Source organism: Sphingobacterium sp. BIGb0116, assembly GCF_024808035.1.
Taxonomy (GTDB): Bacteria; Bacteroidota; Bacteroidia; order Sphingobacteriales; family Sphingobacteriaceae; genus Sphingobacterium; species Sphingobacterium paramultivorum.
On sequence record NZ_JANUDT010000001.1, the window covers coordinates 403,700 to 461,370 of the forward strand.

Sequence of the window (57,671 nt, forward strand, 5' to 3'; positions counted from 1 at the left end):
CATTTATTCGTTTAGTTATAAAATATTTATTTTCTCGTACACGCTCAAAACATCACGTTGAAAATGGATAATAACCTCGTTTTAAGAGCATCGATCAGATCAAATTTGTTGTATATAACGATAGGAACGAAATATATTTCAACAAATCCAATACGCAGCTATAAAACCACTGCGTTAGTTGTCTAATAAGATAGAAAGCTGTACGTGCTCATTTGGATCACAATAATATGGAAATGCAAACAAATTAAGTATACACATGAAAATAATAAAATCAATCATTCTTATTGCTCTTGGCTTATTAGCACATGAAACCTACGCTCAGACAACCGCGGTAGACAGCACGAAAACCTGGATTATCAAAGGAGAAAACACCTTTTTGATCAACCAAAGTTCATTTTCTAATTGGGCTGCTGGTGGGGTGAATTCATTCTCCGGCAACCTAACTCTTAATTACGACTTCAATTACAAGAAAGGCAAATGGTCATGGGACAACAAGGTCCTTGCGGCTTATGGGCTAACCTTTCAAAAAGAGTCGGACTGGCGCAAAAATGATGACCGATTAGTTTTAAATAGCTTGTTGGGACATCAGGCATATCAATATTGGCTTTATACCTTTTTTCTAAACTTTAACACACAATTTGCCGATGGTTATGACTACACAGCTTCACCAAAAAAAAGGATATCCAGGTTTTTAGCTCCGGCATACCTGAGCTTCGGTCCGGGTTTTGCGTATAAACGATCGGACAACCTCAGATTTAATCTTTCACCTGCGGCTGTGCGGTTTGTATTCGTAAGTGATACGCTCCTTTCCACACGATATGGACTAAATCCGAACAGCAAGTCCCGCACTGAATTCGGCGCGTCATTTGACGCTTATTATAAAGTAAATCTAATGGAGAACATTTCATTTGAAAATATACTAAAACTCTATTCAAACTATTTAGATAAACCTCAAAATGTAGATATTGACTATACGGCCAATCTTTTTATGAAGGTAAACAAGTTTATTACAGTAAACGCAGGTGTACAGATGATCTACGATGACAATACGGCTATTCCGATTATTAAAGATAATGTTGAAGTTGGAAAGAGAAATTCTGCCCTACAAATTAGGCAAATTGTCGGTGCAGGCGTGACATACAAATTTTAAAGGAAAAAAAATGGCATGAACAAGCTCGCATAAGAAACATAAATTACGAAGGCGCCGTAAACGAAAAAACCGAATTTAAATCATTCGGTTTTTTCTATTATTTAGGAATACTTATGTAAAATTAATCTCTAAAATGGGGCATCATCGGGCATATCGTTCATTCGAGACGGCATAGTAATACCACCACTGAAGCCCCCAGCACTAAAATCATCAGCAAAGTTTGGCGACGGATTCAATGCCGAAGCAGAAAATGTAGCCGGCGCATCACCGAATCCATCTCCGCCACCCATACCCGAAAACTCATCTTCTAAATCCACAAACTTCACAAATTTACCCACAAAGCGAAGTGGAACAATTCCGGTCTCACCATTACGGTGTTTTGCAATAATAACCTCACCGACACCGGCAGTAGGACGCCCCTCTTCATCTTCTGTCAAACCATAATATTCGGGTCTATATAAGAAAAGAACCATATCCGCATCCTGCTCAATAGAACCAGACTCCCGTAAATCAGACAACATAGGACGCTTACTGTTTCCTGGCCTTGACTCTACTGCACGACTCAACTGCGACAATGCAAGCACTGGAATATTTAACTCTTTGGCGACAGATTTCAAAGCCCGGGAAATACTACCGATCTCTTGTTCACGGTTCCCCCCACCTTTACCGTCTGCTTTTCCATGCATTAACTGCAAGTAATCGACGATGACCATTTGGATATCGTATTGTGCCTTTAAGCGCCTGCATTTAGCTCTAAATTCGAACACGTTCAACGCCGGCGTATCATCAATAATAATAGGTGCATCAGTTAAACGACCAATTCTCGAATGCAATTGTTGCCATTCATGATCAGCAAGATTTCCTTTTTTCAATTTCTCTTGCTCAATTTCTGTTTCACCAGCGATTAGACGATTGACAAGCTGAACAGATGACATCTCCAGCGAGAATACGGCAACTGCTTTACCGTGTTCCACTGCAGCATTACGTGCAACAGAAAGTACGAATGCCGTCTTTCCCATCGCTGGACGTGCTGCAATAATAACAAGATCGGAAGGCTGCCAACCTGATGTCATACGATCCAATGCCGTTAAGCCAGAAGGCACACCTGTCAGACCGTCTGTACGGTCACGCAGCATCTCAAGATTAGAAATCGCCTCACGCATAATATCGTCCATCTTTCTTGAATCTCTTCGCAAGTTATTCTGCGCAATATCAAACAAGCTTTTCTCGGCATGATCCAACAGATCGAAGATATCTGACGTTTCATCGTATGAGCTATTAATAATTTCAGTAGAAACTTTGATAAGCTCACGTTGGATGTATTTCTGCGAAATAATACGTGCATGATACTCAATATTAGCTGCCGAAACCACGCGATCTGTCAATTGCGTAATATAATAGGCACCGCCGACCATTTCAAGAGCCCCCATCCGTCTAAGTTCCGAGGTAACGGTTAATATATCAATTGGGGAAGTTTTTTGAAAAAGACCAAAAATTGCTTCAAAGATCTTTTGATGTGATTCCTTATAGAACGATTCCGGTTTTAAAATATCAATAATTTCACTCAGCGCATTCTTTTCAAGCATCAAAGCTCCCAAAACAGCCTCCTCAAGATCTACTGCCTGCGGCGGAAGTTTACCCAAACCACTCACCAAATTATTTAATTTGGTACGACGTTCGCCATAATTACCCCGTTTGTTATTATCCGTGTTATTCGCTTCAAAATTACTGTCGTTCATCATGATATTATATCAGAAATATAGCTTTGCTATCCTTATAAATTTTAGATAGGATAACAAATGTATAAAAAATAAAATTCACCACCATGCGGAGTTACACACAGAGAAATTCAACGATCACACCCGAAACCTCAAAAAGCTTTGAAGGACACAGATTTACACAGTGAGTTTTCAACACTTACTGTTGAAAAGATGTTGAAAATAAAAAATTACCACTTAAAATCAATACATTAAAAAATGTTAATAACTTAAGCCATTGTGAATAAGCAAAATGGTAAAAAGCAAATCAATCCCCTCCACTATCATCAAAACAAACTGACTTTAAGATGAAAACAAATCCCTTTTTTAGCACTAAAAAATATTCATATATTGTATCTTTGTAACTATGACGCACGACTCCTCAACATTAAAACCCTATAAAGATACCAACGATGGGAAGAAGAAACAGGTAGCAGATATGTTTGACAATATCTCTCATTCCTATGATTTTTTGAACCATTTCATGTCTTTGGGTATTGACATTATATGGCGCAAAAAAGCCATCAATGCCTTAAAGTCCATAAAACCGCAACTGATGTTGGATGTAGCGACAGGAACTGGTGATTTTGCATTGGAATCAATTAAAATCTTGAATCCAAAAAAGATTATTGGTGTCGATATCTCCCAAGGAATGCTTGACGTTGCTAAGAAAAAAATTGCAAGTAAGGGATTAGCGAATCAATTTGAGGTAGCGTTAGGAGACTCAGAGAGGCTTCAATTTGAAGATAATACTTTCGACGCCGTTACCGTAGCATTTGGTGTCCGTAATTTTGAAAACTTGGAGAAAGGCCTATCAGACATATACCGCGTATTAAAGCCTGGTGGGAAAGCTGTTATTTTAGAATTTTCGAATCCAAAGAAATTCCCCATTAAACAGCTTTATAATTTTTATTTCAAGTTTATTACACCAACCATTGGAAAATTCTTTTCAAAAGATTCCAGTGCATATGAATACCTACCAGAATCTGTTGCTCAATTTCCAGATGGACAAAAGTTCGTTGCCATAAACAAAAAAGCAGGTTTTAACGAAACGATCGTTAGACCACAGACATTTGGCATCTGCACCATCTATATTGCTACAAAATAGGGCGACCTAAGATCTGGTTTTGAGTCAAATCGGATTAATTTTTAATATCAACGAGTTACAACATATGACTAAAACAGTTTTTATTACAGGAGCAAGCTCAGGAATCGGTCAGGCCTGCGCTGAAGTTTTAGCCAAAGAAGGCTACAATCTTTTGCTTTGCGCCCGTAGGTTAAATCGTTTAGAAGAATTAAAAGATACACTACTCGCGACCTACCCTACGATTCAGATCCATATTTTTGAGCTTGATGTTCGCGATGCAGAACAAGTTGCGAATCAAATTGAGGGTCTGCCTCCGGCATGGAAGAAAATAAATGTTCTCATCAACAATGCTGGTTTGAGCCAAGGATTGGATCCTATTCAAAATGGTGATATCGGAGATTGGGACAGAATGATTGATACCAATATTAAAGGTTTACTGTATGTGAGTAAATCTGTGATACCACTTATGGACACTGAAAACGGCGCCCATATTGTTAATTTAGGATCTATTGCAGGGAAAGAGGTTTATCCGAATGGAAATGTGTACTGTGCTACCAAACATGCTGTTGATGCTTTAACTAAAGCTATGCGCATTGATTTGCTAACTCAGGGCATTAAAGTAACATCTATCGACCCCGGAATGGTGGAGACGGAATTTTCTGAAGTTCGTTTCCATGGAGATCGGGAAAGAGCTAAAAATGTCTATAATGGTGTGCAGGCCCTGACAGGAAAAGATATTGCCGAAACGATCCTTTTTGTCATTACCAGACCTGCACATGTCAATATAAACGATCTATTAATAATGCCTACAGCACAAGCGACAGGCACAATTGTCAATCGAAAATAATTTAAATATTATGTCATTAGAAATACAAATAAATCAAGACATTAAGGCCGCAATGATCGCAAAAGACACGGCAAAATTACGTGGCTTACGTGCGATTAAAGCAGCTATTCTCCTAGCAAAAACTGAAAAAGGTCATGCCGAAGACCTTAACCAGGAGGCAGAGATTAAAGTTTTACAAAAACTTGTAAAGCAACGTCGCGAATCTGCTGAAATTTATAAGACTCAAAACCGTGAAGATCTTTATGAAATTGAAGTTGAGGAAGAAAAAGTTATTGAAGCTTATCTGCCAAAACAACTAAGCAAAGAAGAAGTTGAAACGATTGTCAAAGCAATTATCGCCGAAACAGGAGCTTCTTCCATTAAAGATATGGGTAAAGTAATGGGTGCCACAAATCAAAAGCTTGCTGGACAAGCAGATGGAAAAACCATCTCTGAAGTTGTTAAAAGTCTACTCGCATAAAACTCTCAAATCAATAGAGTCAAATTAAATTGGATATGTCTTTACAGCCATATCGATTGTATAATTTGACTCTATTTTTATTTCAATTATGGCTTTTCAGTGGAATCTAAAGAGTTTTGACGAACTCAACACGAAAGAATTATATCGTATTTTAAAGCTTCGAATGGAAGTGTTTGTTTTGGAGCAGGAATGTTTATATCCTGAATTGGACGATAAAGATTTTGCTTGTCTGCATCTTTGGACAGAACAAGATGATCGTATTATAGCATACACGAGATTAGTTCCTCCGGGCCTTTCCTACCCACAAGCTTCCATTGGTCGGGTTATCGTCGCCGAGGAAGCGCGCGGAACCGGTCTGAGCCAACAATTAATGATTCATTCCATCGAATCTCTCTATAAAGAATTTGGTGAAGGCGAGATACAGATAGGTGCGCAATTTCATTTAAAATCCTTTTATGAAAAATTAGGGTTTAAACAAATCTCTGAGCCCTACCCCGATTACGAAATCCTTCATATCGATATGATTAAATACCCAATTTAGTAAATTTAGGCATGCAAAACGTTGTCATCATCACTGCCGCCCTATTTGGCGGCCTCGCTATTATCCTAGGTGCATTTGGAGCCCATGCATTCAAAAAAATCCTATCAGCTGAAAAGCTGGAATCCTTTGAGGTTGGCGTTCGATATCAAATGTATACTGCTCTCACCCTATTGATTCTAGGATTTAATTTCTCCTTTGAGTTTCAGTCTGAACGAGTCGCATTTTATCTGATCACACTAGGAACTATTTTATTCTCGGTAAGTATATATTTTCTATCGTTTGCGGAATACTGGAAAAAGAATCTAAAGTTTCTTGGGCCAATCACCCCGCTCGGCGGATTACTTATGATCGCAGGCTGGGTTGCTATTATCATTCGCTTTTTGTAGATTTGAGATAAATATGGCAATGATGTCTGCCCTGAACCGCCTTAATAAGCTGATGACGTCTACTATTTTAGTATAAAACAACAATTTTATATAAAGTGTAGACTTATGGCTATAACACATTCAAATCAAAGCAATCTTCATTTTTTTCTTAAATGGCTTATCTCCTGTAGTGCGATAGGTTTCATCGTAGGATCTATTTGTGCGTTTTTTCTCTTTTCCCTCAATTGGGTAACGCAGTACCGAGAAGCTCATCCTTGGATAATTTATGGACTCCCCCTAGCGGGATTTGCCATTGCATTGTCCTATAAGTATTGGGGCAATCCATCAAGTAAAGGAAATAACCTGCTGATTGAAGAATACCTTCATCCCCAACGCCGCATTCCGCTTATCATGGCGCCTCTTGTCCTATTCGGAACTTTACTTACACATCTATTTGGAGGTTCGGCAGGCCGTGAAGGAACTGCCGTACAGATAGGTGGAGCAGTTTCCGATCAGCTCAATCGCTGGTTTGACTTCGATAAAACTGAACGCCGTATCTTAATTTCAATCGGCATCACTGCAGGCTTTGCCGCTGTGTTTGGCACCCCGCTCGCCGGAACAATATTCGGCCTGGAAGTACTACTGATTGGCAAAAAAAGATATTTCGGTATCCTGCCCTGTTTATTTACCGCCTATTTTGCGAACTTCAGCTGTCAATTATGGAATATTCCACACACCCATTATCCAATTCATGATGTTATTCCAATGCTGTCCTTGACCAATATTGGATTTAGCCTCGCCGCAGGTATTCTATTCGGTATTACAGCATGGCTTTTTACATTTACCAGCGGTTTCTTTAGCCTTCAATTCAAACGAATTAAATATCCTCTGCTTAGACCAGTGATTGGCGGTATTATTTTGGTACTCATCATTACATTATTTCACAGCAGCAGCTATATTGGACTTGGCATACCAATGATTCAGAACGCATTCGTCGATCAGTCGAATTATTATGACTTTATCATCAAATTACTTTTAACGACTTTCACCCTTTCTGCCGGATTTAAAGGCGGAGAAGTCACCCCGCTGTTTTTTATCGGGACAACCTTAGGAAGTGCATTAAGCACCGTTATTCCACTCCCCATCAGCCTGCTGGCTGCCATGGGCTTTGTAGCCGTATTTTCAGGCGCTACAAACACTCCACTCGCCTGTATTGTAATGGGCTATGAATTATTTGGGATTCAACCTATTTTATTTATAGCAATAGCGTGTATAGTCGCTTTTTTATTTTCCGGAAAAAAAGGAATTTATATTGCACAAAAAGGAGGTTTGAAGGAAAAATTCTATCGTAGGCTCAATTTATAGACAAGACAAAGCGCTTTCAGCTTCTCTGTCTATCTCCTTGTATTCCATTATGAACTACTTCAAATAAAAACAAGATAGGGCAAAAAAACATGCTAAGAAGAAGAGTGCTGACCACAATGAATGGATAGATGACTTTAATAAAGACACTAGAAAAAATTTTTTGATAAAAAAAAGCCTAAATCATAAGTATGCTTTAGGCTTTTTTTAAAATCTTATAATCTGAACTACAGTAGTTTTCCATGCAGAAAGAATGCCGCAACAGTAAAATAAATAATCAATCCTGAAACATCCACCAAGGTAGCTACAAATGGCGCTGATGCCGTCGCTGGATCTAATCCAAACCGACGTAGAATAAATGGAATAAACGACCCTGATAACGTTCCCCATAATACAATAAACAATAAGGAAACAGCAACCGTAAAACCAATTGAAATCCAATAAGGACCATAGTCATACAGACCAAGAAAATGCCAAGCCAATATCCGTAGGAATCCGATCGACCCCAATATTCCACCTAAGATTAAACCAGAAGAAACTTCACGCTTCATCACGTACCACCAATCTTTCAGCTTTAACTCACCGAGAGCCATGGCACGAATAATTAAGGATGCTGCTTGAGACCCAGAATTACCCCCACTAGATATAATTAAAGGAACAAATAAAGCAAGAACAACTGCCTTTTCCAATTCCCCTTCAAAAAATCCCATTGCTGAGGCTGTAAGCATTTCGCTAAAAAACAAGATAATCAGCCAGCCGGCTCTTTTTTGGATCAATTGCAATAAAGGAGTTTTCGTATAGGCCAGATCTAATTCTTCCATCCCCCCAAATCGCTGTATATCTTCGGTATCGCGATCTTCAATTCGATCCAACACGTCATCAAATGTCACAATGCCGACCAATACACCCGCTTCTGTAATGATTGGCAAGGCGCTTCGGTCATATTTTTGAAAAATCTCGAACGCTTCTTCCATAGGTGTTGAAGCTTTAATCGCTGCAAAATTATAGTCGATCAAATCAGAAATTTTTGTCGAAGAATCCGATAGAAGTAACTGACCAATTTTCAAGTCATCGATCAATACGTTTTTCTCATCAACTACATAAATAAAATTGAGCGTTTCAGCTTTCCTTCCAAAAACTTTAATATGCCGAAAGACATCATCAACAGTATAATAAGGGCGAACTTGCACATACATTGGTGTCATAAGTCGGGCTATACTGTTCTCTTTATAACCAATCAACTCCAAAGCCATTTGCTTCTCGCGCTCATTCAAAAGATTGATCAGATATTTGATCAGATCATCCGGCAATTCCGACAACAATTCATTACGCGTATCCGGCTTCAAATTATTCAGCAATTCGGACAGCTCATGTTCCGTCATTGATTTGATCAACGTATATTGGACATCCATTTCAAAAAAAGAAAAGATCTCCAATCTATCCTCCAAAGGATAGTCCATAAACTCTTGATGTTGCTCCCCTTTACTTAAACGCGATATTTCTTCCGCGATATCGGCCGGGTGTAATGCTGAATTTTGTTCCATTGGAAGAAAATTTTAATGGATTTAGCGCAAAAGTAGCTTATTTTGTATTATTTTCAACAATCTGAAAAACTATTTTTTCCAATGGGAATTGCTGCTAGTCTTTCATAAAATCGTCACTACTACATTGAAGAGTACATTTGACTTGATATACCCATGAACTTTACAATATCTTAAAAATTAATTAATCCAGGCGCTAGCTCCTCGGGCTCGAAACCAGCTTTAAATAGCCGGGCTGTTAAATTACCTTTCAGTTCTATGTTTCCTTCATTTACATGCAACCAGCTCCCTTCACGTAAGCCTATGACTGGCTGAGGATTAAGTTGATGAAATTCCTGGATTCGCGTTTCCCTTGTCTCTCCTTTATGTGTAGAATTTGGATCTGGATCCAAATAATGTGGATTGATATTAAAAGGTAAGAAACCAAGTGCATCAAAGCTAGGCGGATAAACAATAGGCATATCATTTGTCGTTCCAATCGTCAGTCCTGTCAAATTGGAACCTGCAGATGTACCAACATATGGAATACCCTTTGCTACTTGCACACGCAATTGCTGTACCAAATCCAGCTCATATAGCGTTTTTAACAGTAGAAATGTATTTCCCCCACCAATAAAAATAGCCCTGGCATCCTGAATAGCTTTCTTCTTATTATGAAACTCATGCAGCCCCCTAACCGTCACGCCCTCATCTTTCAGGGCATCTTGTACCTTACCGGTATAAGCATCAAAAGAAATTCCTGAAGGTCTCGCAAAAGGGATAAATAATAATTCATCTGACTGAATAAATTCGACAAAATCGTGCTTAATATAAGCTAAAAACTCACTACCATGGATCGTGCTTGTACTTACGACCAATAACTTGTACGCTGGATTAATCTTCATCTTCTATCGTTAAAACATTAAATAAAAAGTACCTTTGGCTTTGTCAATTGCAAGGCCAAAGGTACAGTTTTCATTCCTTACTATAGGCTATTTCTTATCAGCAGTCTTTTTTTCTGCACCCAATCTTTTGTTTTCTTGCAGTGCCTTATGTAAAAGATATTCTATCTGCCCATTAACACTCCTAAACTCGTCTGCAGCCCATTTTTCCAATGCTTTGTACATTTGGTCGTCTAAGCGTAGCATAAAGTTTTTCTTATCCGCCATTTCATTTCGTTTATTGGTACAACGTACCTGTATTTACAATTGGTGTCGCTGCTTTCTCTCCACAGAGTACCACCATTAAATTGCTGACCATTGCTGCTTTTTTTTCGTTATCCAGCTCTACAATATCTTTTTCAGACAGCTTTTTTAGTGCCATTTCAACCATACCTACAGCTCCATCTACAATCTTTGAACGCGCGGCAACAATTGCAGCGGCTTGCTGCCTTTGAAGCATCGCCCCGGCGATTTCGGATGCATAGGCCAAATGACTTATTCTTGCCTCCTTAATAATAACTCCGGCAGGCGCTAAACGATCCGCCAATTCTTGTTCAAGAATATGATTTACGGTATCTCCACCCTCACGCAAAGTGATCTCCGCTCCTTCATCCTCCAAGTTATCATAAGGAAAGCTCCCGGCCAAATGTCTTACCGCCGCTTCACTTTGCGTGCGTACATAAGATGTATAGTTACTCACATCATAAGCAGCTTTGTACGTATCACCTACTTGCCATACGATAACCGCTCCAATCTCGATTGGATTTCCCATCTTGTCATTTACTTTCAGTGTCTGTCCCTGTAAGTTATCCGAACGAAGACTTACTTTAATCGTCGAATACAAGGGATTGACAAAAAACAAACCGTTTTCCTTAACCGTACCTACATATTTTCCGAAGAAATTCAGCACACGCGAATGATTTGGATTAATAATCATCAATCCCTTTAAAATAAAAAAAGTAGCAATCATCAATATCACACCCAGTCCAACATACAGGGAACTTGCTTCGACATTCGCGAAGGAGAATATAGCTGCCACAAAGGAGACAACAGCTATTAATAAGGCTAAATAGCCAGACATTGGTTTAATTAGTTTTTCCATAATTTGTTAATATATATTTGATATCATTTTAATATCATAAATATATTATAATAATTTTCATATTTCAAATGAAAATTTAAAATTACTATTTTTGACTATGCGCAAAAAATCCTTTCTACCCTTAGTCAATTCTACGACAGAAATACTCATCCTTGGCTCGTTGCCTGGAGATAAATCTCTGGCAGAAAATAAATATTATGCACATCCACAAAATCGCTTTTGGAAAGTAATAACCCATTTGTTCAATGGGCCGGAACAAACAAATTACACGGAGAAGATAGATCTATTACTCAAAAACAACATTGGCCTTTGGGATGTGTGCGCAGAAGCCTCTCGCCCCGGCAGCATGGACCTAGCCATACAAAATGAGCGCCCGAATCAGATTGTTGAGCTTCTGGAAACCCACCCCACAATCACACAAATTATTTTCAACGGACAAAAAGCGTACAGTTTATATTTAAAGCATTTCAACAAAAGAGAAGACATTATGTACAGATGCTTACCCAGCACTAGTCCAGCCAATGCGAAAAGTAATCTCGAAAATCTAATTCAACATTGGCGCATAATAATAAGTGATTAAATTACACGAATTAGATTCGTTAATTCAGTCCTATTGCTTATTTTTGCCCTAAGATGTCAGATTTAAAATACAATCAACGAGGCGTATCCGCAGGGAAAGAGGATGTGCACAATGCGATAAAAAATATAGATAAGGGTCTGTTTCCCAAAGCATTTTGCAAAATAATTCCAGATATTTTGGGTGGAGACCCAGACTGGTGTAATATTATGCATGCGGATGGTGCTGGCACCAAATCTTCATTGGCGTATGTCTATTGGAAAGAAACTGGTGATATTTCAGTTTGGAAAGGTATCGCACAAGACGCAATTATCATGAATATTGATGACTTGCTTTGTGTAGGCGCCATCGATAACATTCTTTTATCGTCCACGATTGGCAGAAATAAAAATCTCATTCCTGGGGAGGTGATTGCTGAAATCATCAATGGCACAGAAGAGATTCTGGCGGAACTTCGGGAGTTGGGAATTGGCATCTATTCTACTGGTGGCGAAACTGCCGACGTTGGCGACCTTGTTCGTACCATCATTGTTGATAGTACAGTAACCTGTCGGATGAAACGTGAAGATGTTATTTCAAATCATCGTATCAAAGGCGGTAACGTCATTGTTGGCTTAGCATCGAATGGAAAAGCAACGTATGAACAGTCGTACAATGGCGGAATGGGTTCCAATGGACTAACTTCTGCACGTCACGATGTATTTAACAAAAAAGTAGCTGAAAAATATCCTGAAGCGTATGATCCAGCTGTTCCTTACGAACTAGTTTTCGCGGGAAGCCAAGATCTTACAAATGAAATCGAAGTTGAAACCGGAGAAAAAATAACTGCGGGTAAGCTTGTTCTTTCAGCGACGCGTACTTATGCGCCTGTTATCAAACAAATACTAGATAAGTATCGTTCTCAAATTGACGGGATGGTGCATTGCTCTGGTGGAGCGCAAACAAAGGTCTTACACTTCGTGGATAATGTGCATGTCATCAAAGATAATCTTTTCCCGATCCCACCTCTTTTTGAATTAATACAGAAAGAATCCAATACAGACTGGAAAGAAATGTACAAAGTATTCAATATGGGACATCGTATGGAATTATATGTACCTGAATCGATTGCATCGGATATCATTGCTATTTCAGAATCATTCGGCATTCCGGCTCAAATCATAGGTCGCGTAGAAGAATCTACGTCTAAAAAAGTAACTATAACCTCTCCTTACGGAGAATTTATCTACGAATAAAAGATTTTATCCCTGTCCGCTGCTTAAACGTTGGACAGGGCTATTTTTTCAATTTGGTATAAATGAAAGAAAAACTTCTTGTAGGCTGGAAAGAGACCCTTGATTTACCTGAATTGGGAATATATGGTATAGAAGCAAAAGTCGATACCGGCGCTGCTTCATCGGTACTACACTGCAACTCGTACAAGGTAGTTAAGGAAGATGGTCAGGACTGGATTATCTGCGAACTTATCACAAATTTTGAGACAAAAGAAACAAAAACATTAAAGTTAAAACTCTATCGAACAAAACTGGTAAAAAGTTCTTTTGGTCAAGAAGAAAAGCGTTACTATATCCGCACTACAGCAACATTATATAACCAGGTATTTAGCATTAAGATCTCTTTTAGAAACCGATCTCAGATGACCTACCCCATGCTTTTGGGTAAAAATTTTTTATACAAAAGATTTTTGGTCGATGTTTCCAAAGAAAATCTCTCGACGAAGCCCCTGGTAAAATAAAACAAATAGCCAAGCAATTTTGTTATCTTAGCACAAAATATATTCAATATACAAACCGTGAAAATTGCCGTATTATCGACAGTAAAGAGTTTATACTCGACTCGTCGTCTCGTAGAAGCCGCACAACAAAGAGGACACGAATGTGTTGTCATTGATCACAGCAAGTGTTATGTGGGTATTCAGCAAGGTAAACCCAGTATCCATTACAAAGGACAGGATCTGAGTGATATTGATGCTATTATTCCCCGGATAGGAGCATCGGTAACATTCTATGGATCTGCTATCGTTAGACAATTTGAGGTGATGGATGTCATTTCCGCGAATCCCAGTCAAGCCATTACGCGATCTCGGGACAAATTAAGGTGTCTACAAATCTTATCCGGTGCAGGTATCGGACTCCCGATTACGGGATTTGCACGTACGGCCTCTGACGTAGACGATCTCATCAGTATGGTAGGTGGAGCTCCTTTAGTCATTAAACTACTCGAGGGAACGCAAGGTATCGGTGTTGTACTTGCCGAAACCAAAAAAGCGGCCTCTTCTGTTATAGAAGCGTTCTACGGACTGGGCAATAACATCCTGATCCAAGAGTTCATCAAAGAGTCTAAAGGCTCTGATATTCGCGCATTCGTGGTTGACGGCAAAGTTGTTGGAGCGATGAAACGCACAGCGAAAGAGGGTGAGTTTAGATCAAATATCCATCGGGGTGGCACCGCTCAGATTATCCGGTTAAGTAAAGCCGAAAGAGAAACAGCAATTGCGGCGGCTGCACAGCTAGGACTTACGGTTTGTGGTGTAGATATGATTCCTTCTGACAGAGGCCCTTTGGTACTGGAAGTAAACTCATCTCCAGGTTTGGAAGGCATCGAGAAAGCGACAAAAAAAGATATTGCCTCAGAAATTATACAATATATTGAGCGACAATATGAAGCAAAACAGGCTCAAATGCCTAAAGTTGTCAAGAAAAAGAAAAAAAGAGAAAGTAAATTATAATATCCTCCCCTAAGAAATAAGAAGGCTACCCATTATTGGATAGCCTTCTTATTTTCAAAATCCTTTGATTACTATCAGAGCTAATTTTACAGGACAACTAGACTCAGTTACGACGATGCCTAAAATTTTACTTATCTTAGGTTTAAATTATTAATTGATGAAAAGATTTAGCCATCTTCTATTAGCTTTTATACTATTATTAGCCACATTCTCATGGTCATTTAGCCAAACATCCGTTCAAAAAGTAGCCACACCGAGCTGGCTCCGCCCGCTGACAAAAAAAGCAGTAAAACCCAATTTGGACGATATTAGTGATGGATATTACTTTGAATTAATTGAACATCAAATAAATTTAGCAACACAAACAAAATACTACAAGGATATAAAAGTATTGTTCGATCAAAGTGGAGTTGAAAATTTGGGGCAAGTACAAGTAACCTTCGATCCTCATTTCCAAAAACTTCAATTGCATGAATTGAAAATCATTCGTAATGGGAAAGATATTGACATACTACCCAAAGCCAAATTTAATCTTTTAGCCTCTGAAACAGAGCTTTCGAGATCTATTTACAATGGAAGTCAAATGGCCCACTACGTATTGGAAGATCTACGGAAAGACGACAAAATTGTATTTGCCTATTCGATAGTAGGTGCAAATCCAGTATTTGAACAGATGTTTTTTGACAGCTACTATCTACAAGGTTATGAGCCTACAGGTTTAATTCATCTCAATTATATTGTACCTAATCATCGTAAACTCCATTTCAAGAGCTTTAATGGAGCTCCGGAAGTTCAACAGCAATCCGTTGGAAATTCAACAAATTTCTTTTGGGAGTTGACCGAACATAAGCCCGTCCAATACGAAAACTACACGCCTGATTGGTATAGCCCATTACAGTACATCCAGTGCTCAGAATTCAACACTTGGAAGGATATTGATCAATGGAAGAATCGAATCAATCCCATACCACAGATTTCTCCGTCAAGCACGCTTCAAACTTTCGTCAATCAGCTTTGGAAAGAGTCAAATGGACAGCAGTATGAATTTATTCGGAAGGCCTGTGACTTCGTGCAAAATGAAATACGTTATATGGGTATTGAGATGGGGGAATATTCGCATCGAGCCAATCTTCCCGAAAAAGTATTCTCACAACGTTATGGCGATTGTAAAGACAAATCAATGCTATTGGCAACTATGCTCAAAAACAAGAATATTGATGTTGGCTTAGTATTAGCTAATACCTATAAAAGCCGAGGCCTTCAAAATGATCTACCTTCACCTTATGCATTCAACCATATGGTCATAGAGCTTAGTATCGAAGGTCGTCACCAATATATTGACCCAACCATAACTAATCAGGGCGGAGATATCAAGAATAGATATTTTCCTACCTATGGAAAAGTTTTATCGACCTTGAATAGGGGTCAACTTGCAGATGTACCGCAAAAAGTTGTTGGAGATATCAAAGTCAAAGAGGTCTTAGCACTTGAAGGCAAATTCGACGCTACCCTGGATGTCACAACCACCTATCGCGGAAACGAAGCGGACAACATACGCAACTATTTTCAGAGCAATGCAAAAAATGATATACAGAAGCAATATCTCGATTATTACACAAAAACTTATTCAAAAATCAATAAGGTTGGCTCCATGGATTACAAGGATGACAGCAAAAACAACATTGTGGAAATTGTCGAAAAATACAAAATAAAAAATATTGGTAAGTCTGAAAACGGATCTACCAAAAAATATATTTCATTAATAGGATCAAATATAAACGAGAAACTTCCAGAAATTATGGAAGATCGCAATGCTCCACTAGACCTCCCTTTCCCTACTGATATAGAATATGAGATCTACCTCGTTAATAAAGCACAAAAAACATTCGGTGTCTACAAGGAGAATAGCTTTTTTGACCGCAAAGCCTATACATTTGGTAAAACACTAGAAATTAAAGCAGATAGTATTAAGATCCATTATACCTTGGGAATGCACGAATCATTTGTTGAACAAGCAGACCTAAAACAATATTATACAGATTTCGCTGATCGCGATAACATCTTTTATAATGGGTTTTATCTAGACACTAATGGATATGCAACAGATGGTATTCCTAGCCTAGGTACACCGACCTCATCCCATGAGGTTAATTGGTTCTCATCAATCATATTTTTAATATCGGTAGCATCCGTACTCTGGTATATTATAAAAAAGTATAATAAGAGCAAACCTATTATTATCAAGCCCTACGACCAAGTCTATCACGAACAAATTGGCGGATGGATGATCCTATTATTAGTTGTACTAATTGCAAATATATTGGCCCTATCTAGCCTATTTTTCTTTAATTTATCTCTCTTTAATTTAAATACGTGGCAAGCAATGGATCATGTCGATGGAGTTTCTTCATTTGTTTACAAAGTTTTAATCCTAGCCGAGACAGTTGCGAACACGTTGATCATCATTGGATTGATTTATAGCTGTATCCTTCTAATTAAGAGAAGGGATATTTTCGCTCAGACATTCTTTTTAATTACGCTATTTATGGCCATATTTTGTACACTAGACGCAATTGCGGGCTATTTTATGTTCAAACAATACTTTAATAAAACTGATGACATATTTACCAAATATGAAGATACGATAAGAACCATTATCTTTTTCTGTATTTGGGGTAGCTATGCTTATAAGTCTGAACGCGTAAAAGGTACCTGTCTTCGAACATATCAGCCTGCCAATACAGTCCACAAAGCTGAAAAACCTCATCCCTTTGACGAAGACTTTTTAAAGCCCTATCCGATGTCAGAACCACTTATAGAAACACGTGTCAACGAAGATAAAGTACAAAACGACAGCATGTGTCTGGATCAGAGTAGCAACCAAAATGCTGAAAAATAAATGAAATAATAAAAAGGGGGAATGTGTAGTCCCCCTTTTTATTATTTCATTTTCATCACCATATTATCCGCGCCTTCAGTAGACACTTTTACCTGACCGGATTTGTTCTTCGTAGACTTATAATGGACGTGGTTTTTGACTCCCTCAATTTGAACAGTCTCTACTGAACCAATATTAACCATATTGTCTGCCCCCTCTATCGTCACCGTTGCGATGTCACTACCTGTTACAGTATTCCCCTTTCCCTCTATAATCAATTTACTCACATTGCCACGGATCACAACTTTATTGTCAGCTCCTTCTATTTGTACGACCTCTCCCCCTTTGGCCTCTATCGTACGGTTATTGTTCACCCCTTCAATCGAGATAACTTTTCCCTGTTGATTAACCACATCGTTAGTTAGAGCCTTGGAAACTGGCTCTTTGGCCGCTATCACCAAGCTTCCGATCAAAAGAAGTGAAAATCCAAATGTAATTGTTCTTAGTTTCATAATGCTATGTTTTCTACAGATCAACAAAAATCAAACCTAATTTCAAATCTAAAAGGGATATGAACTATAATATACTACGTCAATTGCCTCAAAAGTATAGTTGGGGAATAAGAATAAAATGAAATATAGCATTGAATTGGGTTTACTTGCCACATAACGTCCCAAAAAAGATACAGTAACGGTCATAACAAAAAAAAGGAGCCTAAAAGGCTCCTTTAATATCTCTAACAAATTGACAGCGGATTAAAAACTCTATTTTACTGCGTCTACAACTGCTTTGAAAGCTTCTGGGTTATTTAAAGCTAAGTCAGCTAAAACCTTACGGTTCAAACCAATGTTTTTAGCGTTTAATTTACCGATCAATTGGGAATAAGAAATTCCGTGTTGACGAGCTCCAGCGTTGATACGTTGAATCCATAAAGCTCTAAATTCGCGTTTTTTGGTTTTACGATCGCGGTAAGCGTATTGTAAACCTTTTTCTACTGTATTTTTAGCAATAGTATAAACTTTGCTACGTGATCCAAAGTAACCTTTTGCAAGGCCTAGGATTTTTTTGCGTCTTCTTCTAGAAGCTACTGCGTTAACCGAACGTGGCATATTTTTAAAATTAGTTTGGTAGAAGGTGTCATGTATTTCAATGAACTTACAACCTTATACCCGGTTAAAAAATTATTATTAATAAAATCGAATAAAACTTATTTACCGATAGCAAGCATACGTTTTACGTTGCCCATATCGCCATCAGATACATAACTTGTTTGTGTTAAGTTACGTTTACGTTTTGTGCTCTTTTTTGTCAAGATGTGGCTTTTGAAAGCGTTTTTTCTTGCAATTTTACCTGTTCCAGTCAATTTGAAACGTTTCTTTGCGCTGGAATTGGTTTTAACTTTTGGCATAATACTTATAAATTTTATATCAATCTGTTAGAATTCTTATTATTTTTTAGGAGCCTTTGGAGCTACTGTCAAAAACATGCGTTTACCTTCTAATTTGGGTAAAAGCTCTACTTTACCGTAGTCTTCCAAAGCCTGAGCGAAGCGCAACAACAAGATCTCACCTTGATCTTTGTGTACGATAGCGCGGCCTTTGAAGTGTACATAAGCACGAACTTTTTCTCCACTTTCTAGAAACTTAATAGCATGTTTCAATTTGAACTCAAAATCATGCTCACCAGAGTTAGGTCCGAAACGAATTTCTTTAATAACAGTCTGTTTTGCATTAGCTTTGATTTCCTTTTGTTTCTTCTTCTGTTCGTAAACAAACTTACTGTAGTCGATAATCTTACAAACCGGCGGTACAGCATTTGGCGAAATCTCCACTAAATCAAGTTCCAACTCATCAGCCAACTCTAACGCTTTGCGCGTAGGGAAAACTCCTTGTTCCACATTATCTCCTACCAAGCGCACCTCAGGTACCTTGATTAACTCATTAATGCGGTGATCTGGTTCTTTCTTTCTCATTGGTGGTCTTGGACCACCGGGTCTTTTTAATGCCAAATGTTTAAAAATTAAACGGTTATTTCCTTAATTAATATATCTCTAAATGCGTCAGCAGTCATAGTTCCTAATTCCACTGAGCCATGTTTACGTACAGAAACTGTGCCATTTTCCACCTCTTTTTCCCCTACAATCAACATATAAGGAAGCTTTTTCACTTCGGCGTCTCTGATTTTTCTGCCCACTTTCTCGTCACGTAAGTCTATCAGTCCGCGAATATCGGAATTATTTAGCGAATTCAAAACATTTTGCGCATATTCTTCGTATTTTTCTGACACTGGCAAGACGATAAATTGCTCAGGCGCAAGCCATAACGGGAATTGACCCGCACAATGTTCGATCAGTACAGCTACAAAACGCTCCAAAGATCCAAAAGGTGCGCGGTGAATCATTACTGGGCGATGTTTCATATTATCACTTCCAGTATATTCCAATTCAAAACGTTCAGGTAAATTATAATCCACCTGTATTGTACCCAATTGCCACTTCCGTCCTAAAGCATCCTTCACCATAAAGTCTAACTTAGGGCCATAGAAAGCTGCCTCGCCATATTCCACGACTGTCGGTAAGCCTTTCTCTTCAGCGGCCTCAATAATCGCCGACTCAGCCAAAGCCCAATTTTCGTCAGTACCAATATATTTTGTACGGTTTTCAGGATCACGTAATGATACCTGTGCTGTATAATCGTTAAAGCCTAACGCACCAAATACATAAAGAACCAAGTCTATTACCTTTTTGAATTCATCTTTAACCTGATCTGGACGACAAAACAAATGTGCATCATCTTGAGTAAACCCACGAACCCTTGTCAAACCGTGAAGCTCACCAGACTGTTCGTAACGATAAACAGTACCAAATTCGGAAAAACGAACTGGCAAATCCTTATACGAACGCGGTTTTACCTTATAAATTTCACAGTGGTGCGGACAATTCATTGGTTTTAACAAAAACTCTTCTCCTTCGATAGGAGTTTTTATTGGTTGAAATGAATCTGCTCCATATTTCTCATAGTGTCCAGAAGTCACATATAATTGCTTATGTCCGATATGCGGAGTAACAACAGGCTCATACCCTGAGTTTAACTGTGCTTTCTGTAAAAAGTCTATCAGCTTTTGACGTAATGCAGCTCCTTTAGGCAACCAAAGAGGCAAACCTGCACCAACCTTTTCAGAAAAAGCAAAAAGTTCCAACTCTTTCCCAAGTTTACGGTGATCGCGTTTTTTCGCCTCTTCTATAAATTTCAAATATTCTGTAAGCTCCGATGCCTTAGGGAACGTAACACCATAAATACGCGTTAACTGTTTACGAGACTCATCGCCTCTCCAGTAAGCACCGGCAACATTAGTCAATTTAATCGCTTTGATAAATCCAGTATTTGGAATATGAGGGCCACGACATAAATCTGTAAATTCCCCCTGTGTATAGAAAGTGATCTTTCCATCTTCCAAGTCCTTGATTAAATCAAGTTTATACTCATCGCCTTTCGCTGTGAAATAAGCCAACGCATCAGATTTCGAAACAGCTTTACGCTCAAATGTTTCTTTTCGTTTAGCCAGCTCCAGCATCTTGTCTTCGATCGCTTTAAAGTCATCAGACGAGAATTCACGATCGCCAAAATCCACATCATAGTAAAATCCTGTTTCAATCGCGGGACCAATACCAAACTTAATTCCGGGGTACAATGTTTCTAAAGCTTCCGCTAACAAGTGTGCCGAAGAATGCCAAAAAGTAGATTTACCTTTGGTATCATTCCAGGTCAATAACTTGACAGTAGCGTCATCTTCAATAGCACGGGCAGAATCCCACACTTCACCATTTACTTCGGCAGCAAGGACGTTTCTTGCAAGCCCCTCTGAGATTGATAACGCAATCTCTGCAGCAGTGATCCCTTGTTGATACTCTCTTACGGAACCATCCGGTAGTGTAATTTTAATCATTTACAACTATGATCTTTAAATTGTTAAAAAATAGAAAACATAAAACAACATGTACAATTATGTTATTACACTTATGTTTTCAATAAATAAATTGTGACACAAATTTAGTAAAAATTCTGATAAAATAACAGGTTTTTTGCGCTATTCAACGCATTCTATCGTCACAATTTAACAAAGTTGTTTTCAGCTTTTATAATTTATGACGACAAAAATAGAAAGCCGAACCTACACCCCTCTTGTCCATAGTTTAAATGCGCTAAATTCATCAGCTTTACACACTTTACATCCTCATCATTGCTGTTTAAAGCGAATTAATAATCTGATCTTATTGATCAATAGCTCCTCTCTATTGCCCCATGTACATCCCAACAATTAATGAAAATCAGCTTATATATTAACAGGGTAATTACAGGGGGTTAACAGGGGTATAACAGGGGGTTAACAGGGGTAAATCCCTATTATACCCTTGTTAACCCCCTGTAAAAAGAGTATTGTTTCGCTGTTAATAGCAAACATCGTATAAACCTGGCACCATAGTAGCGGTAAACAATGTGCTTTGCTTAAACATCAACCTAAAAACAATGGGATAAAACAGATTATTACCAGCAACTATATATAAAAAAAATGACAGGACAGCTACTTAAAAGCCACAGGACAAATTGAGCATCTCATTAATATTTGCTACCTTTGCAGACTGAAATTTTAACTATGTCAAATCAAGTACCTGAAGACGGAACACTATTGCCCTTAATGGAAGAATTTTACACTATTCAGGGAGAAGGCTACCACACCGGGACTGCTGCTTATTTCATACGATTGGGTGGTTGCGATGTGGGCTGCCACTGGTGCGATGTAAAGGAAAGTTGGGATGCATCTATCCACCCCCTTACAACCGCAGATTCGATTATCGAAAATGCAAAGAAATATCCGGCAAAAACAGTTGTCATTACGGGTGGCGAACCACTTATTTATAATTTGGATTACCTAACAAAAGGACTTCATGAGGCGGGCATTAAAACGTTTATTGAAACCTCAGGTGCATATCCTTTGAGTGGCGAATGGGACTGGATTTGTTTATCTCCAAAAAAATTCAAAGCTCCACGCAAAGATGTGTTAGAAGCTGCTGGTGAACTTAAAGTTATCGTTTTCAATAAAAGCGATTTCGCATGGGGAGAAGAATACGCACAACTTGTAGGACAAAACTGTAGATTATACCTTCAACCTGAATGGTCGAAATCTAAAGAGATGACACCTTCTATTATTGACTACGTAAAAGAAAACCCTAAATGGGATATTTCACTACAAACACATAAGTTCTTGAACATTCCTTAATCATGCAAATGCACGATTAAATAGACACAAAAAAGGCCTTCGATAGTATCGAAGGCCTTTTTTATAAACAATAAATCTATATTAATGCATGTAATTTAAATCACTTCACATAGGTTTTTAAAAAAGCTTCCAGGTCTAACGTTTTCGTCTCTTCACCTTCCTTCTCCCGGACCAGAACATTTCCAGCATTATCAGCATCTAAAAATAATAAGTTCGCCTTTAATAAAATCTTCCCATTTTCATCCAACAATCCAACTTTTCCATTTTCAGAGAACATCAAATAATTGTCTAAAAATTTACTGATATTTTCCTTTTTGTCAAGCAGAACTTTCCCTTCCTGTGTAACCAATCCAAAATTACCATCCTTCTGAAAAATAGCCAGTTTTTGATTTGCTGGTGTAAGCCAGTCAAACCCTTCCTTATTTACCTTTCCCCCCTTCTTATCCAACAACCAGAAATAATTATCTTTATCTGAAACAATAGCAGTCTGCTCATTAAAATACGCTAAAGAGAAAAGAGAACAAGGCAATACATCTTCTCCCGCCATGTTTTTTATACCATAATATTCGTCATTGGTATCTTTATCCTTGACCATGGTCCATTTAAGTGATTTATCCAATGGGAAAGTATCTTCAAACAAACTCACATCTTCCCCTTCACTCGTATTCCCTCCCCCAGAGATATCAATCACCTTTGCATTTTTAGGAAGTGCAAAATCTGCCACAGACGATACATTGATCACTTTTGTTGTTTCAAAACCAAGGTCATTGTTTTCACCCAAAGACAATTTGAGTACACCTCCAGGCAAATCATTGATAAATGAAAATGCCGTCAGATAATAAGTGGGCACTGCTTCCGAATACCATACCGTTGCTACCGCGGAATCCGCATGGTTTTTTATAAATAACTTTGCTTTCTTACAGGTAATTCCCGCGATCGATTCGATCTCGCCCATATCTTGCAGCTGCACATAAGGTCCTTCCGACTCCCCTAACTTCGTACTGACAATCTTATAGGATGGACTGTATGCTTCGGCAGTAACAATATCATCGCCGATCGAATACGAATATGTTTTTGCTAATTTTCGATTTAAAATAGCATGTGCTTTTTGATTCACTACAGTAGAAGAATAATCGGCATCAGCCAAAATCTCCACATTCCGATAAGTCATTTTTCCTTTCAAAAATGGCTCATAAAACTCTTTTGCAAATTCCGGAACTTCATTTTCAAATTTTTCAGGGGAAACTTCACCTTTAAACACCAACTCCATCTGCCATTGCTTATCTTGTGCATAGGTTGTCGAAATTGATAATCCAAATAATAGTGCAACGTTGAGTAAATTATTCATAAGAATGATAAATATGTAGCTAAATAACAAAAGACAGACCAAAAAGCCTATCTTTTACGCTATTTTTTTATTTATTTACTTTTTTCACTTCATATTTCCATAAAAAGCAAAAAAAAGACCACTAAGCAAAATAAACTATAATTTAATCATCCGCCTAGTTTTCACCGCTTCGTCACATGCCAAAGCAATTCGTAGACTATTAACAGCATCTTCCATCGAATCAGAAAGGTCCAAATTATCTACAATCGCCTGCTGAAAGAATAACTGCTCCCGGTTACATAATTCCTGATGATCGGGCTCATCAGATAAGTTGACCCACTCATCAACCTTCGTAAATTCATTTGCCGAATCTAAATCGGCGTAATGTACGCGAAGGCTTTCTGTTTGTGTATGGGATGCTACCGAATCCGATTTACCTTCATCGCTTGCTTTATTTGCGACAATGGAAACTGCACCTTTAGGTCCAAAAACATCCTTTACAAAAAAAGCGTTCTGACTAACCATTGGTCCCCATCCAGCTTCATACCATCCTACGGACCCATCTTCAAAATGCAGCTGCAATTGTCCGTAGTTGTAGTTCCAAGCAGGAATCTCATCGGTTAACCGCGCTCCGATTGCAGATACATACAATGGTTTCGCACCCACCATTTGACACATGACATCAATATAATGAACTCCACAGTCAACAATGGGACTTAAACTAGCCATTAGATTTTTATGCACATCCCACATATACCCATGGCTCTGTTGATTCAGATTCATACGCATAACAAGTGGCTTTCCCATCGTTTTAGCTATTTCAATAAATTTGACCCATGAGGGATGATACCTCAAAATATATCCAACAACCAATTTTTTATCATATTTCACTGCTGCATCGACGACCTCCTGCGCGGAAATCACATCTTCAGCTAAAGGCTTTTCAATAAAAACATGAGCACCAGCCTGAAAGGCTTTTATAGCATACGCTTTGTGTGTATCCGGATAGGTCGCTATACAAACGGCATCCGGTTTCGTTTCCTGAAGTGCATCCTCATAAGATTCAAACAATTTATAGTTGCCTCCCAATTGTTCATTCAGTTTACTTTTGCTTTCCCCACGAGCTACTAGACCCACAATTTGAAAGCCATCTAAATCGTGATATGCCTTCGCATGAGATGCGCCCATATTTCCACATCCAACAACCAATATTTTAATAACCTGTTGCATCATTTTTTCTATTTCTATATTATTTCTTTAATCCATCTAAAGCAAAGGCAGCTCCTGTTCCCAATACAGCACCTGCTAACACATCGGAGGGAAAATGTACGCCCAGATACATTCTTGAATACCCCACACTACTCGCCCATAAAAGCGATGGCGCGACGACGTACCACTTTGAGTAAGCCCGAGACAAAGCAGAAGCAGTAGCAAAAGCAGATGACGTATGACCAGACGGAAAGGAATACCCACCGGCCGTACGAACCGATATGAAATTAGGATATTTTTTAAATGGCCTGCTTCGCTTAAAAATATGTTTTAACCCAACATTCACGAGCGCTGTTACAGCCGTACTACTAGCAACATACAAGGCATTCTGACGCATTGCCTTATCATCGTTGACCGCACCTGCAACCAGTAAACCAACCGGAACGGCTATCTGAACATAGTTATTGATATCAGAAAGCACTTTAAATGTTTGTGTTTGTGGCGCTGTCCGAGTCTCGGCTATGGACTCCAATATACGGATATCTAACGTAGACGCTGGCTTTTCCTGTCCAAGAACAGGACCATATAGACAGTTAATCCAACAAATAAAAATAAAAGCTAATCTTTTCATCAAACAAATAATCTATCTAATTTACAATCTCTTTGAAACATGTACCACTAAACACATTCCTCCTATTTATTAAACAACAACTTATACTTCCTACTACTGTAACTCTTATTCGCGGCTAATTTAGTATGTCACCCCCAATTCCTAAAAATAAGAAAATTTATGTGAGTTGTCAGCCTATAAAAAGCGTTTCGATTGGACAAGATTTCACAACTTGCTATTGGCGTGATTCAAACAGCTTACTATAGGATAGGAAATCAGCATTACCTTTTGTCTAAATTATGGTATATTCCCCCAATCAACAGTATTGTTTTCACATTTTTTTCAAGAAAATTGAATTCATTTCAACAACAAGTCCATTAGGATAAGAATTTTAAAATGATAGTCTTGCATTTCCCATTAATTTACTATACATTTGCTTGCAGTTATTAATACAAACATGGTTTATACTTACGTACATCATTTTCATTTGCATCATCGCCATTGTGGCGATATGTTAATTTAATGTGTTCTTACGTAGAATACCTTCCCTCTTGTTTGATTTCTTATTATTAATAATTTACTGCTAACATTTATAAAGCGTTGAAAAATCTTAAAATTGCTATCCAAAAATCGGGTAGGTTAAACGAAAAATCTGTTCAATTACTGAAAAATTGTGGTTTAGACTTCGAGAACTACAAAAGCTCTTTAATCACAACTGTTGGGAATTTCCCACTGGAAATATTATTTCTGAGAGACGATGATATTCCGGGATATGTGGAACAAGGCATAGCCGACCTGGGCATCGTCGGTGAAAACATCATCGATGAGACCGAATCCAAAGTAGAATACATCAAACGGCTTGGTTTTGGAAAATGTACATTGAAACTGGCTATTCCCAAAGATAGCACCATCCAAGACATTAAAGACCTTAACGGCAAAGCAATCGCAACCTCTTATCCAAATATCCTAAAGAATTTTCTAGACGAGTATAAGATTAATGCAGACATCCGTTTGATATCCGGCTCAGTTGAGATTTCACCTGGCTTGGGTCTTAGTGATGCGATCTGCGATATCGTATCTACCGGTGGAACATTAAAAAGCAACGGTTTGAAACCTTTTGCTGATGTCAAAAATTCAGAAGCCATATTGGTGGGAAGAAAGGAATTAGAAGGCAATGAAGTGTTGGCTGAGTTAGTACAGCGTATCGAATCTGTTCTTTTAGCAAAAGAAACTAAATATGTGGTATTGAATGTCGAAAAGAAAAATTTGCCAGCCATCACTTCTTTATTGCACGGTGTTAAGAGCCCTACGGTTGTTCCACTGGCAGAAGAAGGTTGGGTAGCCGTACACACCGTTATCACTGAAGATGACTTTTGGGATAAGATCAATAAGTTAAAAGCTGAAGGTGCCCAAGGTATCGTTGTGATGCCCATTGAAAAAATCATTCTTTAAACTTGATGCACTTATACAACCATGTTAAAAAAATATGATTACAAAACGTTAGGAAAAACCGAAATCCAGCAACTGGTTGCTAGGAATACGGATCCAAACAATGCAATACAAGAGGTTGTCCAGGAAATTATTCAACAAGTACGCCAACAAGGTGATATCGTATTACGCGAATATGCGGCCAAATTTGATAAAGTTGAACTTGACAGATTATATTTAGACGAGGAAGATATCGACGCACTGGCATCTACCATTGACCGCGATCAACAAAGAGCTTTGGAAATCGCATTTCAAAATATACATAAATTCCATAGTACACAATTAAAAAGGGAGCGCACTGTTGAAACAATGCCCGGCGTAAAATGCTGGCGCGAGGTTCGCCCTATTGAAAAAGTTGGCCTTTATATCCCAGGGGGATCAGCAGTGTTACCTAGCACACTTTTAATGCTTGGTATTCCTGCAAGAATAGCTGGATGTAAAGAGATTGTCGTTTGTTCTCCTCCACAATCCAATGGAAAAATCAATGGCTTTGTTGCTTTTTGTTTGAAATTACTTAAGATAAACAGAATATACCTCGTTGGAGGCGCTCAAGCTGTTGCTGCTATGGGGTTTGGAACAGAGACTATACCAAAAGTCGACAAGATCTTTGGCCCAGGAAATCAGTTTGTTACAAAAGCAAAATCCATCATACAGGGCCTTGCAAATGTTAGCATTGACATGCCTGCGGGACCATCCGAAGTACTGGTCATCGCTGACGAGTCGGCCAATGCAGCTTTTGTAGCCGCAGATCTTTTGGCACAAGCCGAACACGGAGCCGATAGTCAAGCTGTCCTGGTTGCAACTTCCACCGCTATAGTTGATGCCGTCAACACAGCATTGGTAGCCCAATTAGCGGTTTTGCCTCGCAAGGAACTTGCTGCAAAAGCAATTGAAAATTCCTATGCAATAACTGTCGAGAATCTTCAGGAGGCCATACAGTTCTCAAATGACTATGCGCCAGAACACCTTATTTTGGAGACGGACCAATGGGAGTCCCTAACACGTTATATCAGTAACGCTGGTTCGGTTTTCTTAGGGCACTTAACCCCTGAAAGCGCAGGAGATTATGCCTCAGGTACAAATCACACGCTTCCTACATCAGGATATGCACGCTCCTACTCCGGCGTATCGGTAGATTCTTTTGTGAAAAAAGTTACTTTTCAACATATAAGCGAAACTGGACTTCAACAAATCGGGTCGGTAGTTGAAATACTCGCTGAACTCGAAGGCCTGCAAGCGCATAAAAATGCGATTTCTATTCGGAAAAAATGATAAAACAGAAGCTCTTGATATCACAAAAAAGGCTTTACGATGTAAAGCCTTTTTTGTGATACTGATCTTTCGAATATTCATGACTAATATTGACTGCATTACCTTCCGAAGGTGTCATAATTATCTGTTGCATATTTTTCAAATCTAGTCAGCAAAGCAATATTATCTTTTTCCAATGGACTTAAGTCTGCAGTCACATCTTTTGAAATAGGCACATACCAATCTACAGGCTCAAAAAACTGACGAATGCTAGGTTTGGTAAACGCATAGCCATGTCGGGCAAAAATCGTATTCCGAATAATCTCCAGATCTAATTTCTTGAGGTTTTTAAGGTCTTTCTCCGTCAACTTTTGTTTAGATGCATTTACAGTAAAGACCGCAGGGGATGCCGATCGATAGTATTGAATAATGTAAGTATAAGTTGAATCTCCATCCACATCAGTTTCCTCCTTTCTTTTTTCGTTAATCCAGTCGACCAAAGTTCCGTCTTCTCCATCCTGATTTTTTAGCATCAGATTTGGATTATAGGCGAACTGCTTTTTCAACAATTTAAAGCTTCGCTTTTTAATCTTTACTCCTTGGTCATATGCGGTCCAATTGCCGATTAACGTATCGTGATTAAGCTTAATTTCAAATCGTCCGTCAGACTTTTTGTCGCCGGGCTCATCCAATAATAACCGGATATCGGCACCATTTTCCTCCAATTTCCCCACAAAAGAACGCAGATTTCCTTTGACAACATTCTGTCCGAAGATATTACCCCTATCCGTAATTTTTTTTATGGTCAAATTTATCTTCGGAGAATAATCTGTCGTGGGCAGCCCTTCTCCTTCTTCAAGAGTACTTTCATCCACAACAAATTCGCCCACCCAGTTGCCATAAAGTTCCTGATGCGCTTCAGCTTCGGCCACAACAGTATCTTTTGTTTCGGTGGCTTCATTCTTTTTGCTTTTCCCGTCCTTACAACCAAGGATTACTCCAAGCATTAACATTAAACAAAGGTTCTTCCTCATAATTTATGATTTTTTTGATAAATAATAAATTCTGCCAACAACAAATTAGGGATCCATCCCAACCAGGCAATAATTTGATAGAGATCCATCGGATTGGGCTGAAACAGGTACACTAAAGCAAGCTTCCAAAAACGTAGGGTAAGCGCTGAACAGGTTAAGGCAAAACTACGGATCATAAAATCGCGGTGTTTATCAAATTTTCGCTGACTCGCCAAACGAACTGCCCGCCAGGTGAAATAAAACCATCCAAGCCCCAATAATTCAAATGCAATAATAGAGGTTAATCCGCCATTTGCCGCGGATCCAATAAGCAACCCTGAAGGAGCGGCAAAAACCAAAATGGCGAATACATACAAATACCCGATACTTCGATGGACTCGCGGATATTTATTCAATAGATAAGTATTAAACTGCGTAAAGCCGGCAGGCAAAGCAAAGATAGCTGTGCAGACATGGACATAAAACACGTAGCGATACCACCAAAGTTCTTCAATTTCCGTTTGTTTAATCATCAGGAAATTAGCATCGAGTGAGAACCCACGGTAGCGAAATGTGATTTCTGCCATCAGCAGACAGCTATAGGCAAAAATTAAAAGCCAAAATCCATGTAATATCGAAAATTGAGCTTTTTTAAACATATCGCTTTCTATTTACTCCTGATCGCTTCTACCGGATCCAATCGAGAAGCCATTAGAGCCGGAACAATACCTGATATGAGACCAATAAACGTCGAAAGCGAAACTGTAAGCATAACCATTTTCAAACTTACGACAATAGCAACGCCAGTCGCAGCTTGCACTAGAAACGCCAAAAAATAGACAACAACGAGGCCTATCCCTCCCCCCAACAAACATAGTACGATAGACTCGACTAAAAATTGTGAAAGAATAAAGAAATTTTTAGCTCCCAGCGCTTTCTGAATTCCGATAATATGCGTACGCTCTTTGACACTGACAAACATGATATTGGCAATACCGAAGCCACCGACTAAAATCGAAAAAATACCGATTGAAAAACCCGCAAGATTAATTATCCCAAAAAGCTGATCCAACGCACCGGTAATCATTGTTGTCTGATTAATGGAAAAGTTTTCCTCCCGTTGCGGCGATATACGACGAATCGAACGCATGAGTGTCTTCGCTTCGCTCTCCGCCTCACCAAGCTTATAGTTCGATTTAATAACCATCGCTATGCTCGGTGAGAAATTATCATAGTTGACCAAATTTCTCGCCAGCTCAAACGGAATAAAGGCGGTATCATCGGGGGAGGTGTTGATCAATACACCATTTCCTTCTTTCTTTAATACACCGATAACCTGAATTTTTCGGCCTAACATATTAATATATTTGCCAACAGGCTCCTCATTAGGAAAAAGCCCTTCCGCAATATTTGCTCCCAATACAGTTACAAGAGCTCCACCCCTCGACTCGCTTTCAGCAAAGTAACGACCATCCACAATATTCAAATTTTGAATGTACAGGTTCTCATAGGTCGCTGCATTGACCGATGAGCCTTGGGCCGAATTATTTTTATATTTTATAGTCGTATTACCAATATTGATCATATACGCCATATACTCGGCTGTCGTCATCCGACTTTTCAAATCCAGGTAATTATTGTATGTAGGTTCGGGTCTATTCAAGTATTTCCACCAAGGGAAATTTGGACCTCCATCCCAGGGCCATTTCTCAATATAAAGTGTTTTGCTACCGATCTTCTTTACTGATTCCTCTATATTATTCCGTAGGGTATCTACCGCAGAAAATACACCAATAATCGTAAAAATACCGATGGTCACACCCAACAGCGATAGTAAGGTGCGAGTACGATTGTCTTTTAATGCCGAAAAAGCAAACTGACAACTCTCCAATATCAATCTAAAAAATAGCATAATTGTATTCTAAAATACAATATAGTTTTGATTTAATGTCAAAATCGTTAAAAATATATACATAAATTAGAAATAAGCCCTTTCTATACCCGAAAAAGTTATAACTTTGTATGCTTTTTGCAACCTAGTATTTGGTGCACTGTAATGCACTGAAAGGCAGACATTAAAATATATATCATTAAAGATGAAGTTATCTCAATTTAAATTCAACTTACCAGAATCATTACTTGCTTCTGAACCTTCTGAAAATCGTGACGAATCACGCTTGATGGTCCTACATAGAGATACTGGTAAAATTGAACACAAAATTTTCAAAGATGTATTGGATTATTTCGATGACAAAGATGTCATGATCTTAAACAATACTAAAGTTTTTCCAGCCCGCCTTTACGGTAATAAAGAGAAAACTGGAGCTACGATTGAAGTTTTCTTGTTGCGTGAATTGAACAATGAACTTCGTCTTTGGGATGTGTTGGTAGATCCTGCGCGTAAAATCCGTGTAGGCAACAAATTATATTTCGGTGATGATGACTTATTGGTTGCCGAAGTAGTTGACAATACAACTTCTCGTGGCCGTACAATTAGATTTTTATTTGATGGTACCGATGAAGAGTTCCGCCGTAATATTGAAATCTTAGGTGAAACTCCGCTTCCTAAATATATCAAGCGTAAAGCTACACCGGAAGATAAATTCCGTTACCAAACGATCTACGCAAAAAATGAAGGTGCTGTTGCTGCTCCTACAGCTGGACTTCACTTCTCAAGAGAGTTAATGAAACGTCTGGAACTTAAAGGTGTTGATTTTGCAGAGGTTACTCTTCACGTTGGTCTTGGAACTTTCCGTACTGTTGAAGTCGAAGATTTAACCAAACATAAAATGGATTCGGAACAGTTCATCATCACTGATGAAGCTGCACGCGTTGTCAATAGAGCAATCGACAACAAACGTCGCGTATGTGCTGTCGGAACGACTTCTATGCGTGCAATAGAATCTTCTGTTTCTGCAGATCACCATTTAAAAGCGGCGTCTGACTGGACGAGTAAGTTCATCTATCCTCCTTACGATTTCAGTATCGCAAACTCGATGATTACAAACTTCCATACACCAGAATCCACACTTTTAGTGATGATTGCTGCGTTTGCAGGCTACGAAAATGTGATGAATGCCTATGAAGTTGCTGTAAAAGAAAAGTATAGGTTCTACAGCTATGGCGACGCTATGTTAATCGTTTAACGATGTGGCTTAAAAGATAAAATAAAAAAAACGTGGATAGCCTTAAACTATCCACGTTTTTTTAAATAATAACCTTTCAATAACAACATGAACTTTGTAATTATCGTTGCTGCCGGAACCGGAAATAGAATGAATAGCGATCTTCCAAAGCAGTTTCTTGACTTAAATGGACTGCCGATTGTTATGCATACAATTAATCGTTTTTGCCAATCAGAAACTATTTCGGAAGTTATTTTGGTCATCAGCGAACCAATGGAAAGTTTTTGGACCGAACTGTGTTTGAAGCATCAGTTTGATCGCCCTATACATATCGCTTTTGGCGGACAAACCCGCTTCGAAAGTGTAAGGAACGGAATAGATTACATTCAGCAAAATTTTGATATCGGTCCAAAAGACTATATTGCGGTACACGACGGAGCTCGACCTATCATCACCCAAGCTCTTATTAAAAAAGCCTTCCAGGGGGCGTATGATCATCAGGCAATTGTCTTAGCACAAAAGAGCATTGAATCTGTTCGGATGGGAGACACCACATCCAACTCCGCTGTTGATAGAAATTATACCTGGTTAGTACAAACTCCACAGGTTTTTCATGGAGAATTGCTTCTAAAGTCCTATCAGCAAGCCGAAGATCCCTTTTTTACAGATGATGCGTCGGTGGTAGAGAAAATGGGCAAGCGTATCACTATCATTGAAGGTGACTCCAGAAATATAAAAATCACCTATCCTCAAGACTTACAAATTGCCCAGTTCTACCTGAATTTGACTTAATGGATTAAGCATTGCCACGAATAACGCGCAATAAAACCACAATAATAGCAATGACCAAAAGGATGTGGATAATGTTATTGCCAGCCGCATAACCTCCAAAAAAACTTATCGCCCAAATGATAACTAAGATAACGGCGATGATATACAGTAAATTTCCCATTTCTTTATAATTTAATACCTAAATCTATTTTTTATAGGTATAACAATGAAAAAAGAACTATAGTTTTATTTTAAATGGATTAGCTAATTTCAAACTGTAATCTATCGTAAGCTAGAAACATATTTTCGGGCAATTCTCTGGAAACAGCTTCATGCAGTCCCATTCGATGCCCTATATGTGTAAAATAGGTTTTATCGGCATGAATGTCATAGGCAAATTCAATCGCCTCATCCAATGTTAAATGTGAAATATGAGATTCCTTTTGCAAAGCATTTACCACGAGAACCTTTACTCCTTCCAATAATTTCCGTGATTCTGCGCTGATAAATTTCGCATCAGTAATGTAGGCGAAATCTCCGATCCTAAAACCCAAGACTGGCATTTTATAATGGAGAACCTCAATAGGCATAATTTCTTTCCCAAATAAAGACAAGGGTACACCGGCCTTTATCTCCTCCAAATCCAACCTCGGAGCTCCGGGGTATTTAACTTCAGTAAACGCATAATAAAATTCTCGCCTTAGCGCTTCATGGAGAGCTGCTGTACCGTAAATAGAAATTGAGCTATGCTGCTGATAATTAAATGCCCTTACGTCATCTAAACCAGCAATATGGTCTTTATGTGAGTGTGTCATTAACACCGCATCCAAATGCATAACTTTTTCGCGCAACATCTGATACCTAAAGTCTGGGCCAGTATCCACAACCAATGTATGTTGATTGTATTCAATAAGAATAGAAGAACGTAATCTCTTATCACGTCTGTCTTCAGATTGACAGACCTGACATTGGCATGCTATTACAGGCACCCCTTGTGATGTTCCGGTTCCTAAAAATGTTATTCTCAAGCTACAATTTTTGATTTCAATATTTCTTCATAAATCGGAAGAAGTTTTTCAGAAATGGCTTCCGAATCAATTTCAATATCCAATAATATGTTCCACAATGACTGGATTTTTATTTCAAGATTCGAAAACTTATTGACTACTACAACTTTTGTCGTCTGCAACATACAAGCGCCTGTGCGGAATGAACCTTTCTCGTATCTAACTTTATACCCTTGCTCCTTAAAAAACTCTTCTAACTTAGTTAAACTGCTTTGTGTAAACGGCAACAAAATCTCTCCTTCCTTTTAAATTTCTACCTCAGTCTTCCAAACTTAGATAAATTTGATTTTATATACAAATAAAATCACTGCTACTCATCAACGCGCCAACTTAAGAAGTTCATTGCCAAAAGTATCCCAGCTGTATTTCCTTTTTTCATCGATAATATTCGTTCTAAATTGCTCTTCTTTGTTGTAATGGTAAAATGAAAAAATACCGTCGGCTATTTGACGGGCATCAGGTTCCACAACATAACCAACGTAGCCATCTTGAACCAATTCCGGCAATCCCCCAACATTACTCACAATCATGGGAAGATCAAAATGATAAGCAACTTGGGTAATCCCACTCTGTGTAGCGCTACGATAAGGCAACACAACGCAATCCGCAGCTGAAAAATAACGCCCGACCTCCTGATTTGGAATAAAATCGGTATGCATAAAAATAAACTCTTCTAGTTTATACTTTTTTATAAGCTCCAGATAGGGAGCAGGGTCACCATAAAACTCTCCGGCAAGCAATAATTTAACACCGAGATCGCGAACCTTGGAATTAGCTAATGCTTCTAGCAAGATATCTAAGCCCTTGTATTGACGAATAAAACCAAAAAACAATACGACTTTATCCTCTTCGGCAATCTTAAGTAATCGACGTGCTTCCTTTTTACTTTGATGCGCACCATAGTTATCGTAGAGTGGATGCGGCGTATATACCGCTGGCATTTTCGGGCTTAACATTTTCAGATCTGCCAGCACACTTTTACTCATAGTGAGACAAGCATCAACAGATTTCAAAAAGTAGCGGATCAACGTCTTATCACCTATACGTTGTTCATGAGGGATTATATTATCAGCGATACATACAATTTTAGTATGTTTATTTTTTCGAACCTGTCGCTGGATTGTTCCTAAACAAGGCCCAAAAAACGGCATCCAAAATCGCACGATAAGCAAATCGTAGTTCGCCTTCCTAAGCTCCCTACCAACCTTTATCCAATTAAGTGGATTAATAGAATTCACTGTCGTTTTAATATGAAGACCGGTTGGTGCAGGCTCATCTGAATATTGCGACTTTCCTGGGAAAAGAAAATTGGGATACTGCAGACTAAAGGAATAGATATCCACTTCATGACCTAACTCCTGAAAATGGGATGCCAATCGTTCATTAAAAGACGCTATCCCCCCTCCCCTCAATGGATAGGCGGATCCTAAAATCACAATTCGCATAATTATTTAGATGACTTTCTCAATTTGATAATCATTCCGATCTGAGCTGCTTCTAGAGACTAACTCTGCCAAAAAACCTGTCAGAAATAATTGTGTTCCCAAAATAATCGCTGTCAGCGCAAAGAAAAATAATGGCTGATCTGTTATATCTCTAAATGGTGTACCGCTAGCTATACTCATCAGTTTGTGGCAAATCAGATAAATGGAGATAAATAAACCTGCAAGAAAACTAATCACCCCCATAACACCAAAAAAGTGCATCGGTCTTTTCGCAAATTTGCCGACAAAAAATATAGATAATAAATCCAAGAAACCTTTTACAAAACGGCCCGGACCAAATTTGGTTGTACCGTATTTACGTGGGTAATGCTGTACAACCTGTTCCTGTATATTGGTAAATCCAGCCCATTTCGCAATAACGGGTATATAACGATGCATCTCGCCATAAACCTCAATGTTTTTAACAACATCTTTTTTATAAGCTTTAAGACCACAGTTAAAATCATGCAGGTTATGAATTCCAGACATAGATCTTGTTACCCCATTAAACAATTTTGTTGGGATTGTTTTGGTCAATGGATCATAGCGCTTTTGCTTCCAACCCGATACTAAATCCGCTCCCTTGTTGACGATCCGATCATACAGTTCAGGAATCTCATCTGGACTATCCTGTAAATCAGCATCCATTGTAATAACAACATCGCCCTGTGCAGCAGCAAAGCCTACATTTAAAGCCGCAGATTTTCCGTAATTGCGTCGGAACTTTATCGCAGAAATATTCGTGTTCTTTAACTTCAACTCTTCAATAACTTTCCAAGAATTATCTTTACTCCCATCATCAACTAAAATAATTTCATAGGAAAAATGATTGGCCGCCATAACACGGTCGATCCAAGCTGTCAATTCGGGTAAGGATTCTTCTTCATTAAATAAAGGAACAACAACAGAAATATCCATGTGAATGTTAATCATGCTAAAAATGTAGTATTATTATACCAACAAAGGTATTACTTTTTCAGTAATACCTTATAGGGTCAATTTTATTTTATTAAACACTAATTGGTCTCTTGCTTAATCACCAATTTTTCTCGTTTTGTCAAGGCTGATAATAGTAATGCAAAAACAAATTGAAACATCAATGTGATTGCCAATCCTTTGAACACCTGCCCTAAGGTTATCTTTCCTATAGCATCAACTTGCTTTTCAAGTTCTGCGATTTTTGAATCTATAACTTCATCTGGCACATTGTTTTTCTCCATATACTCAATGGTAACGTTAATTGTATGCGTCACCACCTTTTCTTGTAAAGTTGGATTAATGAAATTAACATACAGTTGCGTACCAATAGTGGAAATAATCGTAGAAATAGCAAGCATCATAAAGATCGATTTCAATGCTATAGAAAAATTCCAGTATCCACCATTTGCTTTCCTAAGAGAGAAGGCGAACAGCGCAGAGATAACAACAAAAATCCCCGTATTAACAATAAATGACATCGACATTACCCCCCAAAAGGAATTTAAGTCTTTGACAACAAACAAAACAACTAATCCTAGAATAAAAGAAATTATTCCTAAAATAACACCATAGATAATACTTTTCTTTTTGTCGATTACCGCATCAAATCCTACATTACTTTGGTTGAATGATTCTGCCATAAAATTATTTGTTATAGTAAGTACTAATTATTTGGTAAAGGGCGATATCAAAAGCCTTATTGGAAGAAGCTTCAGCATACTCCTCAAATTGCTTTTCAGATGGTTTCAACTCGCTAAAGAAACTCATAATAGGATAGAAAAGTTCATAAACTTCGCTTCTCGGATTTATTCCTTTTCCTACTTTTGCAATTTCGGCATACGGGCTATCTACGACAATTTGATTAGCAATGATATCTTCATAAATTTCATGCTCATCTTGGAATTCATCTTCATCGACCAGTAGAAATTCTTTTAGGAAATCATCCAGTTCAGGTTCAATCTCATCATCCTTACATTCCCCTAAATAAAGAAAAATATTCAACAATTCTGTTCCACGATCTATTGTTTCATCTTCGATCGCTTCCCATTCCTCAGAATCCAAATAATCATCTTCCAGTTTTAATACGTCATTGGAGAAAAAGTTCATCAATAAAAGATCGACATATACTTCACGAAGTTCGTCAAACAACGGATAGTCATCAAAAGACTGATCCAACAGTTCTAATTTCTCTAGATAGCTGGCCTCCGTATTGAATACACCAATAATCTTTTCGAGAAACTCTGCGGCTGTCGAGATTCCATCAACCTTGCCATAATTTAATATACCTGCCTCAACGGCTGCTTTAAGATTTGCTTCCATGGTTTTAATCGTTTTTTATGATTTGACTATTATTGATGACCAATTCGACAGCGCCTTTTAATGTCTGTCCGAACAATGGAGAATTTTTTGATTTGGATTTATTGGTTTTCTCATCGAAGTTCCATGTTTTCGCTGAGTCAAATACGACAAGATTGGCTACTGCCCCTTCTTCAATAAGAGGAACTTCAAGTCCTAGAATCTGTCGGGGTCTAACTGAAAGACTATTGACAATTTGTTCTTCGTTTAATCCAGCACGAACCATGAGTGGCAATACGGTCTGTAGTCCAATAATTCCATTTTTTGCAATATGAAATTCTACATTCTTAAATTCTATTTCATGTGGTGTATGTTGCGAAACGACGGCGTCAATAGTACCGTCCTTAATTCCTTTAAGTAATACCTTAAGATCTGCCTTTGTGCGTAACGGCGGGCTCACCTTATAATTGCTATCAAAACCGACAATATCTTCGTCAGTAAAGACTAATTGATGTGCAGCAACATCACATGTCACTGGAAGACCTTTTGCTTTTGCTTTTTTTATCAGGTCAACGGCTTCTGGTGTGCTAATGGATGCAAAATGAATTGGAGCTCCGGTATATTCCGCCAAATACAGATCACGAGAAACCATTAACGATTCGGCAAGATTGGGAATACCCTTCATCCCCAAATAAGTACTCATCGCACCTTCATTCATTTTGTTTCCACCTGCCATAGATTCATCTTCAGCATGTGAAAAAATCAATCCATCGAATCCCTTCGCATATAACAACGCTCTGCTCATTAATCCCGCCTGCTGTACACTCCTATTTCCATCACTGAAAGCGACAGCACCCGTTTGCTTCATATCAAATAGCTCGGCTAGTTCCTTTCCTTCTCGCTTTTTACTGATAGCTCCAATTGGATGTACATCAACAACATTTCCTTTCGCTGTATTGACAATAAGTGCAACTTCAGAACGGCTTTGAATCGCCGGTTCGGTATTTGGCATTACAGCAACTCCAGTAAATCCTCCGGCTGCTGCTGCTGCGGTTCCACTTACAATGTCTTCCTTGGTTTCTAATCCAGGTTCTCCAAAATTGGCATGTAAGTCAAAAAAACCTGGCGCTAAAATTTTTCCGGCGCCATCGATGGCCTCTATGTTTTTATCAGCTACTTTGACAGATTTTCCAATCTGTGCAATCTTTCCCTTTTCGATAAATACATCAACTTGCTGCTGATGAAATTCATTACCAGGTAAAATTACTTTAACAGAAGTAATCAATAAGCTTTTCATATATGAATGTGATTGAAATTAAAAGGATACAACTTATTTATCGAAGCATATAGCGTGCGCAGTGTTAACAGACAAACGGTGGCTTTATCACTATAAATCATATAGCTGCAAATAACTTTTTCGCGTGATGCCTGTGATTGCTTCATTTCGAGAAACAAAGTTACAAAATACAAATTTATTAAAGAACATTAAAAATAGATTTCAACGAGGAATAACTAGGCATTTTCTCCCCACTGATAATGTTTAAATTCAAACCCTGCAAGACTCAAAATCCGATCAACCACCGTTTCTGCAACATCCTCCAAAGTCTTTGGCAAACTATAGAATGAAGGTGATGCAGGACAAATGATACCTCCGGCCTCTGTCACCAATTTCATATTTTGAATATGTATAATACTTAGCGGTGTCTCACGGGTAACCAAAATCAATCTTCGTCGTTCTTTTAGCATTACATCTGCCGCGCGAGTTGTCAGATCAGAAGAAATTCCGTGGGCGATCCTTGATAATGTCCCCATTGAACACGGACAGACAATCATCGTATCATAGCGAGCCGATCCTGATGCAAAAGGAGCAAAGAAATCACCCTTATCATAAAATTTGAACGGTATATCCTGATAACTCTCATCGCCTAACTCTGCACGCCATACATCCTTCGCATTATTAGACATTACAATTCCAACTTCTGCGATCTGTGTTTTTAATACCAATAGTTTTTTAAGTAAAACTTTAGCATAGATTGAGCCGCTAGCTCCAGTAATGGCAATAACAATTTTTCTCTTAGACATCTCTTTTAAAATAATAAAAACAAAGCTATAAAAAAAGGGTCGTAGTGAGAAACACCCGACCCTACATCTACCTATGAAAAACATGCCCTTGGGAGGGGCTTAACAAAAGTACATCTACTTTTTAATTTACAAAAACATTATGCGCATTACTACACATTTGTGTATATAAAATACCCCAAAAACAACTTTTTTCCGGATTTTAAGATCCAATTCACCCCGTAAAAACACCCTTCTTCTAAATTTCAGTTCAATCTCAAGCAAAATTAAATACAAATATTTTCGCAAATCAAACATTTATTCTCATCAATAAAGTCTATTTTAGTGACAACGTTAGACAATTTGTTAAGACATGAACCTTTCCGTTTTAGAACAATATATTGAAGAAGGCAGAAGCCATGATATCGACTTATTATTGATTGGAAATCCCGAACTTTTACAAGAAACAACGAGTCATGGAATTTCTCCCCTCCTATTGGCTTGCTATTATAACAAACCCCAGATCATTCGGACACTTTTACAACACACCAAATCCATGACTATCCATGAGGCCTGTGCGGCTGGATTAACCTCATACCTGGAGGCTATTATTTTGCAAGCTCCATCTGTTGTCAACGAATGGTCATCACAGGGTTTTACGCCATTGACCTTAGCAACATATTTCAACAAAGCAGACATTGTCCGTCTTTTACTATCCAAAAAAGTCAATCCGAATGTTGTAACCAAAAATGAACAACTCACCACTGCACTACATATTGCTGCGGCAAACAACAATGAAGAGATCGGCAAGTTGCTTATCGATGCTAATGCAAATGTCAATGCCATTCAAGCTACTGGCGAAACTCCACTTCATTTCGCTGCTCAATTTGGTAATATCGACTTTATTGTTGCCTTACTCGAAAATGGAGCCGACACCAGAGTCATCAATATTTCAGGATTAGCTCCAATGGATATGGCATATGAAAAAGGCCATAAGGAGATTGCAGAGATTTTAAAGAACTAATTTCTTTTTAAAATTTCGGACCCAATGCTGCAATGAAGGCAGCGCTTCCTATCACAATAAAATCTCTTTAACTGCAAAATTCCTTGACTTTGCAATGCGCTTTGAACATGCCAATCATATTGAGCGAATTGTCTCACAACAACATTTTTCTCTGCAGGAAGCTGCTCCAAAAGATCTAGCGCTTTATCAATATATGACTGAATACTAAAATATTTACCGTATGAAAAAAGAAATACGATAATCACATTAATAACAAGCGTGTCAATAGTTTCTTTACCCAGCCGAACCGATGTTTTTACCTTCGTTTTTGTACCAAAAGAAAAATATCCCGCAAAACAATCAGCCGGCGACTCTATCTTAAATAATTTTCGAGCAGCCTCCAAATCATCCACAGCCAAAATCTTTGCAACACCCAACTCGTTCTTACTAAACAAAACAGCTAATTGCGTGATTCGCCGTTCAGGAAAATTATAAGGTCTCATTCTCATCCTTTTCCAAACCCCATAAATAGCCTCTATACCATGAATATGTTTTTGATACTCAAATTCACCAGCTAGCCGCTTCATATACTCGCTTTCTTGTCCTTGAATTAACAGCCTGCTTATCCCAAAGAAAAGAGCCTCTATTTTAAACAGGTTTGAACGATATTTTTGTAAAATGTTCCAAGGTAATTTTTCCCCAAGCTCCTGAAATGTATCTGCATTAACTTTTAATCCCATACATCTGCAGATCCATACCCATAAAGTTTTTTCCCAATCCGTATTAAATTGTTTTAAAATCACCAACATTTGTTGAACTTTCATTTCTAGCCGTTCGATAGCTAAAGCACTCAGCCACATGGATTTTTTAAAAAGATCAATAGAACCAAGCTGAAATTCACAAGGTATCGAACTTTTTGTATTCATCATCGCTGAATACCGTTCCAACAGATGCTGTTCCACATATTCCGAAAGCACCAATGTCGGTATCGATGTCCCATCATTTCGGTAGATAACTTTATCATTTTTCCAAACCACATGTAAGATAACGTTATTATAAACGACATCTTCCTGATGACAATGTCGATCCCAATCCGAAGATTGGATATGCATCTCGACATGACCAAACCAATCATTACCTTTACACCTAATATGTGACATGAGAAAATCGGGGCCGGAATCTGTATTATATTGCCCCACATGAACAACGACCAAGGGTTCTCCATCAGTAGAATTCAACCCATTTGCACGGAATAGCCGAAGTTTCCAGATAAACTGCATTAAGTTTTCTGTAACTAACATAATTGTAATTTTAGAATTAAATCAACCGGCTATGGCTTATAATTCCTTAAATATACAATTTAATAATTACTGTTTCTTATAGATCTTTAAAAGATCATTGGAAACCAATTTGCTTTCTAGCAATTGTCCCTTAAATTGAGGAGCCTCAATCCCGTTCAATAATGTTGTTGCAGACTCAAATACCCTTGCCTCATCCCAGAGATCCGCATCTATAAACATTTGCAGAGTAGCACGCCCTCCTTCTATGATTATTGACTGAACATCCATTAAATAAAGTTGATAAAGAATATTCTGCGGCAGATACAACCCATAATTTTCAAGCTCAATATACTTCACATTTGCTGTCCATTCTGTCTTTTTAGCATTGAACACAATTGTATCAGCTTGATCATTGAGAATATTGGCATCTAGTGGAATAGCAAGATCTCTATCTAAAAGAATACGCAATGGGTTGCTACCCTGCCATTCTCTTACGGTCAGACTGGGATTATCTACGACTGCAGTATTTGTACCAACCAAAATAGCATCTTCCTCCGCTCTCCAACGGTGAACCAACTGTTGGCTTGCGGCATTACTTATCCAAACCTGCTTCCCCTCTTGTCCTATAAAACCATCCTTAGTTTGTGCCCATTTTAAAATAACATAGGGGCGGAATTGACCGATACGTGTAAAAAACCGACGATTGAGCCATACGGCCTCTTTTTCCAGTAAACCAATTTCAACCTCAATACCCGCTTCCCGTAGTATTTCCACTCCTTTGCCATTGACCTTTGCGAAAGGATCCAAACAGGCTATAAAAACTTTCAAAGGTTTCAGCTCCGCAATCATATTAGCACAGGGTGGCGTCTTTCCATAATGCGCGCAAGGTTCAAGGCTGACATAAAAAGTACTTTCCGCGATAAGCCGCTTTGCCTTTTCCCCATACTTTTGCATAACCTGTTGTACAGCATTGACCTCAGCATGTGGTCCACCATACGGAGAAGTATACCCTTCGCCGACAATTTTACCATCCAAAACAATGACAGCCCCAACCATTGGATTGGGACTTACTGAACCTGCACCCATTTGGGCCAGTTCCAAACAACGATGCATATATTGCTTGTGCATATCCATAGATACAAATCTATGAAAATCGTACCTTTGACACATGAAAATACTTCAAGATTTCGAATTATTATTTCAACATGAGCTTCAGGAGTTATATGATGAGGATGAAATAAAAGCTATATTCTTAGTGGTTGTTGCCGAAAAGTTTGGGTTAAATAGAACCAATTATCAATTGAGAAAAACAGATATCGTCAACGAGGCGGATAAGGCTGAAGTACTTAGCATCCTTCAGGATTTAAAAAAGCACAGACCTATACAGTACATACTCAATAAAGCAGATTTTTATGGCGAAATTTTCCAGGTCAATGAATCGGTCCTCATTCCACGCCAGGAAACTGAAGAACTTGTCGATCTGATCATCAAAAACCACAAATCTTCTCAAAACCTAAAAATTATAGATATCGGAACTGGCTCTGGCTGCATCCCTATCACCTTATCAAAGCATCTCAATAATGCCCTGGTAACAACGATAGACATCTCAAAAGAAGCGATAAAAACAGCACAAGAAAATGCTAAGAATTTAAAAACTCAGGTTCAATTTATCAATGCGGATATATTTGAATGGGAATACATTTTCTCCGACCAACAATACAATATCATTGTATCCAATCCGCCCTATATAACCCCGGGAGAAAAGCAGCATATGAACCAAAACGTATTGGCTTATGAACCTGAGCTCGCATTATTCATTGAAGAAAGCGCTCCGCTGATTTTTTATGATGTTATTTCATCCTTTGCACTTAAACATTTAACCCCAGATGGAGATCTATATTTTGAAATCAATCAATATCTCGGTGCAGAAATGAAAGAACTTATGGTCAAAAAAGGATTTGAGCAGGTCAAACTCATAAAAGATATCAATGGAGCAGACCGAATAATCCATGCAAAAAAAGCGCGATAAAAAATAATCCGTTTATTTATTAAGCAGTTAAGGCCTTTTCGTCAAAATTTGCACGCAATAATTTGGCATATATCAAAAGAAATTCTACCTTTGCATCACTTTCAAAAACAGAAAGGATTCCGTAGCTCAGCTGGTAGAGCAATACACTTTTAATGTATGGGTCCTGGGTTCGAATCCCAGCGGGATCACTAAAGAAAAGCTAATCGCAAGATTAGCTTTTCTTGTTTAACACTCGCAGAAACTCCTTTTTGTTCTGCAAAAATTACCGGCAAAACCGAAAAGCTACGACAAAACCTATGTGCAATCCTATTCAGCCTATAGTTACCGAGGATCTTATATTGCGCTGTTCTCACAAAACTATTTTCATTATCAGTTGTCTCTATTTATACAGACAAAAATTTAAATAATGAAAAGGCAATTAACATACATAATAATGTCATCCTCTTTTTTCCTTATTACAAGCTGCTCCGTAATAGAAGGGATATTTAAGGCTGGTGTTTGGACAGCCATCCTCATCGTGGTTGTTATAGTCGCCCTTGTCCTTTGGCTCATCAGTAAACTTTTCGGCGGCCCCAAATAACAACCTCCTCTTTTAACAAACTTTTCGACACTTTTCGCCCGAATACAAACAACATCTCATCAATTCTCATTAACAACGCTTTTCTTGATCTCCATTTGAAAACATGTTTTTTATCTTATCTTTATAATTTCAAGAATTTACGGGCTCAATACATTAAAAATAGTAACCGATAATTCAAGAATAACTCTAGTGCTATCTTACCATCGTATTAACGCTAGAACATTTGTAATCAATGAAAGAGGATCGAGCATATGAAGAGATTTACATTAAAAGAGATTGGCCAACAGTTAAACCTATCTCCAGGAACCATTTCCAAAGCACTAAACGATAGTCATGAAATAAGCGCAGAAACAAAAAAGCTAATTTTAGATTTTACGCAGAAAATCAATTATATACCAAATTTCTCCGCAAAAAGCTTAAAAACGGGGCGCTCAAACACCTTAGCAATCATTGTTCCATTTATCTCAAGCTCATTTTTCTTTGATTTCTACGAAGATATCTCGCACATTCTATCGCAGACGAATTATAAACTGATCCTATTGCAGACTTTTAACGACGAGAAAAAAGAAAAAGAAGCGCTAGAACTTTGTGTACAGAGTAATATCGAAGGAGTAATCATTTCCCCTGTAAAAAATGATTCAAGCTTATCGCTTTTGTTTTATATGATGGAACAGGTTTGTCCTGTTATTATTTTCGACCGAATAAACCATCAGCTCGATACATTCAAAATCGGAATCCAAAACAACAAGGTCATCTACCAGGCAACAGAAGAAATGATCAAAAACAGAAGAGAAAATATCATTCTTTTACTATGTAAAGATATTGGCGGAAATGTAAGCCGTATAAAAGGATATAAAGATGCACTCTTCAACGCCGGCGTACCCTTCAAAGAAGAAAATATTATAGAAATATCCTATTCCAGCCCCAAGGACAATATCGATGACGAACTGGAAAGCAAAATAAGTACGCTATTAAATAGGCCCTTTGCTCCAAATGCACTCCTCTCAACGACAGACACCTTATCACTAAAAGTTTTACACATATTAAATAAATTGAAGGTGAAAATTCCTGATGACATGAACTTAATTGGCTTTAGCAACACCCCTTTTGCCAACAGTCTCAATCCATCTCTAACAACAATCACCCAACCAACACAGCTAATGGCAGAAAAATCAGTGGAGCTCCTCTTGCAGATGTTAAAGAAAAAAAACAAAAAGAATTATTTCGAATTCGAGACGTATTTTTTGGACTGCAGTATCGAACACCGAAAATCTACATCATCCCTTTAAAGAAAAGGTCAAAATTCCGCTATGGAATTTTGACCTTTTCAGAAAATACCGATCTCTATTATTAACGATCGACCGCAACATCCACCAATTAAACCCTACTTAATCAATGATCGTAATGCATGGACAGGCAAATCTATTTTAGTGTCATTGGATAGATTTCCGTTCAATGTTCCCCATTGCAAACTATCTAAACGGACAGATGATTTGCCTTCAGTTTTGATATTCAGAAGACCAACTTTGGCTTCAGGTCCTTTCCTATTGAAATATACTTCTGAATTGTTTGCCACAATATCTGCACTTTGATAATTCGTACGCGGAAGCCCCAAAACACTATTCGTTGTGTTAACAAATAAACGACCGACAAGAGAATTCCCCTTACTGTCCGTCCCGCCAAGATCGTCAATAGTGGAGTTTGTCAGGTTCAGGTTCAACGTATTTATAACGGATTTCTCCGCAAGGGAAAATACCTCAACGCTATCACCCACAACAGTCAACTCGTTCAACTTGGCAGATAACTCGTTAATACCCGTATTTTTTAATTTTAAAACCTTAAGATCAGGTGAAAAAATATAAATTGACTTATAAAACCCCTCTCCTCCTGATAAAAGATCTAAGGTAAGATTGCCAGATTGATCGACATTCGTTTTCACAAAGTCGGCTTGACTTTTATTAACTTTAACCATAAACTTATCACTTTTCACCCAATACAACCCTATACCACTTGCATTGGTACCTACAATATAAAGCTTATCGAAAGCTGCCAAGGGAAACGACCGGTAATAAACATCCTTTGCATCTGGCTTAGATACCTCCTGCTCAACATCAGCATTATATTCTTTCGCATCAACCCGATTTATACGAACAAGGTAGGATGCGACAAGCATCGGAACCGCGAATAAGCCTATTGCTAATCCCATTATTATTTTTGTACTTAATTTCATGACTCATTTTGATTAAAATTCTGACTTACAAACCGTCTATAACGTTGTTCTAACTCATCCAAACCGATTTCCAATAAATAAATATTACGAAAAAACAAGGGAAGATCTTCTTCTAGAAAAATTGCCTTTCTATATAACTTCACATTCTTCACCGATTCTTGTGTCAGAAAAAAACCAATCCCGCGCTTATTGGCTATAATTTCTTTCTGCTGCAACATATCGTAGGTCCGCATTACAGTATTGGGATTAACCTCCATCTGAACTGCCAATTCCCTTACTGAGGGGAGTTTTTCATCCACTTTCCAGGTCGCTAGTAAAATATGATCACATACGTACTCAGCAATCTGAAGGTAAATGGCTTTATTTGCATTGAACTCCATATTAAATCTCCTTTTCTTTTAACCTTAAAAAAGCAACCGCCCAAATCATTATGGTAAGCAACACTCCTACAGCGCCGATCAATGCAAAAATATGATTTGAATCAGACCAATAGTTATTATCCATTGTACCTACGGTATCCTGAGTCTGGGTTTTCATTAAGTAAACAAAAAGACACATCCAAACAACACAGTAAAGCACAAGAAAAATAGCCGTCTTTACATATTGATAGTTTTGGTAGACGATCCCACCAAGTAAGAAAATTGCATTCAGAAGAATTGGTACAAAACAAAAATAATAAGCCGGTTCGGGGTATTGAACCTTGAAAAAGTACTGCCATAGATCCACACTGACCGCCTCTCCTGATGGCTGTACTTCATTTACAACCACAGAACCAACGCTCCTCAAATAAGAAACAAATGCCAAATCGATCAAATAAAAGACCAATAAGTATGAACCAATACTCACGACAACCGTATAGAATAAGCTGACCAGAAACTTTTCCAATTGTGAAGCTGGAATCATCAGCTCAAAAATCGCCCGAGTCTTCTTCCCTAAATCAGCAAAATAACTGCTCGAGACAACCGTTACAAAAAAGAGTCCCAAGATACAAAACAACGGTGCTCTGAAATTTAGCAACGAATAAACAGTATTCTTTTTGATATCATCATAATTTGATCCCAAATTAACTGCATAAAAACCAAAAATTACCCCAGCAATAATCCCTATTGACATCAGATAAATTCGCCCAAAACCAATCCATTGTCTTCGAATCAGTGCAAAAAAACGCGTAGCATTAAATAGATTTGACATATTCATCATGTTTAATAAGGTCCGTAATTTTTTCCTTGCACTGTAACACTGCATTAAATAGCAACTCCAAATCCAGTTTCGAATCTTCTACCGCCGAGTTTGGGAGAATAACATTAAAACCGCCCACTCCTTCTTCGGAATAGAGTGTATCCAAAGGCAACTCTCTTACTTTTTTAAAGCATAAACGATCAGTAATCACATACATCGGAGCGTTGAGTGCGACCTTATGATCATCAAGTAAAATAACAGCATCAATAAGATTATCCAGATCACGCACCTGATGTGTGGAGATAATCACACATCGATCGTCAGTAATGGCAGAAGCCATGATCTTTCGAAACTGAACCTTAGAAGGAATATCCAAACCATTCGTTGGCTCATCCATGATGATCACTTTTGTTTTAGACGCTAAACCGAAAGAAATAATATATTTCTTTTTCTGTCCATAACTCATGTTTGCTAATTTTTGCTCAATGGGAATATCGAACTCACGGATAAGCTGATCAAAATATACCTGATCGAAGTTGGGGTAGAACCCTGCATTAGCTTTCAGAAACTGTTCTGATTTTACGGCAGGGAGATAAAACTCTTCCGGAATAAAACTAATCTCCCTTAACAAGGAGGGTTCCCTTCGATTAGGGTTATGCCCCAGCACATCAACTCGTCCCGAAACAGGATATACCAAACCGGCAATATTCTTAAGCAAAGTTGATTTGCCAGCACCATTCTTCCCCAACAAGCCATAGATATGCCCCTGCTTCAATTCAAGATCCATATGAAGAAAGAGTGGCCTTGATTTACTATAGCTGAAATTTAGATTTTGGATAGTAACCATACTACTGTATTATTTAATTAATACACTAATATAGAAACGAATTTTATATAATTCCAAAAATATTTTAAAAAAAACACAGGCAGAGCTTTGCTTACGCTCAGGCATTGCCTTAATTTAACAGCGCAAATCGGACATAGGTCAACATAAATACTTAATTCATGTAACAAACATAATAACTTGACAAATAAATTGTTATTAAGATACATTATGAAATTCGCAATAAACAAAACGTAACTTTGGCGATACGTATTATCGGTGTTAAAAAACTGAACAAATTAAAACTATCCGCCAAAAGTAAAATAACCGCATTCTAAGCCGAAATAAATTAAAACCATACAAACCCCTTGAGAATAACAAACAGCACCTCAGAGTGGCTAAAAACAGCCAAAAATAAAACACACAAGAGCAGTATTGATTGTTCAATAGGAAACACCTTTGTTCTTGCAATCATTTGAGCTGTCTATTTGAACCAGTTAATTGTTATTCTGCACCTGAACGATAAACAACAAATTACACGCAGCAGTAGTATTAACCAAGAGTTAAACAATATACAAAACAATCTAATAATCAAAATAATAAAAAATTTATATAAACAATAAATACACATAAATATGACATACCTTGAACAACAGATTAGTCAACTGATGAAAAACCGCCGTCTATTTTATGCGATGATATTGCTTAAAATAGCATTAAATCTATTTTATTACCATCTTTGTCTGTATGATGAATTACATTTATCCTTTCATTCTAGCGATGCATTCTTTATGGAGATGGGAGGTACTGATTGTACTAACGATTAGTCTCGTGAATTTTTTTTACAAAAGAAAAAAGGAACTTCCATTCTCCCCTACCGATCAATTTCTTGTAAAAACTACGGTTATTTCTTTTTATATTCAGCTAGTTTTAGGTTTTAGCCTCTATGTACTGAGCCCCATCACACAATACTTCCTGCAACATTTTGACGAAGCAGTTCACCTCAGGCAAATTCGCTTCTTCGGCATGGAGCACAGTAGCATGATGATTATTGCCGCAATCTGCTTAACATTAGGTGCCCTTAAAAGCAAAAACGCCGATACAAACGATCGACGTTTTAAAATATTATTAATCTGGTTTGGACTAGCTCTCCTGATCGCTCTTAGCTCCATTCCCTGGGAATTCTCGCCGCTGACAAGCAGACCTAGTTTTCGATCATTTTAATTAGCTATTTTGCCAGTTGGCTTTTCTTTTATTTCGCATTGCATCCATTCCCTCTTTGAAATCATTGGTTTTACGTAAATCTGCCAAGCTCTCCAATAGAAAGTTATACTTATCATCATAATCTTGCTCTTTTAATTTTCGCAGTGCTACAAAACCCCGTGATATAGCCAAGGGAGCATTTTCCAGAATCGTCCTTTTCAATTCAATTAATACTGTTTCTTCAGCATCCAGCATGCCATACAAGATTTCTTTTTCCAAAGCCTCCTCAGCAGAAAAAGACCGACCGCTGATACAGAGATCCATCGCTTTTCGTTCAGGCATATATTCTGTAAGCAACGCCAACACCTGAAATGGAAAAAGTCCAATTTTCACTTCAGGCAAAGAAAAACGTACATGTGGGAGAGCAAACAAATACGTACAGGATAATGCTATCAAAAAACCACCTGCAATAACATCTCCCCGAACAACACAGATTGAAGGCTTATCTAAACAGGCAAATATTTCTGCCAGTGACTTTTCAACCTTGGGAATTGCCGAATTTCCAATATCTAATGTAGGGTCCTCAAAAGCTTTAAGATCCATACCAGCACAGAACACGGGACCCTCAGCCTCTATTTGTACTAAACGAACATCAGGATTGCTATTCGCCAAATTCAATGCATAGGCTATTTCGCTCACCATTGTCGGACTAAAAGCATTTCTTTTATCCGAACGGGCTAAGGTCAAGTTGAACACATGCCCCTCAACGTGCACTTTAATAAAATTCAGTTTTTCCATCTACAAAATCATTTGTCTGAAGCTATGCTCCAATCCGATTATTTCAGCATCAGTTCCTCGTCCAAAATAATGCAACAACAGCTCTGAAGGTATATTACCGACCAAATCATCTTTTGCAAATGGACAGCCGCCATAACCGAGCAATGCGCCTTCAAATTTACGGCAACCTGCGAGGTAAGCTGCTTCAACCTTTGCAAGACTTTCCTCTCGCCTTGCATGAAAATGTGCACCTACTTCCAGTGTTGGAAAACGAGTTTTAACAAAACTAAATAATTCTGAAATCTGATTTGCATCGGCTTCTGAAGTTGTGTCTGCCAAAGAAAATTCCCGAATGCCAAGATCGCATAATTTTCCAATCCACTCTTCTACCAAAAGTGGGGACCAAGGGTCACTATATGGGTTTCCAAAAGCCATGCTAATATATACGACCAGAGATTTATGCTGTGAGTCGACCAAAGCTTTCATTTCTTTTACCTGCTGATAAGAAGCCGCCAAGCCCATATTGGTATTTCGAAGTTGAAATGTTTCCGATATTGAAAATGGATACCCTAAAAAGTCGATTTTTTCCTCTAGAACTGCCTCCTGCGCACCCCGAAGATTGGCAACAATCGCCAATAACTTCACTTTCTCATTCGTTCTGATTCCTTCCAATACTGCTTTTGTATCCGCCAACTGCGGAACTGCTTTCGGCGAAACGAAAGATCCAAAATCAATAACATCAAACAGCCCACTTTCGATTAACGTATTGATATGTTTAATTTTCTTATCTGTCTCAATAAAGTTATGAAGCCCTTGAACAGCGTCTCTTGGGCAATCAACCAATACAACTTGCTCCCTCATAATATGCTATAAAATATCTTTCTCAATCTCTCTAGCGATCACCATTTTCTGAATGCTTGAAGTCCCTTCACCTATTGTACATAACTTGGCATCTCTAAAAAACTTCTCGGCAGGATAGTCCTTTGTAAATCCATAACCGCCAAAGATTTGTACAGATTCATTCGAGACACTAACGGCAGCCTCTGACGCATAAAGTTTAGCCATCGCACCAATTTTAGAAACACGATCTCCATGATCCTTTAAATAGCCTGCCTGCCTCGTCAACAGTTCACTGGCTTCCACCTGTGTAGCCATATCTGCAAGTGCAAAAGAAACCGCCTGAAATTCGTAAATCTTTTTCCCAAACTGCTCACGCTCGTGCGCATATTTCAACGCGCACTCGTAAGCTCCGCGTGCAATACCCAAAGAAAGTGCCGCAATAGAAATACGTCCGCCATCCAATAATTTTAAGGCCTGCACAAACCCCTGCCCTTCTTCACCGATGAGTTGATCCCGATGAATCCGACAATTATCAAAAAACAGACAGGCAGTTTCTGAGGCGCGCATCCCCAATTTATTTTCTTTCTTTCCTGCGGTAAATCCAGGTGTACCTTTCTCAACAATAAAAGCTGACATCCCTTTTTTATCTCCCTTAGCCCCCGTCCGCGCAATAACGACAGCAACACTAGAACTGATGGCATGCGTGATAAAATTTTTAGAACCATTTAACACGTAGTGATCACCATCTCTCTCAGCAAATGTCGTCATTCCACCAGCGTCCGAACCAGAACCTGTCTCTGTAAGTCCCCAGGCACCGATCCATTCAGCTGTCGCCAACTTTGGAAGATAACGTTTCTTCTGTTCTTCACTAGCAAAGCTTAATATATGATTTGTACATAACGAATTATGCGCTGCTACGGAAAGTCCAATTGAGCCACACACCTTGGAAATCTCATCCAAAACAGTAATATACTCCTGGTATCCGAGTCCCGATCCACCATATTCTTCTGGAACGATCACACCCATGAAACCGTGTTCGCCTAACTTTTTAAAAACTTCTATTGGAAATATTTGGGCTTCGTCCCATTCCATCACATAAGGTTTGATATGATACTGTGCAAAATCTCGTGCACTTTGTCTGATCATATCCATTTGTTGTTTATTTTCAATAAACATAAGCATGAATATTAAATTTACAATCGGTAATTCAATTCAAATATATCAAAATATTTAGGAATAAAATTGCAAATATTTTAAAATTTTATTTTAAATTTATCTAAAAATAAGAAATTCTTAATTCAACAGCTTTTTAAAACCAAGATTATAAATTATGAAGGAGCTACTCGCATTACTTCGCCAAAAAAGAGAAAATTTAAAACTAGGTGGTGGCATCGATAAAATAAAAAAACTGAAAGAAAAGGGCAAAATGTCAACCTGGGAACGAATAGAATATCTACTGGACCCAGACCGAGAATATCTGGAAATAGGCATGTTTGCCGGCGAAGGAATGTATAAAGAACATGGTGGATGCATAAATGCAGGTTGTGCAGCGGTACTGGGCTATGTAAAATCCAAACTATGTGTCATCGTCTCTAACGATGCAACCGTAAAAGCAGGAGCCTGGTTCCCTATTTCTGCCAAGAAAAATCTACGCGCACAGGAAATTGCCATGGAAAACAATCTTCCAATTATTTATTTGGTAGATTCTGCAGGCGTATTTTTACCGATGCAGGATGAAATATTTCCCGATAAAGAACACTTTGGCCGCATATTCCGTAACAATGCCCGAATGTCTTCCATGGGAATACCTCAAATTGCAGCAATCATGGGAAGTTGCGTGGCAGGTGGCGCTTATCTCCCTATTATGTCCGACTACGCCTTTATCGTCGAAGGAACAGGCTCTGTTTTTTTAGCAGGCCCATACTTGGTCAAATCTGCGATAGGTGAAACCGTAGATGCTGAAACACTCGGCGGAGCTTCTACCCATTCGGAGATATCCGGCGTGACAGACAATAAATTTCCCGACGACCAAAGTTGTTTAGAGGCTATAAAAAATGTTATCGATAAAATCGGTGGAAATCCAAAAGCTAATTTCAACAGAAAGAAAAGCCTTCCTCCAAAAACAGATCCGAGTAAAATAGTAGAGATTCTTCCCGAAGACAGGACAAAACCTTATCGTATGCAGGATATCTTGAATGCAATTGTAGACACAGAGACTTTAGAAGAATACAAACCCGATTATGGAAAAACCATTGTATGCGCCCTCGCACGCGTAGACGGCTGGGCTGTCGGGATTGTTGCCAATCAACGTGAAATTATCAAAGCCAAGAAACCCGGCAACGCAATGGAAATGCAGATGGGCGGGGTCATCTATAGTGATTCAGCAGATAAGGCAGCGCGCTTCATCATGAATTGCAACCAGCAGAACATTCCGCTTGTGTTTTTTCAGGACGTCACTGGATTTATGGTAGGAAGCCGATCAGAACAAGGGGGGATTATCAAAGACGGAGCAAAAATGGTAAATGCAATGGCCAATTCCGTAGTCCCAAAGTTCACTTTTATTGTTGGAAATAGTTATGGCGCAGGAAACTATGCGATGTGTGGAAAAGCGTATGACCCACGACTAATCTACGCTTGGCCTACTGCCCAAATGGCTGTCATGAGTGGTGCCGCTGCGGGCAAGACACTGTTTCAAATCCAAGAATCTGCTTTAAAAGCCAAGGGTCAAGAAATCAATGAAGAAGAAAAAAACAGTCTCCTTAAATCAATCGAAGATCGGTACAACGAGCAACTGAGTCCGTATTACGCTGCTGCAAGATTATGGGTTGATGGAATTATAGCACCTGAAGAAACACGAAAAGTCATCAGCATGGGAATTGAAGCTGCCAACGAAAAGCCTATTCTAGAACGGTATAATGTAGGTGTTATACAGGTCTGAGTGGAGTAAAATTAAATTAGAAAACCCCTCAAACGATTAACTTCGGCATCCGAGGGGTTTACTAATTAGCTATTTTTATAGCATACTATACTTAAGATCTTCTCCAGATTTTACTAATCGCTTCAAAGTCTAACAAGGATTCTCTGTTCCGCATAATATCTAATGACACCGCTTTTTCTACGGGCATCCCAGAAAAAATCTTCTTAATAGGCAGCTCCAGTTTTTTACCGCTTAACGTGTAAGGAATAGCCGCTACTTGAAAAATATCGTCAGGCACATGTCGCGGACTATATTGCTGCCGAAGCTCCCGTTTAATTTCCCCTTTTAACGCATCATTCAATAAACCATTGTCCAATTGAACAAAAAGCAACATATCAGATGATCCATTTTCATGATCTACACAGATAACCAAACTATCCAAGACCCCTTCGGTTCTATTTAAAACATTATAGATCTCTGCAGTACCGATACGTACGCCACCCCGGTTCAGGGTTGCATCTGAACGACCGTACATAATTATTCCATCATGTGCAGTAATCTTGATCCAATCACCATGACTCCAAACACCACTATATTTATCAAAATAACTATCAAAGTATTTTTTATTCGCTAAATCATTCCAAAAATAGATGGGCATACAGGGCATGGGAGCTAAAATAACAAGTTCCCCCACCTCTCCATAAAGATGATGACCGTTCTCATCAAAGGCTTCTATCTTAGCTCCTAGGGTGCGACATTGAATCTCTCCTGCATAAACATCAAGCAATGCACACCCCGAAAGAAAGGCACTACAAACGTCTGTACCACCACTTAGTGAGACAATTTGACTCTTTGGAAACTGTACATTTAGCCATTCAAACACATCTGGTGGAAGTGGTGAACCTGTCGATCCTATTGTTTTCGGCTGATAGTCCATGGATTTTAAATCTTGATCTTGACAGGAGATGAGATAAGCAGCCCCAACGCCAAAATGATCCACCTTGCTTTCCCGAGCAAAGTTCCATAAACTCAATTTATCGGGATAATTCGTAGCCCCATCATATATACACAATGTATTTCCCATTAAAAGGGCCGAAAGCGCGTAATTCCACATCATCCATCCAGTAGTGGAATACCACATGAATCGATCCCCCTCTTGCACATTTTGATGCAGTCCAAGTGCTTTCATATGTTCTAACAACATACCACCAACTCCATGTGTAATGGCTTTAGGCTTGCCAGTAGTTCCCGAAGAATACAAAATCCATATTGGAGCATTAAAAGGCATTGCCGTAAATTGGAGCTCAGCTTGTGTAAGATCCTTTTTCAGAATCTCTTCCCAAATATTGTCATCAATCAAAACACAAGCCAGTAAAGATGGTAGTCGCAGAGAAAGTTGTTTAATACTCTCCGCCTTTTCAAAAAGACGGCCATTATAGTAATAATTGGAATTTGCAAAGAGCACTTTTGGTTCAATCTGCTCAAAACGATCCTGAATACTCGCCTCTCCAAAATCAGGCGAACAACAGGACCAAATAGCGCCGATAGAATTAGCAGCCAAAAATAACGCAACAGCCTCAATGCTATTAATCAATACACCAGCGACGCGATCACCACTTTGTACCCCTAGTTCTTTCAAATAGACCTGAAGTTTGAGAACCATGGATTCCAACTCAGTCCATGACACCTCTCTTTTAGCTTGCTGTTCAGATTGAAAAATTAATGCGGGACGCTTTTCCGTTGTGTTTCGAAATACGTGTTCAGCATAATTCAAGGTAGCCCCCGCAAACCACTTTGTTCCGATAAAGCTTGAGGAATCTGCTGGCGACTCAACAATGGTTGTAAAGTCTGAATGAAACTCTAGATTAAAATAGGTGGCTATACTCTTCCAAAAACTAGCCAGTTCCGTCGTAGACCATGCCCAAAGCTCCTGATAGGATGGAAAGAATAAGCCATGCTCCTTCTCAACATATTGTTTAAACTTATTGATCTCAGATTGAGATTTTTGCTCTTCTGTTGGGCTCCAGAGTAATTTCCCCATAATAGTTAGATATAAAACGGTTATATCCAAACTTAGATAAATTTACTTGTATATGCAATTTTAAATATTTCTGGCGCCCCATAACTGCACACCATATTTTTGGATTAAATACCAATGCTCAATTATAGTACTTCAATAGCGGTATTCATTTCTACCGGATGCCCCGTGCACAACAGTATTCTTCCTTGTTCAACTTCGCGATCTGTTAACACCTCATTATAGTCCATTCTTACTTTCCCCCTTGTACACTGCGAAATACACGTACTACACATACCGGATTTACAGGAATATGGCAACTTAATTTTATGCTCTAGCCCTATATCTAAAATAGATTTATTGTAGGGAACCTCTAGATTATAAGTTTTACCTTGAAAAGATAGTTCGATGGCATAGGTTGTTCTATCGACTTCCTTTTCGGTCTCATCATCATCATCCTCTTCATTTTCGGGCAATAGAAATGTCTCTCGTTTTATCTGATTGGAATCAAACCCCATCCCCAA

General features: G+C 38.4%; 57 protein-coding genes, 1 tRNA gene and 1 riboswitch (1 of these 59 cut by a window edge). Of the genes, 23 read left to right on the forward strand and 35 right to left on the reverse strand.

Annotation, left to right across the window (positions count from 1 at the left end):
- The first annotated feature begins 256 nt into the window (after positions 1-256).
- Complete coding sequence (locus tag M2419_RS01880; protein ID WP_259254125.1) at positions 257-1,150, forward strand: DUF3078 domain-containing protein; 894 nt, start codon at positions 257-259, stop codon at positions 1,148-1,150.
- A gap of 128 nt (positions 1,151-1,278) precedes the next feature.
- Here the strand turns inward: M2419_RS01880 and dnaB are convergent, their stop codons facing one another.
- Positions 1,279-2,889 (reverse strand): replicative DNA helicase, encoded by a 1,611-nt coding sequence (dnaB, locus tag M2419_RS01885; RefSeq protein ID WP_370445164.1) that lies wholly within the window; start codon positions 2,887-2,889, stop codon positions 1,279-1,281.
- A 385-nt stretch (positions 2,890-3,274) separates the two neighbouring features.
- Between dnaB and ubiE the strand changes: the two genes are divergently transcribed.
- The 6 genes from ubiE to M2419_RS01915 all read left to right on the forward strand — a co-directional run bounded on the left by ubiE (position 3,275) and on the right by M2419_RS01915 (position 7,572).
- Positions 3,275-4,015 (forward strand): bifunctional demethylmenaquinone methyltransferase/2-methoxy-6-polyprenyl-1,4-benzoquinol methylase UbiE, encoded by a 741-nt coding sequence (ubiE, locus tag M2419_RS01890; protein ID WP_153848785.1) that lies wholly within the window; start codon positions 3,275-3,277, stop codon positions 4,013-4,015.
- Positions 4,016-4,079: 64 nt separating this feature from the next.
- Positions 4,080-4,841 (forward strand): SDR family NAD(P)-dependent oxidoreductase, encoded by a 762-nt coding sequence (locus M2419_RS01895; RefSeq protein WP_153848786.1) that lies wholly within the window; start codon positions 4,080-4,082, stop codon positions 4,839-4,841.
- A 10-nt stretch (positions 4,842-4,851) separates the two neighbouring features.
- The gene (locus M2419_RS01900) at positions 4,852-5,301 is read left to right on the forward strand and encodes a GatB/YqeY domain-containing protein (RefSeq protein WP_120332659.1); all 450 of its coding nucleotides are present in this window, start codon (positions 4,852-4,854) and stop codon (positions 5,299-5,301) included.
- Between the two features lie 88 nt (positions 5,302-5,389).
- On the forward strand, positions 5,390-5,842 hold the full coding sequence (locus M2419_RS01905) for a GNAT family N-acetyltransferase (RefSeq protein WP_259254129.1): 453 nt from the start codon (positions 5,390-5,392) through the stop codon (positions 5,840-5,842).
- Between the two features lie 11 nt (positions 5,843-5,853).
- Entirely contained in the window at positions 5,854-6,228 is a 375-nt protein-coding gene (locus tag M2419_RS01910) for a DUF423 domain-containing protein (RefSeq protein WP_153848788.1), read from the forward strand.
- 6 nt (positions 6,229-6,234) lie between these two features.
- Positions 6,235-6,297: riboswitch (Fluoride riboswitch) on the forward strand.
- A 36-nt stretch (positions 6,298-6,333) separates the two neighbouring features.
- Entirely contained in the window at positions 6,334-7,572 is a 1,239-nt protein-coding gene (locus M2419_RS01915; RefSeq protein ID WP_182331250.1) for a voltage-gated chloride channel family protein, read from the forward strand.
- A gap of 224 nt (positions 7,573-7,796) precedes the next feature.
- Here M2419_RS01915 and mgtE read toward each other — a convergent pair whose 3' ends face one another.
- The 4 genes from mgtE to M2419_RS01935 all read right to left on the reverse strand — a co-directional run bounded on the left by mgtE (position 7,797) and on the right by M2419_RS01935 (position 11,132).
- Positions 7,797-9,113 carry a magnesium transporter gene (mgtE, locus tag M2419_RS01920; protein ID WP_153848790.1) on the reverse strand — a complete coding sequence of 439 codons (1,317 nt, stop codon included), beginning with the start codon at positions 9,111-9,113 and terminating at the stop codon, positions 7,797-7,799.
- A gap of 170 nt (positions 9,114-9,283) precedes the next feature.
- A complete protein-coding gene (gene pepE, locus M2419_RS01925) occupies positions 9,284-9,994 on the reverse strand; it encodes a dipeptidase PepE (RefSeq protein ID WP_182331248.1) in 711 nt (236 codons plus the stop codon).
- A gap of 87 nt (positions 9,995-10,081) precedes the next feature.
- Complete coding sequence (locus tag M2419_RS01930; RefSeq protein WP_153848792.1) at positions 10,082-10,258, reverse strand: ribbon-helix-helix domain-containing protein; 177 nt, start codon at positions 10,256-10,258, stop codon at positions 10,082-10,084.
- Between the two features lie 10 nt (positions 10,259-10,268).
- Positions 10,269-11,132, reverse strand: coding sequence for an SPFH domain-containing protein (locus tag M2419_RS01935; RefSeq protein ID WP_259254131.1), 864 nt, complete (start codon positions 11,130-11,132; stop codon positions 10,269-10,271).
- A gap of 97 nt (positions 11,133-11,229) precedes the next feature.
- On the opposite strand from M2419_RS01935, the gene M2419_RS01940 reads away from it, so the two are divergent.
- The 5 genes from M2419_RS01940 to M2419_RS01960 all read left to right on the forward strand — a co-directional run bounded on the left by M2419_RS01940 (position 11,230) and on the right by M2419_RS01960 (position 17,336).
- Complete coding sequence (locus tag M2419_RS01940; protein ID WP_153848287.1) at positions 11,230-11,712, forward strand: DNA-deoxyinosine glycosylase; 483 nt, start codon at positions 11,230-11,232, stop codon at positions 11,710-11,712.
- Between the two features lie 53 nt (positions 11,713-11,765).
- Entirely contained in the window at positions 11,766-12,944 is a 1,179-nt protein-coding gene (locus M2419_RS01945) for an AIR synthase related protein (RefSeq protein WP_153848286.1), read from the forward strand.
- Positions 12,945-13,006: 62 nt separating this feature from the next.
- Entirely contained in the window at positions 13,007-13,444 is a 438-nt protein-coding gene (locus tag M2419_RS01950) for a RimK/LysX family protein (protein ID WP_159731016.1), read from the forward strand.
- A gap of 57 nt (positions 13,445-13,501) precedes the next feature.
- Entirely contained in the window at positions 13,502-14,437 is a 936-nt protein-coding gene (gene rimK, locus M2419_RS01955; protein WP_070565651.1) for a 30S ribosomal protein S6--L-glutamate ligase, read from the forward strand.
- Positions 14,438-14,594: 157 nt separating this feature from the next.
- Positions 14,595-17,336: a DUF3857 domain-containing protein gene (locus M2419_RS01960; RefSeq protein WP_182331246.1), complete on the forward strand. Its 2,742-nt coding sequence runs from the start codon at positions 14,595-14,597 to the stop codon at positions 17,334-17,336.
- Positions 17,337-17,377: 41 nt separating this feature from the next.
- On the opposite strand, the gene M2419_RS01965 is transcribed toward M2419_RS01960, so the two are convergent.
- The 5 genes from M2419_RS01965 to thrS form a co-directional block, all read right to left on the reverse strand.
- Complete coding sequence (locus tag M2419_RS01965) at positions 17,378-17,827, reverse strand: DUF3060 domain-containing protein (RefSeq protein ID WP_159731020.1); 450 nt, start codon at positions 17,825-17,827, stop codon at positions 17,378-17,380.
- A 252-nt stretch (positions 17,828-18,079) separates the two neighbouring features.
- Positions 18,080-18,424 carry a 50S ribosomal protein L20 gene (gene rplT, locus M2419_RS01970; RefSeq protein WP_046674462.1) on the reverse strand — a complete coding sequence of 115 codons (345 nt, stop codon included), beginning with the start codon at positions 18,422-18,424 and terminating at the stop codon, positions 18,080-18,082.
- Between the two features lie 98 nt (positions 18,425-18,522).
- A complete protein-coding gene (gene rpmI, locus M2419_RS01975) occupies positions 18,523-18,723 on the reverse strand; it encodes a 50S ribosomal protein L35 (protein WP_002993964.1) in 201 nt (66 codons plus the stop codon).
- Between the two features lie 39 nt (positions 18,724-18,762).
- Positions 18,763-19,323: a translation initiation factor IF-3 gene (gene infC, locus M2419_RS01980; protein ID WP_075993338.1), complete on the reverse strand. Its 561-nt coding sequence runs from the start codon at positions 19,321-19,323 to the stop codon at positions 18,763-18,765.
- Positions 19,324-19,334: 11 nt separating this feature from the next.
- Complete coding sequence (thrS, locus tag M2419_RS01985; protein WP_182331244.1) at positions 19,335-21,260, reverse strand: threonine--tRNA ligase; 1,926 nt, start codon at positions 21,258-21,260, stop codon at positions 19,335-19,337.
- Positions 21,261-21,968: 708 nt separating this feature from the next.
- Here thrS and M2419_RS01990 point away from each other — a divergent pair.
- Positions 21,969-22,592, forward strand: a complete 624-nt coding sequence (locus M2419_RS01990; protein ID WP_075993340.1) for a 7-carboxy-7-deazaguanine synthase QueE — start codon at positions 21,969-21,971, stop codon at positions 22,590-22,592.
- A gap of 100 nt (positions 22,593-22,692) precedes the next feature.
- Here the strand turns inward: M2419_RS01990 and M2419_RS01995 are convergent, their stop codons facing one another.
- The 3 genes from M2419_RS01995 to M2419_RS02005 form a co-directional block, all read right to left on the reverse strand.
- Positions 22,693-23,940: a hypothetical protein gene (locus M2419_RS01995; protein ID WP_182331242.1), complete on the reverse strand. Its 1,248-nt coding sequence runs from the start codon at positions 23,938-23,940 to the stop codon at positions 22,693-22,695.
- Between the two features lie 135 nt (positions 23,941-24,075).
- Complete coding sequence (locus tag M2419_RS02000; RefSeq protein ID WP_227550343.1) at positions 24,076-25,152, reverse strand: Gfo/Idh/MocA family protein; 1,077 nt, start codon at positions 25,150-25,152, stop codon at positions 24,076-24,078.
- Positions 25,153-25,168: 16 nt separating this feature from the next.
- Complete coding sequence (locus M2419_RS02005; protein WP_075993343.1) at positions 25,169-25,759, reverse strand: phosphatase PAP2 family protein; 591 nt, start codon at positions 25,757-25,759, stop codon at positions 25,169-25,171.
- A gap of 579 nt (positions 25,760-26,338) precedes the next feature.
- Between M2419_RS02005 and hisG the strand changes: the two genes are divergently transcribed.
- A complete protein-coding gene (hisG, locus tag M2419_RS02010; protein ID WP_182331241.1) occupies positions 26,339-27,190 on the forward strand; it encodes an ATP phosphoribosyltransferase in 852 nt (283 codons plus the stop codon).
- A 21-nt stretch (positions 27,191-27,211) separates the two neighbouring features.
- Positions 27,212-28,498 (forward strand): histidinol dehydrogenase, encoded by a 1,287-nt coding sequence (hisD, locus tag M2419_RS02015; protein ID WP_153848278.1) that lies wholly within the window; start codon positions 27,212-27,214, stop codon positions 28,496-28,498.
- 98 nt (positions 28,499-28,596) lie between these two features.
- On the opposite strand, the gene M2419_RS02020 is transcribed toward hisD, so the two are convergent.
- From M2419_RS02020 to M2419_RS02030, 3 genes are all read right to left on the reverse strand, one after another.
- Positions 28,597-29,511 carry a YARHG domain-containing protein gene (locus tag M2419_RS02020; protein WP_153848277.1) on the reverse strand — a complete coding sequence of 305 codons (915 nt, stop codon included), beginning with the start codon at positions 29,509-29,511 and terminating at the stop codon, positions 28,597-28,599.
- Entirely contained in the window at positions 29,508-30,077 is a 570-nt protein-coding gene (locus M2419_RS02025; protein ID WP_227550342.1) for a DUF2306 domain-containing protein, read from the reverse strand. Before M2419_RS02025 ends, M2419_RS02020 begins: the two co-directional genes overlap by 4 nt.
- A gap of 80 nt (positions 30,078-30,157) precedes the next feature.
- Positions 30,158-31,402 (reverse strand): ABC transporter permease, encoded by a 1,245-nt coding sequence (locus tag M2419_RS02030; RefSeq protein ID WP_182331239.1) that lies wholly within the window; start codon positions 31,400-31,402, stop codon positions 30,158-30,160.
- Positions 31,403-31,586: 184 nt separating this feature from the next.
- On the opposite strand from M2419_RS02030, the gene queA reads away from it, so the two are divergent.
- Positions 31,587-32,636 (forward strand): tRNA preQ1(34) S-adenosylmethionine ribosyltransferase-isomerase QueA, encoded by a 1,050-nt coding sequence (gene queA, locus M2419_RS02035; protein WP_075993349.1) that lies wholly within the window; start codon positions 31,587-31,589, stop codon positions 32,634-32,636.
- A gap of 87 nt (positions 32,637-32,723) precedes the next feature.
- The gene (locus M2419_RS02040; RefSeq protein ID WP_153848274.1) at positions 32,724-33,407 is read left to right on the forward strand and encodes a 2-C-methyl-D-erythritol 4-phosphate cytidylyltransferase; all 684 of its coding nucleotides are present in this window, start codon (positions 32,724-32,726) and stop codon (positions 33,405-33,407) included.
- 4 nt (positions 33,408-33,411) lie between these two features.
- Here the strand turns inward: M2419_RS02040 and M2419_RS02045 are convergent, their stop codons facing one another.
- From M2419_RS02045 to M2419_RS02080, 8 genes are all read right to left on the reverse strand, one after another.
- Positions 33,412-33,567: a lmo0937 family membrane protein gene (locus tag M2419_RS02045; RefSeq protein WP_104382583.1), complete on the reverse strand. Its 156-nt coding sequence runs from the start codon at positions 33,565-33,567 to the stop codon at positions 33,412-33,414.
- Positions 33,568-33,646: 79 nt separating this feature from the next.
- Positions 33,647-34,414 carry an MBL fold metallo-hydrolase gene (locus tag M2419_RS02050; RefSeq protein WP_153848273.1) on the reverse strand — a complete coding sequence of 256 codons (768 nt, stop codon included), beginning with the start codon at positions 34,412-34,414 and terminating at the stop codon, positions 33,647-33,649.
- A 356-nt stretch (positions 34,415-34,770) separates the two neighbouring features.
- Positions 34,771-35,898 (reverse strand): glycosyltransferase, encoded by a 1,128-nt coding sequence (locus M2419_RS02055; protein ID WP_153848272.1) that lies wholly within the window; start codon positions 35,896-35,898, stop codon positions 34,771-34,773.
- Between the two features lie 6 nt (positions 35,899-35,904).
- Positions 35,905-36,855, reverse strand: a complete 951-nt coding sequence (locus M2419_RS02060) for a glycosyltransferase family 2 protein (protein ID WP_075993353.1) — start codon at positions 36,853-36,855, stop codon at positions 35,905-35,907.
- A gap of 98 nt (positions 36,856-36,953) precedes the next feature.
- Positions 36,954-37,556, reverse strand: a complete 603-nt coding sequence (locus tag M2419_RS02065) for a DUF4199 domain-containing protein (RefSeq protein WP_075993354.1) — start codon at positions 37,554-37,556, stop codon at positions 36,954-36,956.
- A gap of 4 nt (positions 37,557-37,560) precedes the next feature.
- The gene (locus M2419_RS02070) at positions 37,561-38,235 is read right to left on the reverse strand and encodes a hypothetical protein (RefSeq protein WP_159731031.1); all 675 of its coding nucleotides are present in this window, start codon (positions 38,233-38,235) and stop codon (positions 37,561-37,563) included.
- A 4-nt stretch (positions 38,236-38,239) separates the two neighbouring features.
- Positions 38,240-39,508 (reverse strand): dihydroorotase family protein, encoded by a 1,269-nt coding sequence (locus M2419_RS02075; protein WP_259254135.1) that lies wholly within the window; start codon positions 39,506-39,508, stop codon positions 38,240-38,242.
- 215 nt (positions 39,509-39,723) lie between these two features.
- Entirely contained in the window at positions 39,724-40,293 is a 570-nt protein-coding gene (locus tag M2419_RS02080) for a UbiX family flavin prenyltransferase (RefSeq protein WP_159731035.1), read from the reverse strand.
- Positions 40,294-40,642: 349 nt separating this feature from the next.
- Between M2419_RS02080 and M2419_RS02085 the strand changes: the two genes are divergently transcribed.
- On the forward strand, positions 40,643-41,293 hold the full coding sequence (locus M2419_RS02085) for an ankyrin repeat domain-containing protein (RefSeq protein ID WP_075993358.1): 651 nt from the start codon (positions 40,643-40,645) through the stop codon (positions 41,291-41,293).
- On the opposite strand, the gene M2419_RS02090 is transcribed toward M2419_RS02085, so the two are convergent.
- Both M2419_RS02090 and ribD read right to left on the reverse strand, forming a co-directional pair.
- Positions 41,290-42,573 (reverse strand): DUF2851 family protein, encoded by a 1,284-nt coding sequence (locus tag M2419_RS02090; RefSeq protein WP_153848267.1) that lies wholly within the window; start codon positions 42,571-42,573, stop codon positions 41,290-41,292. The genes M2419_RS02085 and M2419_RS02090 overlap by 4 nt on opposite strands.
- A gap of 66 nt (positions 42,574-42,639) precedes the next feature.
- Complete coding sequence (gene ribD, locus M2419_RS02095) at positions 42,640-43,686, reverse strand: bifunctional diaminohydroxyphosphoribosylaminopyrimidine deaminase/5-amino-6-(5-phosphoribosylamino)uracil reductase RibD (protein ID WP_153848266.1); 1,047 nt, start codon at positions 43,684-43,686, stop codon at positions 42,640-42,642.
- Between the two features lie 34 nt (positions 43,687-43,720).
- On the opposite strand from ribD, the gene prmC reads away from it, so the two are divergent.
- The 3 genes from prmC (at position 43,721) to M2419_RS02110 (ending at position 46,450) form a co-directional block, all read left to right on the forward strand.
- Positions 43,721-44,581, forward strand: a complete 861-nt coding sequence (prmC, locus tag M2419_RS02100; protein ID WP_259254139.1) for a peptide chain release factor N(5)-glutamine methyltransferase — start codon at positions 43,721-43,723, stop codon at positions 44,579-44,581.
- Between the two features lie 115 nt (positions 44,582-44,696).
- Positions 44,697-44,769 (forward strand) — tRNA-Lys (locus tag M2419_RS02105).
- A 643-nt stretch (positions 44,770-45,412) separates the two neighbouring features.
- Entirely contained in the window at positions 45,413-46,450 is a 1,038-nt protein-coding gene (locus M2419_RS02110) for a LacI family DNA-binding transcriptional regulator (protein WP_153848264.1), read from the forward strand.
- 95 nt (positions 46,451-46,545) lie between these two features.
- Here the strand turns inward: M2419_RS02110 and M2419_RS02115 are convergent, their stop codons facing one another.
- The 4 genes from M2419_RS02115 to M2419_RS02130 are packed head-to-tail and all read right to left on the reverse strand — an operon-like array spanning position 46,546 to position 49,417.
- Positions 46,546-47,391: a hypothetical protein gene (locus M2419_RS02115; protein ID WP_153848263.1), complete on the reverse strand. Its 846-nt coding sequence runs from the start codon at positions 47,389-47,391 to the stop codon at positions 46,546-46,548.
- Entirely contained in the window at positions 47,388-47,771 is a 384-nt protein-coding gene (locus M2419_RS02120; RefSeq protein ID WP_070567719.1) for a GntR family transcriptional regulator, read from the reverse strand. Before M2419_RS02120 ends, M2419_RS02115 begins: the two co-directional genes overlap by 4 nt.
- 1 nt (position 47,772) lies before the next feature.
- Positions 47,773-48,582 (reverse strand): hypothetical protein, encoded by an 810-nt coding sequence (locus tag M2419_RS02125; protein WP_153848262.1) that lies wholly within the window; start codon positions 48,580-48,582, stop codon positions 47,773-47,775.
- The gene (locus tag M2419_RS02130) at positions 48,566-49,417 is read right to left on the reverse strand and encodes an ATP-binding cassette domain-containing protein (protein WP_153848261.1); all 852 of its coding nucleotides are present in this window, start codon (positions 49,415-49,417) and stop codon (positions 48,566-48,568) included. The genes M2419_RS02125 and M2419_RS02130 overlap by 17 nt, the downstream gene beginning before the upstream one ends.
- 723 nt (positions 49,418-50,140) lie before the next feature.
- Here M2419_RS02130 and M2419_RS02135 point away from each other — a divergent pair.
- On the forward strand, positions 50,141-50,617 hold the full coding sequence (locus tag M2419_RS02135) for a hypothetical protein (RefSeq protein ID WP_159731041.1): 477 nt from the start codon (positions 50,141-50,143) through the stop codon (positions 50,615-50,617).
- On the opposite strand, the gene M2419_RS02140 is transcribed toward M2419_RS02135, so the two are convergent.
- The 3 genes from M2419_RS02140 to M2419_RS02150 are packed head-to-tail and all read right to left on the reverse strand — an operon-like array spanning position 50,618 to position 53,389.
- Positions 50,618-51,394 (reverse strand): enoyl-CoA hydratase/isomerase family protein, encoded by a 777-nt coding sequence (locus tag M2419_RS02140; RefSeq protein WP_159731043.1) that lies wholly within the window; start codon positions 51,392-51,394, stop codon positions 50,618-50,620.
- Positions 51,395-52,234 (reverse strand): hydroxymethylglutaryl-CoA lyase, encoded by an 840-nt coding sequence (locus M2419_RS02145; RefSeq protein ID WP_182331233.1) that lies wholly within the window; start codon positions 52,232-52,234, stop codon positions 51,395-51,397.
- Between the two features lie 6 nt (positions 52,235-52,240).
- Entirely contained in the window at positions 52,241-53,389 is a 1,149-nt protein-coding gene (locus M2419_RS02150) for an acyl-CoA dehydrogenase family protein (RefSeq protein ID WP_070567729.1), read from the reverse strand.
- A 154-nt stretch (positions 53,390-53,543) separates the two neighbouring features.
- Between M2419_RS02150 and M2419_RS02155 the strand changes: the two genes are divergently transcribed.
- A complete protein-coding gene (locus M2419_RS02155) occupies positions 53,544-55,151 on the forward strand; it encodes an acyl-CoA carboxylase subunit beta (RefSeq protein ID WP_259254144.1) in 1,608 nt (535 codons plus the stop codon).
- Between the two features lie 91 nt (positions 55,152-55,242).
- On the opposite strand, the gene M2419_RS02160 is transcribed toward M2419_RS02155, so the two are convergent.
- Positions 55,243-57,171, reverse strand: coding sequence for an acetoacetate--CoA ligase (locus M2419_RS02160; RefSeq protein WP_259254145.1), 1,929 nt, complete (start codon positions 57,169-57,171; stop codon positions 55,243-55,245).
- Between the two features lie 122 nt (positions 57,172-57,293).
- Positions 57,294-57,671, reverse strand: the 3' end of a protein-coding gene (locus M2419_RS02165) for a ferredoxin--NADP reductase (protein ID WP_259254146.1). The gene runs 669 nt beyond the window's last position; the window shows 378 of its 1,047 coding nt (coding positions 670-1,047); its start codon lies off the right edge, out of view; it ends in the stop codon at positions 57,294-57,296.

Bases quoted from the DNA above. Each gene is read 5' to 3' on its own strand.
- M2419_RS02140 (WP_159731043.1), bottom strand. From the start codon at position 51,394: ATGGAAAAACTGAATTTTATTAAAGTGCACGTTGAGGGGCATGTGTTC.
- M2419_RS02150 (WP_070567729.1), bottom strand. From the start codon at position 53,389: ATGTTTATTGAAAATAAACAACAAATGGATATGATCAGACAAAGTGCA.
- M2419_RS02075 (WP_259254135.1), bottom strand. From the start codon at position 39,508: ATGAAAAGCTTATTGATTACTTCTGTTAAAGTAATTTTACCTGGTAAT.
- M2419_RS02060 (WP_075993353.1), bottom strand. From the start codon at position 36,855: ATGGATATTTCTGTTGTTGTTCCTTTATTTAATGAAGAAGAATCCTTA.
- rplT (WP_046674462.1), bottom strand. From the start codon at position 18,424: ATGCCACGTTCGGTTAACGCAGTAGCTTCTAGAAGAAGACGCAAAAAA.
- M2419_RS02055 (WP_153848272.1), bottom strand. From the start codon at position 35,898: ATGCGAATTGTGATTTTAGGATCCGCCTATCCATTGAGGGGAGGGGGG.
- M2419_RS02000 (WP_227550343.1), bottom strand. From the start codon at position 25,152: ATGATGCAACAGGTTATTAAAATATTGGTTGTTGGATGTGGAAATATG.
- prmC (WP_259254139.1), top strand. From the start codon at position 43,721: ATGAAAATACTTCAAGATTTCGAATTATTATTTCAACATGAGCTTCAG.
- M2419_RS02020 (WP_153848277.1), bottom strand. From the start codon at position 29,511: ATGAGGAAGAACCTTTGTTTAATGTTAATGCTTGGAGTAATCCTTGGT.
- M2419_RS02005 (WP_075993343.1), bottom strand. From the start codon at position 25,759: ATGAAAAGATTAGCTTTTATTTTTATTTGTTGGATTAACTGTCTATAT.
- M2419_RS02145 (WP_182331233.1), bottom strand. From the start codon at position 52,234: ATGAGGGAGCAAGTTGTATTGGTTGATTGCCCAAGAGACGCTGTTCAA.
- M2419_RS02155 (WP_259254144.1), top strand. From the start codon at position 53,544: ATGAAGGAGCTACTCGCATTACTTCGCCAAAAAAGAGAAAATTTAAAA.
- M2419_RS02085 (WP_075993358.1), top strand. From the start codon at position 40,643: ATGAACCTTTCCGTTTTAGAACAATATATTGAAGAAGGCAGAAGCCAT.
- M2419_RS02040 (WP_153848274.1), top strand. From the start codon at position 32,724: ATGAACTTTGTAATTATCGTTGCTGCCGGAACCGGAAATAGAATGAAT.
- M2419_RS02130 (WP_153848261.1), bottom strand. From the start codon at position 49,417: ATGGTTACTATCCAAAATCTAAATTTCAGCTATAGTAAATCAAGGCCA.
- rpmI (WP_002993964.1), bottom strand. From the start codon at position 18,723: ATGCCAAAAGTTAAAACCAATTCCAGCGCAAAGAAACGTTTCAAATTG.
- M2419_RS02080 (WP_159731035.1), bottom strand. From the start codon at position 40,293: ATGTCTAAGAGAAAAATTGTTATTGCCATTACTGGAGCTAGCGGCTCA.
- M2419_RS01935 (WP_259254131.1), bottom strand. From the start codon at position 11,132: ATGGAAAAACTAATTAAACCAATGTCTGGCTATTTAGCCTTATTAATA.
- M2419_RS01940 (WP_153848287.1), top strand. From the start codon at position 11,230: ATGCGCAAAAAATCCTTTCTACCCTTAGTCAATTCTACGACAGAAATA.
- hisD (WP_153848278.1), top strand. From the start codon at position 27,212: ATGTTAAAAAAATATGATTACAAAACGTTAGGAAAAACCGAAATCCAG.
- M2419_RS01990 (WP_075993340.1), top strand. From the start codon at position 21,969: ATGTCAAATCAAGTACCTGAAGACGGAACACTATTGCCCTTAATGGAA.
- thrS (WP_182331244.1), bottom strand. From the start codon at position 21,260: ATGATTAAAATTACACTACCGGATGGTTCCGTAAGAGAGTATCAACAA.
- ribD (WP_153848266.1), bottom strand. From the start codon at position 43,686: ATGGATATGCACAAGCAATATATGCATCGTTGTTTGGAACTGGCCCAA.
- M2419_RS02065 (WP_075993354.1), bottom strand. From the start codon at position 37,556: ATGGCAGAATCATTCAACCAAAGTAATGTAGGATTTGATGCGGTAATC.
- pepE (WP_182331248.1), bottom strand. From the start codon at position 9,994: ATGAAGATTAATCCAGCGTACAAGTTATTGGTCGTAAGTACAAGCACG.
- M2419_RS01965 (WP_159731020.1), bottom strand. From the start codon at position 17,827: ATGAAACTAAGAACAATTACATTTGGATTTTCACTTCTTTTGATCGGA.
- queA (WP_075993349.1), top strand. From the start codon at position 31,587: ATGAAGTTATCTCAATTTAAATTCAACTTACCAGAATCATTACTTGCT.
- M2419_RS02030 (WP_182331239.1), bottom strand. From the start codon at position 31,402: ATGCTATTTTTTAGATTGATATTGGAGAGTTGTCAGTTTGCTTTTTCG.
- M2419_RS01895 (WP_153848786.1), top strand. From the start codon at position 4,080: ATGACTAAAACAGTTTTTATTACAGGAGCAAGCTCAGGAATCGGTCAG.
- M2419_RS02160 (WP_259254145.1), bottom strand. From the start codon at position 57,171: ATGGGGAAATTACTCTGGAGCCCAACAGAAGAGCAAAAATCTCAATCT.
- M2419_RS02135 (WP_159731041.1), top strand. From the start codon at position 50,141: ATGATGAATTACATTTATCCTTTCATTCTAGCGATGCATTCTTTATGG.
- M2419_RS01880 (WP_259254125.1), top strand. From the start codon at position 257: ATGAAAATAATAAAATCAATCATTCTTATTGCTCTTGGCTTATTAGCA.
- M2419_RS01910 (WP_153848788.1), top strand. From the start codon at position 5,854: ATGCAAAACGTTGTCATCATCACTGCCGCCCTATTTGGCGGCCTCGCT.
- M2419_RS02090 (WP_153848267.1), bottom strand. From the start codon at position 42,573: ATGTTAGTTACAGAAAACTTAATGCAGTTTATCTGGAAACTTCGGCTA.
- M2419_RS01950 (WP_159731016.1), top strand. From the start codon at position 13,007: ATGAAAGAAAAACTTCTTGTAGGCTGGAAAGAGACCCTTGATTTACCT.
- M2419_RS02110 (WP_153848264.1), top strand. From the start codon at position 45,413: ATGAAGAGATTTACATTAAAAGAGATTGGCCAACAGTTAAACCTATCT.
- M2419_RS01905 (WP_259254129.1), top strand. From the start codon at position 5,390: ATGGCTTTTCAGTGGAATCTAAAGAGTTTTGACGAACTCAACACGAAA.
- M2419_RS02125 (WP_153848262.1), bottom strand. From the start codon at position 48,582: ATGTCAAATCTATTTAATGCTACGCGTTTTTTTGCACTGATTCGAAGA.
- M2419_RS01900 (WP_120332659.1), top strand. From the start codon at position 4,852: ATGTCATTAGAAATACAAATAAATCAAGACATTAAGGCCGCAATGATC.
- M2419_RS01960 (WP_182331246.1), top strand. From the start codon at position 14,595: ATGAAAAGATTTAGCCATCTTCTATTAGCTTTTATACTATTATTAGCC.
- M2419_RS02115 (WP_153848263.1), bottom strand. From the start codon at position 47,391: ATGAAATTAAGTACAAAAATAATAATGGGATTAGCAATAGGCTTATTC.
- M2419_RS01995 (WP_182331242.1), bottom strand. From the start codon at position 23,940: ATGAATAATTTACTCAACGTTGCACTATTATTTGGATTATCAATTTCG.
- M2419_RS01945 (WP_153848286.1), top strand. From the start codon at position 11,766: ATGTCAGATTTAAAATACAATCAACGAGGCGTATCCGCAGGGAAAGAG.
- M2419_RS02120 (WP_070567719.1), bottom strand. From the start codon at position 47,771: ATGGAGTTCAATGCAAATAAAGCCATTTACCTTCAGATTGCTGAGTAC.
- ubiE (WP_153848785.1), top strand. From the start codon at position 3,275: ATGACGCACGACTCCTCAACATTAAAACCCTATAAAGATACCAACGAT.
- M2419_RS02070 (WP_159731031.1), bottom strand. From the start codon at position 38,235: ATGGAAGCAAATCTTAAAGCAGCCGTTGAGGCAGGTATATTAAATTAT.
- M2419_RS01915 (WP_182331250.1), top strand. From the start codon at position 6,334: ATGGCTATAACACATTCAAATCAAAGCAATCTTCATTTTTTTCTTAAA.
- mgtE (WP_153848790.1), bottom strand. From the start codon at position 9,113: ATGGAACAAAATTCAGCATTACACCCGGCCGATATCGCGGAAGAAATA.
- M2419_RS02045 (WP_104382583.1), bottom strand. From the start codon at position 33,567: ATGGGAAATTTACTGTATATCATCGCCGTTATCTTAGTTATCATTTGG.
- dnaB (WP_370445164.1), bottom strand. From the start codon at position 2,889: ATGAACGACAGTAATTTTGAAGCGAATAACACGGATAATAACAAACGG.
- M2419_RS01930 (WP_153848792.1), bottom strand. From the start codon at position 10,258: ATGGCGGATAAGAAAAACTTTATGCTACGCTTAGACGACCAAATGTAC.
- M2419_RS02025 (WP_227550342.1), bottom strand. From the start codon at position 30,077: ATGGCAGAAATCACATTTCGCTACCGTGGGTTCTCACTCGATGCTAAT.